Annotated in this window: 50 protein-coding genes and 1 pseudogene; 19 read left to right on the plus strand and 32 right to left on the minus strand. The window is 61.3% G+C overall.

Annotated elements, in window-relative coordinates; translation table 11 throughout:
- Positions 1–384: 384 nt before the first annotated feature.
- The 5 genes from FJ979_RS30185 (at position 385) to FJ979_RS30205 (ending at position 9364) form a co-directional block, all read left to right on the plus strand.
- The gene (locus FJ979_RS30185; protein WP_246678467.1) at positions 385–1269 is read left to right on the plus strand and encodes a universal stress protein; all 885 of its coding nucleotides are present in this window, start codon (positions 385–387) and stop codon (positions 1267–1269) included.
- An 11-nt stretch (positions 1270–1280) separates the two neighbouring features.
- Positions 1281–2888: an MBL fold metallo-hydrolase gene (locus tag FJ979_RS30190; RefSeq protein WP_140584512.1), complete on the plus strand. Its 1608-nt coding sequence runs from the start codon at positions 1281–1283 to the stop codon at positions 2886–2888.
- Positions 2889–2948: 60 nt separating this feature from the next.
- Positions 2949–5507, plus strand: coding sequence for a cation-translocating P-type ATPase (locus FJ979_RS30195; protein WP_140560961.1), 2559 nt, complete (start codon positions 2949–2951; stop codon positions 5505–5507).
- A 173-nt stretch (positions 5508–5680) separates the two neighbouring features.
- Complete coding sequence (locus FJ979_RS30200) at positions 5681–8104, plus strand: phosphoketolase family protein (protein ID WP_140584513.1); 2424 nt, start codon at positions 5681–5683, stop codon at positions 8102–8104.
- A gap of 51 nt (positions 8105–8155) precedes the next feature.
- Entirely contained in the window at positions 8156–9364 is a 1209-nt protein-coding gene (locus FJ979_RS30205) for an acetate/propionate family kinase (RefSeq protein WP_140561886.1), read from the plus strand.
- Here the strand turns inward: FJ979_RS30205 and FJ979_RS30210 are convergent.
- The 9 genes from FJ979_RS30210 to FJ979_RS30255 all read right to left on the minus strand — a co-directional run bounded on the left by FJ979_RS30210 (position 9361) and on the right by FJ979_RS30255 (position 17910).
- Positions 9361–9876, minus strand: a complete 516-nt coding sequence (locus FJ979_RS30210; protein WP_140561995.1) for a GNAT family N-acetyltransferase — start codon at positions 9874–9876, stop codon at positions 9361–9363. The genes FJ979_RS30205 and FJ979_RS30210 overlap by 4 nt on opposite strands.
- A gap of 69 nt (positions 9877–9945) precedes the next feature.
- Entirely contained in the window at positions 9946–10593 is a 648-nt protein-coding gene (locus tag FJ979_RS30215) for a helix-turn-helix domain-containing protein (protein WP_140561888.1), read from the minus strand.
- Positions 10594–11181: 588 nt separating this feature from the next.
- Positions 11182–12099, minus strand: coding sequence for a universal stress protein (locus FJ979_RS30225; protein WP_246678477.1), 918 nt, complete (start codon positions 12097–12099; stop codon positions 11182–11184).
- A 104-nt stretch (positions 12100–12203) separates the two neighbouring features.
- A complete protein-coding gene (gene arcC / locus FJ979_RS30230) occupies positions 12204–13124 on the minus strand; it encodes a carbamate kinase (protein ID WP_140561892.1) in 921 nt (306 codons plus the stop codon).
- 1 nt (position 13125) lies between these two features.
- Positions 13126–14127, minus strand: coding sequence for an ornithine carbamoyltransferase (argF, locus tag FJ979_RS30235; RefSeq protein ID WP_128369236.1), 1002 nt, complete (start codon positions 14125–14127; stop codon positions 13126–13128).
- A 17-nt stretch (positions 14128–14144) separates the two neighbouring features.
- Positions 14145–15359 (minus strand): arginine deiminase, encoded by a 1215-nt coding sequence (locus tag FJ979_RS30240; RefSeq protein WP_140561894.1) that lies wholly within the window; start codon positions 15357–15359, stop codon positions 14145–14147.
- 13 nt (positions 15360–15372) lie between these two features.
- A complete protein-coding gene (arcD, locus tag FJ979_RS30245) occupies positions 15373–16839 on the minus strand; it encodes an arginine-ornithine antiporter (RefSeq protein WP_140561896.1) in 1467 nt (488 codons plus the stop codon).
- A 218-nt stretch (positions 16840–17057) separates the two neighbouring features.
- Complete coding sequence (locus FJ979_RS30250) at positions 17058–17588, minus strand: cytochrome b/b6 domain-containing protein (protein ID WP_140561999.1); 531 nt, start codon at positions 17586–17588, stop codon at positions 17058–17060.
- Between the two features lie 43 nt (positions 17589–17631).
- Positions 17632–17910 carry a PepSY domain-containing protein gene (locus FJ979_RS30255; RefSeq protein ID WP_140561897.1) on the minus strand — a complete coding sequence of 93 codons (279 nt, stop codon included), beginning with the start codon at positions 17908–17910 and terminating at the stop codon, positions 17632–17634.
- 248 nt (positions 17911–18158) lie between these two features.
- Between FJ979_RS30255 and FJ979_RS30260 the strand changes: the two genes are divergently transcribed.
- On the plus strand, positions 18159–18656 hold the full coding sequence (locus FJ979_RS30260) for a sulfocyanin-like copper-binding protein (protein ID WP_246678478.1): 498 nt from the start codon (positions 18159–18161) through the stop codon (positions 18654–18656).
- A gap of 543 nt (positions 18657–19199) precedes the next feature.
- Positions 19200–19634 (plus strand): plastocyanin/azurin family copper-binding protein, encoded by a 435-nt coding sequence (locus FJ979_RS30265; RefSeq protein WP_246675775.1) that lies wholly within the window; start codon positions 19200–19202, stop codon positions 19632–19634.
- 133 nt (positions 19635–19767) lie between these two features.
- On the opposite strand, the gene FJ979_RS30270 is transcribed toward FJ979_RS30265, so the two are convergent.
- The 5 genes from FJ979_RS30270 to FJ979_RS30290 all read right to left on the minus strand — a co-directional run bounded on the left by FJ979_RS30270 (position 19768) and on the right by FJ979_RS30290 (position 24260).
- Positions 19768–20154, minus strand: coding sequence for a hypothetical protein (locus FJ979_RS30270; protein ID WP_140561901.1), 387 nt, complete (start codon positions 20152–20154; stop codon positions 19768–19770).
- An 85-nt stretch (positions 20155–20239) separates the two neighbouring features.
- Positions 20240–21493, minus strand: coding sequence for an MgtC/SapB family protein (locus tag FJ979_RS30275; protein WP_140561902.1), 1254 nt, complete (start codon positions 21491–21493; stop codon positions 20240–20242).
- A gap of 13 nt (positions 21494–21506) precedes the next feature.
- Complete coding sequence (trxC, locus tag FJ979_RS30280; RefSeq protein ID WP_140561904.1) at positions 21507–21956, minus strand: thioredoxin TrxC; 450 nt, start codon at positions 21954–21956, stop codon at positions 21507–21509.
- A 28-nt stretch (positions 21957–21984) separates the two neighbouring features.
- Positions 21985–23838 (minus strand): heavy metal translocating P-type ATPase, encoded by a 1854-nt coding sequence (locus tag FJ979_RS30285; RefSeq protein ID WP_140561905.1) that lies wholly within the window; start codon positions 23836–23838, stop codon positions 21985–21987.
- A gap of 35 nt (positions 23839–23873) precedes the next feature.
- Complete coding sequence (locus FJ979_RS30290; RefSeq protein ID WP_128369055.1) at positions 23874–24260, minus strand: DUF302 domain-containing protein; 387 nt, start codon at positions 24258–24260, stop codon at positions 23874–23876.
- Between the two features lie 154 nt (positions 24261–24414).
- Here FJ979_RS30290 and FJ979_RS30295 point away from each other — a divergent pair, with 154 nt between their 5' ends.
- On the plus strand, positions 24415–27096 hold the full coding sequence (locus FJ979_RS30295) for a bifunctional acetate--CoA ligase family protein/GNAT family N-acetyltransferase (protein WP_140561907.1): 2682 nt from the start codon (positions 24415–24417) through the stop codon (positions 27094–27096).
- A 22-nt stretch (positions 27097–27118) separates the two neighbouring features.
- Here FJ979_RS30295 and FJ979_RS30300 read toward each other — a convergent pair.
- From FJ979_RS30300 to FJ979_RS32750, 3 genes and pseudogenes are all read right to left on the minus strand, one after another.
- Positions 27119–28635: pseudogene (locus FJ979_RS30300) on the minus strand (AAA family ATPase).
- A gap of 85 nt (positions 28636–28720) precedes the next feature.
- Positions 28721–29119 (minus strand): c-type cytochrome, encoded by a 399-nt coding sequence (locus tag FJ979_RS30305; RefSeq protein WP_140561909.1) that lies wholly within the window; start codon positions 29117–29119, stop codon positions 28721–28723.
- Complete coding sequence (locus FJ979_RS32750; RefSeq protein ID WP_181181823.1) at positions 29116–29391, minus strand: hypothetical protein; 276 nt, start codon at positions 29389–29391, stop codon at positions 29116–29118. The genes FJ979_RS30305 and FJ979_RS32750 overlap by 4 nt, the downstream gene beginning before the upstream one ends.
- On the opposite strand from FJ979_RS32750, the gene FJ979_RS30310 reads away from it, so the two are divergent.
- On the plus strand, positions 29296–30132 hold the full coding sequence (locus tag FJ979_RS30310; RefSeq protein ID WP_140561910.1) for a universal stress protein: 837 nt from the start codon (positions 29296–29298) through the stop codon (positions 30130–30132). The two genes, FJ979_RS32750 and FJ979_RS30310, sit on opposite strands and share 96 nt — an antisense overlap.
- A 73-nt stretch (positions 30133–30205) precedes the next feature.
- Here the strand turns inward: FJ979_RS30310 and FJ979_RS30315 are convergent, their stop codons facing one another.
- The 5 genes from FJ979_RS30315 to FJ979_RS30335 form a co-directional block, all read right to left on the minus strand.
- Positions 30206–30652, minus strand: coding sequence for a pyridoxamine 5'-phosphate oxidase family protein (locus tag FJ979_RS30315; RefSeq protein WP_128369187.1), 447 nt, complete (start codon positions 30650–30652; stop codon positions 30206–30208).
- Between the two features lie 11 nt (positions 30653–30663).
- Positions 30664–31392, minus strand: coding sequence for a phosphoribosyltransferase (locus tag FJ979_RS30320; protein WP_140561912.1), 729 nt, complete (start codon positions 31390–31392; stop codon positions 30664–30666).
- A gap of 3 nt (positions 31393–31395) precedes the next feature.
- Positions 31396–31830 (minus strand): DUF2267 domain-containing protein, encoded by a 435-nt coding sequence (locus tag FJ979_RS30325; RefSeq protein ID WP_140561914.1) that lies wholly within the window; start codon positions 31828–31830, stop codon positions 31396–31398.
- 118 nt (positions 31831–31948) lie between these two features.
- Positions 31949–33226, minus strand: coding sequence for a 5-aminolevulinate synthase (hemA, locus tag FJ979_RS30330; RefSeq protein ID WP_140561916.1), 1278 nt, complete (start codon positions 33224–33226; stop codon positions 31949–31951).
- A 270-nt stretch (positions 33227–33496) separates the two neighbouring features.
- A complete protein-coding gene (locus FJ979_RS30335) occupies positions 33497–34321 on the minus strand; it encodes a universal stress protein (RefSeq protein ID WP_140561918.1) in 825 nt (274 codons plus the stop codon).
- Positions 34322–34515: 194 nt separating this feature from the next.
- Here FJ979_RS30335 and FJ979_RS30340 point away from each other — a divergent pair, with 194 nt between their 5' ends.
- On the plus strand, positions 34516–34899 hold the full coding sequence (locus FJ979_RS30340) for a phasin family protein (protein ID WP_140561920.1): 384 nt from the start codon (positions 34516–34518) through the stop codon (positions 34897–34899).
- 24 nt (positions 34900–34923) lie between these two features.
- Complete coding sequence (locus FJ979_RS30345) at positions 34924–35277, plus strand: cytochrome c (RefSeq protein ID WP_140561921.1); 354 nt, start codon at positions 34924–34926, stop codon at positions 35275–35277.
- A 131-nt stretch (positions 35278–35408) separates the two neighbouring features.
- On the opposite strand, the gene FJ979_RS30350 is transcribed toward FJ979_RS30345, so the two are convergent.
- The 4 genes from FJ979_RS30350 to FJ979_RS30370 all read right to left on the minus strand — a co-directional run bounded on the left by FJ979_RS30350 (position 35409) and on the right by FJ979_RS30370 (position 38782).
- Complete coding sequence (locus FJ979_RS30350; protein ID WP_140561923.1) at positions 35409–35795, minus strand: translational machinery protein; 387 nt, start codon at positions 35793–35795, stop codon at positions 35409–35411.
- A gap of 61 nt (positions 35796–35856) precedes the next feature.
- Entirely contained in the window at positions 35857–36105 is a 249-nt protein-coding gene (locus FJ979_RS30355; protein WP_128369195.1) for a lipoyl domain-containing protein, read from the minus strand.
- Between the two features lie 519 nt (positions 36106–36624).
- A complete protein-coding gene (gene fixJ, locus FJ979_RS30365; RefSeq protein WP_140561924.1) occupies positions 36625–37239 on the minus strand; it encodes a response regulator FixJ in 615 nt (204 codons plus the stop codon).
- Entirely contained in the window at positions 37226–38782 is a 1557-nt protein-coding gene (locus FJ979_RS30370; RefSeq protein ID WP_140584514.1) for a PAS domain-containing sensor histidine kinase, read from the minus strand. Before FJ979_RS30370 ends, fixJ begins: the two co-directional genes overlap by 14 nt.
- A gap of 203 nt (positions 38783–38985) precedes the next feature.
- On the opposite strand from FJ979_RS30370, the gene FJ979_RS30375 reads away from it, so the two are divergent.
- From FJ979_RS30375 to FJ979_RS30395, 5 genes are all read left to right on the plus strand, one after another.
- Complete coding sequence (locus FJ979_RS30375) at positions 38986–39798, plus strand: universal stress protein (RefSeq protein ID WP_140561927.1); 813 nt, start codon at positions 38986–38988, stop codon at positions 39796–39798.
- Complete coding sequence (gene mgtA, locus FJ979_RS30380) at positions 39798–42407, plus strand: magnesium-translocating P-type ATPase (RefSeq protein WP_246679387.1); 2610 nt, start codon at positions 39798–39800, stop codon at positions 42405–42407. The genes FJ979_RS30375 and mgtA overlap by 1 nt, the downstream gene beginning before the upstream one ends.
- A 23-nt stretch (positions 42408–42430) precedes the next feature.
- Positions 42431–42904, plus strand: a complete 474-nt coding sequence (locus tag FJ979_RS30385) for an NUDIX domain-containing protein (protein WP_140561930.1) — start codon at positions 42431–42433, stop codon at positions 42902–42904.
- 62 nt (positions 42905–42966) lie between these two features.
- Positions 42967–43236, plus strand: coding sequence for a DUF6455 family protein (locus FJ979_RS30390; RefSeq protein ID WP_140561932.1), 270 nt, complete (start codon positions 42967–42969; stop codon positions 43234–43236).
- A 39-nt stretch (positions 43237–43275) separates the two neighbouring features.
- Positions 43276–43587, plus strand: a complete 312-nt coding sequence (locus tag FJ979_RS30395) for a hypothetical protein (RefSeq protein WP_140561933.1) — start codon at positions 43276–43278, stop codon at positions 43585–43587.
- Positions 43588–43936: 349 nt separating this feature from the next.
- On the opposite strand, the gene FJ979_RS30400 is transcribed toward FJ979_RS30395, so the two are convergent.
- The 3 genes from FJ979_RS30400 to FJ979_RS30410 all read right to left on the minus strand — a co-directional run bounded on the left by FJ979_RS30400 (position 43937) and on the right by FJ979_RS30410 (position 45589).
- Positions 43937–44635, minus strand: coding sequence for a CBS domain-containing protein (locus tag FJ979_RS30400; protein ID WP_140561935.1), 699 nt, complete (start codon positions 44633–44635; stop codon positions 43937–43939).
- 132 nt (positions 44636–44767) lie between these two features.
- Positions 44768–45235: a DUF2231 domain-containing protein gene (locus FJ979_RS30405; RefSeq protein WP_246678479.1), complete on the minus strand. Its 468-nt coding sequence runs from the start codon at positions 45233–45235 to the stop codon at positions 44768–44770.
- A gap of 120 nt (positions 45236–45355) precedes the next feature.
- A complete protein-coding gene (locus tag FJ979_RS30410) occupies positions 45356–45589 on the minus strand; it encodes a hypothetical protein (RefSeq protein WP_140561938.1) in 234 nt (77 codons plus the stop codon).
- Positions 45590–45699: 110 nt separating this feature from the next.
- Here FJ979_RS30410 and FJ979_RS30415 point away from each other — a divergent pair, with 110 nt between their 5' ends.
- Genes FJ979_RS30415 through FJ979_RS30425 form a run of 3 tightly spaced genes read left to right on the plus strand, consistent with a single transcriptional unit; the run spans position 45700 to position 48052 of the window.
- Positions 45700–46044: a PepSY domain-containing protein gene (locus FJ979_RS30415; protein ID WP_224518978.1), complete on the plus strand. Its 345-nt coding sequence runs from the start codon at positions 45700–45702 to the stop codon at positions 46042–46044.
- The gene (locus FJ979_RS30420) at positions 46044–46709 is read left to right on the plus strand and encodes a response regulator transcription factor (RefSeq protein WP_140561940.1); all 666 of its coding nucleotides are present in this window, start codon (positions 46044–46046) and stop codon (positions 46707–46709) included. The genes FJ979_RS30415 and FJ979_RS30420 overlap by 1 nt, the downstream gene beginning before the upstream one ends.
- Positions 46709–48052, plus strand: a complete 1344-nt coding sequence (locus FJ979_RS30425) for a HAMP domain-containing sensor histidine kinase (RefSeq protein WP_140561942.1) — start codon at positions 46709–46711, stop codon at positions 48050–48052. Before FJ979_RS30420 ends, FJ979_RS30425 begins: the two co-directional genes overlap by 1 nt.
- A 7-nt stretch (positions 48053–48059) precedes the next feature.
- Here the strand turns inward: FJ979_RS30425 and FJ979_RS30430 are convergent, their stop codons facing one another.
- From FJ979_RS30430 to FJ979_RS33225, 3 genes are read right to left on the minus strand one after another with little or no spacing between them, the layout of a single operon-like run.
- Entirely contained in the window at positions 48060–49571 is a 1512-nt protein-coding gene (locus FJ979_RS30430; RefSeq protein WP_140584515.1) for an RnfABCDGE type electron transport complex subunit D, read from the minus strand.
- Positions 49568–50290 (minus strand): FAD:protein FMN transferase, encoded by a 723-nt coding sequence (locus FJ979_RS30435; protein ID WP_246678480.1) that lies wholly within the window; start codon positions 50288–50290, stop codon positions 49568–49570. Before FJ979_RS30435 ends, FJ979_RS30430 begins: the two co-directional genes overlap by 4 nt.
- A 25-nt stretch (positions 50291–50315) precedes the next feature.
- The gene (locus FJ979_RS33225; protein ID WP_246679389.1) at positions 50316–50618 is read right to left on the minus strand and encodes an FMN-binding protein; all 303 of its coding nucleotides are present in this window, start codon (positions 50616–50618) and stop codon (positions 50316–50318) included.
- Positions 50619–51007 lie beyond the last annotated feature (389 nt).

Genomic DNA, 51007 nt, shown 5'->3' on the forward strand with positions numbered 1-51007 from the left:
TCGCTACGGCGCGACTAACGGCGCGCTCGCGAGCGGCTTCGTAACCGCCGAGCTACACCACCTGTGGGGACACGACCTCGATCGATCGTGCCAAAGACTGTATTGCCGGCTCGTGGTGCGGCCACAAGGCGACTCGAGTGCGCCAACAACTCGCAAAATGTTCGGGGTTCGAGTCGATGGAGCGCTATCGCTTTCCCCGCTCGTCGGGCTGCCAGTTCCGGCTTCGCTGCTACGCTTGAGCGATTTGGGCCGCCCAACTACGGGGTCAGAAACTCGAATCCCTTTGAACTCCCCGAGATCGATGAAGCTGCGAATTACGAACTCGCAATGGCTGGGTCGCATTTGCGCTGGGTCAAAGCTCGTCGCGTCCATTGAATACAAGATGTGGCGAACGACGGCCTTTCGGCCTTTGCAGCAATGGAGGCGATTCTGATGAAACTGATGGCATCTCTGTCCCTGGCGACCTACCCAGACGCGAACTCCACGAAAATCGCGGCGAACGCGGTCGCTGTCGTCAAGAAAATCGACGCGGCGCTGTACGCCGTAGCCATCGACGTCGACATTCCCGACGTTTCGAACGCGCTTTCAAATTATTTGCTGGACCTTCCCTACAAGATACAAGAGGCCGAGGCGACCAGTCGCAAAAGTGGCAAAGATCTGCTCGAGGCAGTCACCCAAGAGGCCGCGCGCGCCGGTGTGACCCTCACCACGCAGGAATTGACAGCATCACCGGCCTTGATGGGAGATGTTGCCGCGAAGCATTCCCGCTATTTCGATGTCTGCCTGGTCGGCTGGGCGCCGGGCAACCAGGCGACGCGAATGTTAGCCGAGGCGATACTGTTCGACTCGGGTCGACCGACCCTGCTTCTTCCAGACTCCACAGACGTTGGGGCCTTTGGACGCGTCGTTATCGCGTGGGACGGCAGCCGGGTAGCCGCACGGGCTGTTGCCGACGCGCGGGCGTTTCTTGAACGTGCCTCGACGATCACCGTTTTGACCGTGACCGATGAAAAGCCGCTTCCGGGGCAGGGGATCGGCGAACGCCTTGCGCTGGGCTTGAGAACGCGCGGTCTTGCGGCCGAGGCTGTCTCCATCCAGGCAGGGGACAGTTCAATCGGAACAGCCCTTCAGGAGCATGCGCTGAAGATCGGCGGCAATCTGCTTGTCATGGGCGGATACGGCCACTCCCGCGTCAGGGACTTCGTGCTTGGCGGCGCCACCGAAGGCATTCTCGCGGATCTGCGCCTGCCTGTCCTGCTGTCGCATTAGGTCGTGGCGAGATGAGAGGCGACAAGGATCCTATCCTGCGTTTCCACGGCGCAGCCCATGGCGTCACCGGCTCATGCTATGAGATCGAGACGCTGCATTCGCGCATCCTCATCGACTGTGGCTTGTTCCAGGGGTCGAAGTCCGAGCGGGAATTGAACTACGGTGCGTTCCCGTTTCCACCGGATGCGATTGACGCTGTCATCCTGACGCACGCGCATATCGATCACAGCGGCCTTTTGCCGAAACTGGTCAGGCAGGGCTTTTCTGGCCCCATCCATACGACGCGCGCTACCATCGATGTTTGCTCGGTCATGCTGCCGGATTCGGCGCATATCCAGGAAATGGAGGTCGAGCACCTGAACCGCCGCAACGCGCGGCGCGGTCGCCCGCTCGTCGAGCCGATCTACAGTCAGCTGGATGCCGCCGCGTGCATGACCTTGTTCCGAGCTTTGGAATATGGCGAATGGACCACGGTCGCCGAAGGCCTTCGCGCCCGCTTCTGGAACGCTGGCCACCTGCTAGGTTCGGCATCGGTGTTGCTCGAGATCGACCGACACGATGCGCCCTCGCGGATCATATTTTCGGGCGACATCGGCCCAGGCCACAAGCTGCTTCAAACCGACCCCGAGGGGCCGGCAGGCGTCGACTATCTGATCTGCGAATCGACCTATGGCGACCGCGACCGGCCGGACGTTTCGCCCGAACAGCGGCGATCCCAGCTTGGCGACATCGTGCGTGGAGCCGCCGAGGCCGGCGGCCCGCTCATCATTCCGTCCTTCGCTGTCGAAAGGACGCAAGAACTGCTGGTCGACCTGTATTTGCTCATGCAAGCGGGGGAAGTGCCGACAGCTCCGGTCTTCGTTGACTCGCCGCTGGCGACACGCGCCAGTGCGATTTTTGAGCGCCATGCCAATGAGATCGAACAGGGTGACGTGTTGCGCCAGGCCCTGAACTCGAAGGAGCTGCGCTTCACCGAGACGGTGGAACAGAGCAAGGCGATCAACCGCCTGAGCGGCTTCTTCGTGGTGATCGCCGCCAGCGGCATGTGCGACGCGGGGCGTATCCGCCATCATCTCAAAGCCAATCTCTGGCGCAGGAATGCCACGGTGATGATGGCCGGATACCAGGCCCAAGGGTCGCTTGGCAGGATCCTCCTCGACGGCGCGCAGCGCGTGCGCATCCAGGGTGAGGAAGTCGAGGTCAAGGCGCGTATCAGCCTGTTCGACCTCTATTCCGGCCATGCCGACGCCAGCGAGCTGGTCGCCTGGCTCAAGGCCCGAACCCCGGTGAGGCAGCAGGTGTTCCTGACGCATGGAGAGGAGGCTGGACTCGGCGGTCTGCGTGGAAGGCTTGCAGGACTGATACCCGACGACAAGATCATCATTCCTAGGCTGGACGATGCTTTCCAGTTGACCCCCGGTCGCAGTTTGCCGGTCGAGGTCAACGAGCCCCGCCGTCTGAGGTCGGAAAAGATTGCCCGCCTCGACTGGCACAATGACCTTTCAAAACTTCTCCTGGACGTAAACGAGGCGGTCAGCGCCGCAGCCGACGAGCGGAGTCGAGCAGCGGTGATCAGGCGCATGCGCAGGGCGCTCGACACCGGCGACAGTAGCATCTGAGCACGTGACGGAGCCTGAAGGAGCACCCAAACAGTGCGCTGGTGATGGAAGAAAGCCAAAATGTCTCGAGCCACCTCATCGATCATTGCCTTGACCGGCCTCAGCGAAGCTGAGGCACAGGCTAGGCTTGTCACCGACGGGTTCAACGAGTTGCCCAGATCCAGCCGTCGGACGCCCTTGCGAATCTCTATCGAGGTCGTGCGAGAGCCGATGCTTGCCCTGCTGTTGGGTGGAGGCTGCGTCTATCTGCTTCTTGGCGATCTTCAGGAGGCGTTGATCCTGATTGCATTTGCCACCTTGTCGGTGGGGATTACCATCGTTCAGGAGGCGCGGACCGAGCGTGTTCTGGAGGCGTTGCGCGACCTGACAAGTCCGCGCGCCCTGGTAATACGCGATGGCGAACGCAGGCGGATTGCGGGTCGCGAGGTGGTGCGCGGCGATACGGTCGTGCTGGGCGAGGGGGATCGGATTCCGGCCGATATCTTGCTCATCCAGAGTCGAGATATCCAGACCGACGAGTCCTTGCTGACAGGAGAGTCCGTGCCGGTGCGAAAGATTGCTGCCGGGCAAGGCGATCTGCCAGCTGAATGCAGGCCCGGGGGTGATGACCTGCCTTTCGCATTTTATGGATCACTCGTCGTTCGCGGTTCAGGCATCGGCGAAGTTCTGGCAACCGGGCCGCTCAGCCAAATCGGTGCGATCGGGCAATCGCTTAGCACCATGGAGACCGAAGCACCCCGCCTGCAGCGACAGACAAAACGCCTTGTCGCCATCTTCGCACTGGTCGGCGGCGCGGTCAGTGTTCTCGCGGTCGTGCTTTATGGCCTGCTGCGTGGCGGATGGCTCGATGCGGCGTTGGCCGGTATTGCGCTCGGCATGTCGATGCTGCCCGAGGAATTTCCCATGGTGCTGACAATCTTCATGGCCATGGGCGCATGGCGCATCTCGCAGGCGCGCGTGCTCACGCGTCGTGCAGCAGCGATCGAGACGCTTGGCTCGGCAACGGTCCTTTGCACCGACAAGACCGGAACGCTGACCGAGAACCGCATGACAATTGCAGAACTGAGAACGCCCGATGGCAAACTGTTTCGCCTGAACAACTCAAACACAGAGATGCCTGCGGCATTTGGGGAGTTGGTCGAGATCGGCGTGCTTGCCAGTGCCGAGATTCCCTTTGATCCGATGGAAAGGGCATTTCACAAACTCGCACAGGAGCGATTGCCCAAGCGCGCAGCCAGCACTGATCGCAAGCTGGCCCGCGCCTATGGGTTGCGCCCTGAACTGTTGGCAATGTCGAATGCCTGGCAATCGTCAGATGGAGGCGCCGACTGCCTGATCGCCGCCAAGGGTTCGCCGGAGGCCATCGCGGCACTCTGCCATCTCCCTGCGGATCGTGTCGATTCGGTCAAGGATGTTGTGGACGCCATGGCGATGGAAGGACTGCGCGTCCTGGGCGTTGCGGTTTCCAGCCATGCTGGCGATCAACTGCCGGACAAACAGACTGGTTTCGATTTCGAATTCATCGGCCTCGTCGGACTTGCCGATCCCCTGCGTTCAGGGGTTCCGGACGCGGTGAGCAATTGCCGCTCCGCCGGAATTAGAGTGATCATGATTACCGGGGACTATCCCGCGACCGCGAAAGCAATCGCCAGCCAGGCCGGGCTCGATTTCAACGATGTCGTCACCGGCGAAGAGCTCAAGACACTGGATGACGCTGCCCTGTCGGCACGGGTGAAGACCGCAGCGGTGTTCGCGCGGATCATGCCCGAGCAGAAATTGGCAATCGTCAGAGCCTTGAAGGCCAATGGTGAGATTGTCGCCATGACTGGAGACGGCGTCAACGATGCTCCGTCGCTGAAAGCCGCAAACATTGGCATTGCCATGGGCGGTCGCGGCACGGATGTCGCGCGGGAGGCGTCGTCCATCGTCCTCCTCGACGACGACTTCGGGTCGATAGTCAAAGCCATCCGGCTGGGTCGCCGCATCTACGACAACTTGCGCAAGGCAATGGGCTTCATTCTTGCCGTGCACGTGCCGATCGCTGGGCTGGCCCTGCTTCCATTGCTGTTTGGGCTTCCTATCCTGTTCGGGCCAATCCACATTGCCTTTCTGGAGATGGTGATCGATCCGGTCTGCTCATTGGTCTTTGAAGCAGAAACAGAGGAAGACGACACGATGAGGCGTCCGCCGCGGAATCCGGAAGCTGCGCTCTTTTCGCGCTGGCTGATCGCGTGGAGCGTTGTGCAGGGCCTGCTGGCATTCGCGCTTGTCGCTGGCATCTTCCTCTTCGCCTTGCACTGGGGAATGCCGGAAAACGAGATTCGAGCCCTGACGTTCTTCTCGCTGGTGCTGACGATCGTTGGGCTGATTTTCGTCAACCGTACGTTCAGCGAGTTGCTGCTGATTGCGTTGTTCCGGCCAAATCGATCGCTTGCTTTTGTCGTCGTAGTGGTTGCGGCAGCGCTGGGCGGGACGCTTCTGTGGCCGCTCGCGAGTGATCTCTTCCAGTTCGGACCGCTGCATCTGGACGACCTCGCCGTGACGCTTGCGGCCGGATTGGCAGTGCTGGTCTGCCTTGAGTTCCTGAAACATTTCTGGCGGGAGCGGCTGAAAACCTGATCATTGATGCAAGCCTGACCGTGGTTCCGACCAGCGCGAACGCCCAGCTTGCGGAGCGCGCGCAGCGACGGTCGGGCCGAGCAGTGATGAACCGAAAGGCGAACGATGCGTTGGTGCCATGTCTGAGGCGCAATCCGCAGGCTTTCGCAAAATGAGCAACGGAGCCAAATCAGATGACCGAACATTCGGCAACATCAGTCAACACCAAACGGTTGTCCGAACAGGAGTTGCACGACATTGACGCCTATTGGCGAGCTGCGAACTATCTCACGATCGGCCAGATCTACCTGCTCGACAATCCGCTGCTGCGTGAACCGTTGCGGTTGGAGCACGTCAAGCCGCGTCTCCTCGGCCACTGGGGAACGTCGCCCGGCCTGAGCTTCATCTATGCGCACCTCAATCGCGCGATCCGGCTCAGGGACGCAGATGTGATCTATGTCTGCGGCCCCGGCCATGGCGGCCCGGCAATGGTGGCGAATACCTATCTGGAAGGCACCTACAGCGAGCTCAATCCCGACATTGCGATGGACGAGCAGGGGATGCGCAAGATGTTCCGGCAGTTTTCGTTTCCCGGCGGTATCCCGAGCCATGCAGCACCAGATGTGCCCGGCTCGATCCATGAGGGTGGCGAGTTAGGCTATTCGCTGTCGCACGCATATGGCGCAGCCTTTGACAATCCGGATCTTGTGGTTGCCTGCGTCGTCGGCGACGGCGAGGCTGAAACGGGGCCGCTGGCAGCCGCGTGGCATTCCAACAAATTCCTCAACCCCGCGCGCGGCGGGGCGGTGCTGCCGATCCTGCATCTGAACGGCTACAAGATCGCCAATCCAACTATTCTGGGCCGCATTCCCGAAGACGAATTGCGCGCGCTGTTTGCCGGCTACGGCTATGAGCCGCTGTTCGTGGAAGGCCACGAACCTGCCCTGATGCATGAGCGCATGGCGAGCGTGCTCGACGATGCGCTAGACCGCATCCGCGCGATCCAGCAAGCCTCGCGCGCTGGCTCGGCGTCGCCGACGCCGCGACCAATATGGCCGATGATCGTGCTGCGCAGCCCCAAGGGCTGGACGGGACCGAAAGAGGTCGACGGTCTGAAGACAGAGGGCTTCTGGCGCTCGCACCAAGTTCCCTTGTCAGGCCTTGCGGAAAACCCCGCCCATCTCAAGCTGCTCGAGGAGTGGCTGAAAAGCTACCGGCCCGAGGAACTGTTCGACGCCGCCGGCGCTCCTGTCGCCGCGATCCGTGCCACGGCACCCCAGGCGACACGGCGCATGAGCGCCAACCCTCATGCCAATGGCGGCCTGCTGCGCAGGTCTCTCGAACTGCCCGGGTTGCATGACCACGCCATTGCGGTAGAGCGCCCCGGCGGCGTCAAAGCCGAGTCGACGCGGGTCATGGGCAGTTTCCTGCGTGATGTCATGCAGTTAAACGAGGCCTCGAAAAACTTCCGGATCGTCGGCCCGGACGAGACTGCTTCGAACCGCCTTCAGGACGTGTTTGAAGTGACCGAGCGTGGCTGGATGGAGAAGATGCTGCCCGAAGACGTTCATCTGGGGCGCGATGGCCGGGTTCTCGAAATCCTCTCCGAGCACACCTGCCAGGGCTGGCTGGAAGGCTACCTGCTAACCGGGCGCCATGGTCTGTTTTCCTGCTACGAGGCGTTCATCCACATCGTCGATTCCATGTTCAATCAGCACGCGAAATGGCTCGATGCCTGCCGCGACATCCCCTGGCGGCGGCCGATCGCATCGCTGAATTATCTGTTGTCTAGCCATGTCTGGCATCAGGAACACAACGGCTTCAGCCATCAGGACCCTGGCTTCATCGACGTCGCCCTCAACAAGAAGGCCGACATCGTGCGGGTCTACCTGCCACCGGACGCCAACACCTTGCTGTGCGTGACCGACCATGTGCTGCAGACATGGAACCGCATCAACGTCATCGTCGCCGGCAAACCGCCGTCATGGCAGTGGCTGTCGATGGACAGGGCAATTGTTCACTGCCGGGCAGGGATCGGCATCTGGGACTGGGCGTCAACCGACGATGGGGCTGAGCCCGACGTCGTGATGGCTTGCGCTGGCGACGTCCCGACCCTCGAAACGCTGGCCGCAGTGCAGATCCTCAGGCAACAGGTTGCCGATCTCAGGATCAGGGTGGTCAATATCGTCGACCTGATGACTCTCCAGCCAAAGGAATATCATCCGCACGGTCTTTCGGATCGTGAGTTCGATGCGCTGTTCACCACCGACAAGCCGGTCATCTTCGCCTATCACGGCTATCCCTGGACAATCCATCGCCTGACCTATCGTCGCACCAACCATGACAACATCCATGTGCGCGGCTACAACGAGGAGGGCACGACCACGACACCTTTCGATATGACGGTGCTGAACGGTCTCGACCGGTTTCATATCGTCCAAAGCGTCGTAGATTGGGTTCCGCGACTGAAGAGCATGCAGGTCGGCATCAAGCAGGCGATGGACAGCAAGCTGCTTGAACATCGAGCCTATATTCGCGCCCATGGGCAGGATATGCCGGAGATCCTTGAGTGGAAGTGGGAGCAGGATGCCGATGAGGGGCCGAAGCGTCCGGATTGAACGGATGCCCGTTCGCAGGCGCATAGCTGCGGCAACATATCGGACGGCTTCATGACCGATGCGATCCTTGTCCTGAACGGTGGTTCTTCGAGCTTGAAGTTCGCCGTCTTCGAGCGACGAGGCGAGCTCCCGGTGCTGCTGCGCGGCAATGTCTCCTCTCTCGGTCAACAACCGCGGCTGCGGGTCGAGGCCGCGGCCGGCAGGTCCAAGATCGACAAGAGCCTGGGCGAAGCACCGATCGCTATGGGCAAGGCGTTCGCGGCGGTTGCATCCGTGCTCGCCGAAAACGATCTCCTGCGCCGCATCGACAGGGTAGGGCACAGGATCGTTCACGGTGGGCGTGACTTCACCGAAGCGACGCTGCTCGACGAACGCACGCTCAAAGCGCTGCGCCTGCTAGAGTCGCTGGCGCCCATCCATCAGCGGATCAATCTCGAGATTGTCGCACTGGCTGCTGAACTCTTGCCGCAGGCCCTCCAGATCGGGTGCTTTGACACAGCGTTTCATTCGACCAGGCCGGAGCTCGCCAAAATCTACGGGCTGCCGCGCGCGATGACTGACGCGGGCATCGTTTCCTACGGCTTTCATGGGTTGTCCTACAGTTATGTTGCTTCGAAACTGCGTGACCGATACGGCGCGCGCGCCGGCGGTCGGGCGATCGTCGCCCATCTCGGCAGCGGCGCCAGCCTGTGCGCCATGGATGCCGGACGAAGCATCGCCACGACGATGGGGTTTTCGACCCTGGACGGTCTGGTGATGAGCACGCGTTGCGGCGCACTTGACCCGGGGGTCATCCTTCACTTGCTGCAGGAACGGCGACTATCCGGGGACGAACTGGTCACGCTTCTTTACGAGCAATCCGGCCTGCTCGGTGTGTCTGGAATATCTGGGGATATGCGGACCCTGATCGGCTCAGACGACCCTGCCGCCGCCGAGGCTGTCGATCTCTTCGTTTATCGGATCGGACGCGAGATAGGATCGCTGGCCGCTGCCATGGGGGGACTGGACACGCTTGTGTTCACTGCCGGCATTGGCGAAAACGCGGCGTTGATCCGGGAAAGGATCAGCGCCGCCGCGGCCTGGCTCGGAGTCGGTCTCGACGAAGAGCGAAACCGGGAAGGCGACGAGGTGGTCAGCGCCACGAATTCCCGCGTCGATGTCCTTGTCATTCCAGCGGATGAAGAAAGAGCTGTGGCCAGCGAGATACTCGACTTTCGACCTGCGCGCGCGAAACGGCCCGGGAGGGAGCGCGGTAGCTAAGCGGCTGATCGCGCCCCCAGCTCTCGCCGAACCAGGACCAGCGTCGCATCGTCGGGATCGGTCGTGACGCTGAAACCCATGTCGCGCTCGACCTCGATCGCAGCACGGTTTTCACGGCTCTCGATCGACTCGATGGCCTTGAGGCCGAGGCCCTCGGCGTATTTCGCAATATAGGCGAGCAGCTCCCAGCCAACGCCCAGATGCTTGCGATCCTGGCGAATGCAGATCGCGACCTCGCCGTTTCGATCGGCTCGATCGCTTGCCAGTGTCGCAACCGCGATCAGCATACCGTCGATTGAGAATGCTAGAAAATTATGGATATGGGCGTCGTCTGAGCGTGTCATCGCGACCAGCCGTTCATGCGAGACTTCCTTCACAGCGCCGAGAAAGCGGAAGCGCAGGTCGTCCGCGGTCACATGAGTGAAGAACTCGGCCAGCGTTGGCTCATCCTCAGGGCGCGCGCGGCGCACTTCGAAGCGAAAGCCGGTATGGGTTGTAAGTGTGTTGTCCATCGTCATCTGGTCCTTGAACTGGGGCCGATTCTTCGGCGTCATTGTCGTCTCTTGCGCAGGCAGGCGCCTCTATTCGCTCATGCAGTGGAGCGCGTCGTGCTTAACGATTTCGATGCTGCGCAGGTTGAGGAGGCGAATGACGCCCTTGTCCTTCAGCCGGGTGAAGACCCGCGAGACGGTCTCGATGGTCAGGCCGAGATAGTCGCCGATGTCCATGCGCGACATTGGCAGCTCGACCTGCCGCAAGCCGCCCTGCCGCTCGGCCATATCCACCAGGAAAGCGGCGACGCGTTCGATGGCGTTCTGGCGGCCGAGGACCAGGAGGTGCTCCTGCGCCCTCGTCAGACCCTTGAGCGCCAAGGGCAGTAGCTGATGGGACATGTCCGCTCCAGCGCTAAAGCGGAACGAGCGTACCCCGGTGGCATTGATCGCCTCGGCGAAGAAATGATGCTTCGTGTCGGCTTCGAAGCCGAAAGTCTCTCCGGCGAGGTGGAAGGCGCTGATCTGTCGGCGGCCGTCCGCGAGCAGGCGGTAGATGCGCACGGCGCCGAATTCGACCTGGTAGAAAGCGCCGGCTTTCTCGCCTTGAGCATAAATCTCCGAACCGGCGGGAAAGAAGCTGACCGGCTGTTGCGTTTCCGAGCCGAAGGCCGCTGGCAGGCTTGACTGAGCAGGTTGCGACGGCAATGAAATTCTGGAAGCGGTGTAGGCGTGCATGGCTGTTTTCCCGGTTGTTCCGTGACACAGCAATCGCGCGAATCCGCAGGTCGCGAAATTCGGTTTTATCCCTACGGGAAACTACCTAGTCGCGAGGATTGTTGATCCACATCAAGTGGTCACACGGTCCGGCGTGGCCCTAGGAGAGCGTGCCATCGCGGTGGAATGGCTGAACATGACTGGTGGGCGCCGAATTTGCCAGGCGTCTGCCGTCGTGCGTTTGTACACACGGCGTATGACAAAGGCGAAGTATCCGATCTGCAGAATGAGCAGGTTGACAATCGTCCAGCCTGCCGCGCTCCAGACTGAACCTGTTGCCACGTAGGCCCACAGACCCACGATACCCGACGTCAAAAACATTCCGACCAGGAATTGCGGAAGATACATCGCTGCCCACCCAGCCATTTCGATGCAAGATTTCGAAACGACTCCCTATTGCTATCGCCCAAAGCGTAAGCGACCGGCGCGCCTGGCCACCGTTGCGGCCAGATCGATGCCAACGTCGATCTTGTCCGTTCGCTTTGCCATCCCTGGACTTCCGACCGCTTTCGCCTCGACTCTGCGTCGTATCGCTTCCTGCCCAGTGGCTCAGTTCGAGAGCAGCCGGTTAATCGCCCCTTGCTTCAGCAAGGAGCGGGTCATACCGCCAAACGCCCATTCGCGGATACGGCTGTGGCCGTAGCTGCCCGCGACCACAAGGTCGGCACCCATCGCCCGGGCGACTTCGGACACGGCTTCGCAAGCGTCCGCTTGGCCGACGTCCAGAACCTCCGATCTTGCCTTGACGCCATGTATCATCAGGAAGCGGAGCACATCCCCGACACTTTCGCGTGCGCTTCTCTGGTTTTGCTCCTCGATCGTCGCCACAAGGACATGTTGTGCACCGGTCAAAAAGGGCATTGCATCGGTGACCGCGCGCCGCGCCTCGCGGGTATCCTTCCAAGCCACCAGAACATTTTCGGACTTAAGCGGTGCAGCCTTGTCAGCCGCGAGCAACACGGGCCGTCCGGCCGACAGCACCAACGTTCCGACATCGACCATCCGGTGGCGGTCGCTGGGAACGCCCCGTTCGGGAGCCCCGGTCACGATGAGGTCGGCGGCGCGCGCATGCATTGCGAGCAGACGTGTTGGATCACCGATCTCCTCGCGCCAGAAGGCATCGTGTCCGACGACGACACTTAGGAATTCTTCCTTCAGAATCTTCAGGCGATCCTCGATATCCGTGCGGCGTTGCCGCATGATTTCGGCTGCCGCCGCGCCGCCATCGTCGCCTGGAACAAACACGTATGAATCGGCCGCCGCAAAACCGATCAGGGTAGCTTCGAAGCGTCGCGCCAACTCAAGCGCATAGGTCGTTCGCGGAGCTGCCGGGGAATCGACGTCGAGTTGAACCATGATGGTGTTAAAGGTCATTGCCGTGCCTCCGATGAGATTTATCGCAGGATCGCCGGAGCTGCGACCTTGCGCCTTGATACGCATCAAAGCCTGCATATCTTGCCAATCCATCAGGCCACATCGTCATGGACCGCGGCACCGCCGGGATGGTCCGAAGCGAAGCCTGATACCGACACCACCCACGGCACTATGCGGCCACACGGCTTTGAAACGCATCAATCCACGCTCCAGCTGGCTTCGAACCAGGTGCCGCGCTCGCCCGTCACAATCTCGACGGCGTCATCGAGCTTGCCGATTGCAGCGGGCTTGCCTGTCGCTTCAATGAATTCGATTGCAGCGCTGACCTTCGGTCCCATGGAGCCGGCCGGAAAATTCTTCCCGGATAACTCCTTGGGGGTCACGCGCCGAAGCGCCCGAGCGGCTGCTGTTCCGTAGTCGACATAGACGGCGTCGACATCGGTCAACAGGAGCAGTATGTCAGCCTTCAACTGGCGGGCAAGAAGCGAGCTTGCCAGGTCCTTGTCGATGACTGCTTCGACGCCGCAAAGCGTGCCGTCGTCCTGGGCAATCACCGGAATACCGCCGCCGCCGGTGCAGATGACGATCACGCCGCGCTCGACCAGGAACGAGATTACAGACGCTTCCAGGATTTCCAGCGGCATGGGTGAGGGCACGACACGGCGCCATTTGTCGCCATCGGGCGCTATCTGCCAGCCGCGCTCGCTGGCAAGCCTATGTGCGGTTGCCTCGTCGTAGACCGGGCCGATAGGCTTCGTCGGGTGAGCGAAAGCCGGATCGTGCGGGTCGACCTTCACCTGTGTCAGCAGGGTAGCAAAAAGCTTCTTTTTGAGGAGGTTGCCGAGTTCCTGTTCAATGACGTAGCCGATCATCCCTGCGCTTTCGGCGCCAAGCACGTCGAGTGGAAATGTGCGGCCATCCGAAGTCGCCGCTGCCTGCAGGGCCAGAAGTCCTACCTGCGGACCGTTGCCGTGAGTGACTACAATCGAGTGCCCTGCGTCGACCAGATTCGCCAATACAGCCGCGGCGCGCACGATGTTGGCGCGCTGGTTACCGGCTGTCATCGGTTCTCCACGGCGCAGCAATGCGTTTCCGCCGAGCGCAACAACGATGAGCATCTCAGTTGCCGATTGTTGCCACAAGCAGGGCCTTGATCGTGTGCATCCGATTTTCGGCCTGGTCGAAGACGATGGACGCAGCCGACTCGAAAACCTCGTCAGTGACCTCCATGCAGTCGATACCGTATTCCTTCGCAACGAAGGCGCCGATCTCGGTCTCTGTGTCGTGGAACGCCGGCAGGCAATGCATGAATTTGACGTGAGGGTTGCCGGCGGCAGCCATCACTTCGCTGGTCACGCGGTAGCGCGTCAAAAGACGAATACGCTCGGCCCAGCCCGATTTGTCTTCGCCCATCGACATCCACACATCGGTGTAGACAAAGTCGGCGTCCTGGACGCAGCTCGTGACGTCCTCGTCGAGCCGGAAGCGGCCGCCGCTGCGTTCCGCCAGGTCCCTGACATGAGCGCAGAACTCCTCGTCCGGCCAGAGTTCCTTTGGCGAGGCGATGCGCATGTCGATGCCGACCTTGGCTGCTCCCAGGGCGAGGGACAGCGCGACATTGTCCCGGCCCTCACCGACGAAGGTGACGGTCATGTCCGAAAGATGCTTGTGGGTGAATTCCCGCATGGTCATGAAATCGGCGAGGATCTGCGTCGGATGCGCCTCGTCGGTAAGGCCGTTGTAGACCGGCACGCCGGCATATGTGGCCAGCAATTCAGCCTGGTGCTGGCCAAAGCCGCGATACTCGATCGCGTCATACATGCGGCCGAGCACGCGAGCGGTGTCCTTCATGGATTCCTTGTGGCCGATATGGCTGCCGGTAGGGCCGAAATAAGTGACGTGAGCGCCCTGATCATAGGCAGCTACCTCGAACCCGGTCCGTGTGCGCGTCGAATCCTTTTCGAAGATCAGGGCGATGTTCTTTCTGACAAGACGCGGGATCTCGTGACCGGCGAGCTTGGCCGCCTTGAGGTCGGCGGCCAGCTTGAGAAGAAAGCGGATCTCGTCGGCGGTAAGATCGTCCAGGGTCAGGACGGAGCGGCCATGAAGGTTGATCGACATCGGGATTTCCTTTCGGGTCAAATCGGGTCGCGGACAATCGGGCAGGTCATGCAATGCCCGCCGCCGCGGCCGCGGCTGAGTTCGGCGCCTTCGACCGTGATCACTTCAATCCCGGCGCGGCGCAGCAGCGTGTTGGTATAGACATTACGGTCGTAGCCGATGACCACGCCGGGCTCGACCGCAACGACATTGTTGCCGTCATCCCATTGCTCGCGCTCGGCCTCGTAGCGGTCGCCGCCAGTGGCGATGATCCGCAGTGATTTCAGTCCAAGGCCTTCGGCAACCACAGCCGTGAACGGCTTTGTCTCATCGGTGACCTCGACCGACGCCTCGCCATCGCCCGGACGCAGCGAGAAGGTGCGTAGCCGGTCGACCACCGGCGGATACAAGGTCACAAGATCGCGATCACAGAAGGTGAAGACGGTGTCGAGATGCATGAAACTGCGGTCGCGCGGCATCAGTGCGGCAATCACGCGCGTGGCTTCACCAGCCGCGAACAGGTTGCGGGCGAGGTCGCCCACGGCCTGCGGCGTGGTGCGCTCTCCCATGCCGACGAGAACTGTTCCACCACCGATCGGCATCACATCGCCGCCCTCCAGGCTCGTGCCCGTTCCTGCATCCGGCGAAACAAAGGGAATGCCGCTGTCGCGAAAGTGGGGATGGAAACGGTAGACGGCTTCGACATTGGCTGCTTCCGGGCGTCTGGCGGGCCAGTACATGGAATTGACGGACACCGAGCCGTAGATCCAGCAGGAACTGTCACGGGTGAACAGCTGGTTCGGCAGCGGCGGCAACACGAAATCCTGGGGGGCAAGCGTCCTTCCCGTCAGGCCTTTGGGTTCGAAAGGAAGCTCGGCGCGGGCAATGCCCCCGACAAGGTAAGACGACAATTGCTCTGACGGCATCTCGTTGAGCCATCCGCGCAGCTCGTCGACCATGTCGAGCCCCACGACGCCGGGATGAACCCGGCGGTCGAGAAGCCAGTCGCGAGCCTTGGCCAGGCTCATTGTCTCAGCCAGGAGCTCCCCGAAGGAATGGACCAGGACACCGCGTTCACGCAATGCATCGACAAAGACATCGTGTTCCTGGCGAGCCCGCTTGACCCACAGCACGTCGTCGAAAAGCAGCGCCTTGCAGTTTTCCGGTGTCAGCCTGCGCAGGCTGAGATCCGGACGATGGACCATGACCTCGCGCAGACGGCCGACTTCGGAGTGGACACCCAGCTTCGTCATCGTGCCAATCCCTTCACAGCGGGCTGACGGCGCCGGTCCACATCTCGTAAACGGCGAGGATGGCGACGGCGACAAGGGCTGCGGCGAGCACTGCTTCGACAGGATGGAACACGCGCTGGTTAGTTTCGCGGCGAGCCCAGACGTAGAAGATGATGCCGGGCGCATAGAGGATAGCGCACATGAACAGGTAGGCAGGTCCGGCCGCATAGACGAGCCACAGCCCGTAGACCGTTGCCAGCAACCCCGCAAAAAGCGGTCCGGCGCGCTGCTCGCCACTCGCGTAGCTCTCGCCGGTCAGCGCGAGCTTGGCCGCGTAAGCTCCAGAAAAGATGTAAGGAACCAGAATCGCGGCCGACGCGATGTAGAACAGCGCCTGGTAGGTGCTCTGTGCGAAAAGCGTGATCACCAGGAAGGCCTGGACGAGCAGGTTGGTGATCAGAAGTGAGATCGACGGTACACCGCGCTCGCTTTCGAGGCCGAAGAATTTCGGCATCGTCCCGTCCTTGGCGGCGACATGCGGAATTTCGGCGGCGAGCAGCGTCCAGCTCAGGAAGGCGCCGATCACGGACACGACCAGCGCGATGTTGATCAGGATGGCACCCCAGGGACCCACCACCGCCTCAAGCACACCAGCCATGGACGGGTTCTTCAGCGCGGCAAGCTCAGGCTGGCTAAGAATGCCGAGCGACAGCAGCGACACCAGGGCGTAGAGCGCGAGGCAGGTGAAGAAGCCAAGAACTGTCGCCGTGGCGATGTCCTTGCGGCGCTCGGCACGGCCGGAAAAGACGCTGGCGCCTTCGATGCCGATGAACACCCACAGGGTCACCAGCATGGTGCTTTTCACCTGCGCGGTGATAGAGCCGAGACTGGCGTTGCCCAAACCGTTGAAGTCAAGCGACCAGACCTGCAATTTGAAGGCGACGGCAACAACCCCGACGAACAGGACGATCGGAGCAATCTTTGCAACCGTGACGATGAGGTTCACAACGGCGGCCTGCCGGATGCCGGCAAGAACCAGGATGTGGATCAGCCACAGCAGGACTGATGCGCCGAGCACCGCCTGCCAGGTGTTTCCATCGCCAAAAGCCGGAAAGAAATAAGACAGGGCGCTGAACACGATCACCGCGTAGGAAACGTTGCCGACCCAGGCGCTGATCCAGTAGCCCCAGGCGCTGTTGAAGCCGATGAAGGGGCCGAAGCCGGCCTTGGCGTAGGCATAGGGCCCGGCGTCGAGCTCGGGCTTGCGGGTCGCAAGCGATTGGTAGACGAAAACCAGCGCCAGCATGCCGACCGCGGTGATGGCCCAGCCAATCAGGATTGCGAGGGGACCGGCACCTGCCGCCATGTTCTGCGGCAGGCTGAACACGCCGGAGCCGACCATGGAACCGATCACCAATGCGGTCAGGGAACCCAGTCGAAGTTTCGTTGGCGCCGCTGTCGCGACTTTCGGGACAGGGATGTTGAAATCAGCCGTAGTCATGATGCTCTCCCCAATTTGAAGGCTCTGATGGGAGGCAGTGAACAGGAAGAAAGGGCCGGCAGCTTTGATGCGGGTCAATAACCGTTTTCTGTACGGGGGCACTCGGGCGCTGTTTCTGGCTTTGGATTGCTGGACCAAAGTCGCTCGGACCTGCGCTCCACTTGCACCTCTCGAGATCCGTCGAGGGCGCGAATCGGATTTGGTGCATTGACAGGTCGTCAGGCGATGTCCGCCGGCTTGGCTTTGCGTTTTCGCCCCGTGATCATGGCCCGTACCAGGTTTTCGCGATGGCGAAAGCTTGCCAGCGCAACGCCGCCTATATGGAAAAGGACCAGCACAAGTAAGCCGTGCGCGCTTAGGCTGTGTGCCGTTTCGACCCACGACACGCCGAAATAGGCGTCCGTCGTCATCAGCCAGCCCGTCAACGCAGTTGAAGCCATCGCGGCGATCAACACGACCACCATCGCGCCGCCAGCCGGATTGTGGCCGATATAGCGGGCTTCGCGACCGCTCAGTATTGCCCAGAGATAGCGCAGCACCGTCGCCGGATCGCGCACGAATTGAGAGAACCGGGCATAGGGCGTACCTAGGACGCCCCACAAGAGCCGCATAGCGACCAGTGCTGCGGCGACGTAGCCGGCCCAATGGTGAATGTCCTCTGAGGAATGGGAGGTGAGCCAGGCTGTGACGAAGCTGAGCACCAGCGCCCAGTGGAAACTCCTTACGACCAGGTCCCAGACGCGCACCATCTCTTGAGATGGTTGCGCGTCCGTGGCAATCGAAACGTTCGGATCAATTTTCGCCGGCTTCGGCATTGTCGAGCTTTTCAAGGGTCTCGGCATTGTAAGCCAGGTTCACCTTCTTGCCGGCCTTGTCGACCGCATAGACTTCATAGCAGCCCTTCTCGACCTTGATCTGGCGGACGGTGAGGCCTTCGCCGGTCAACTGCGCCTCCAGCGTTGCCTTGGGCTTGAACTGCGATTTCGGGGCGGTGCTGCAGCTGCCGCCGGCGGCGAGGGCCGGTCCTGCAACCATGCCGGCGAGAGCGGCGAGAACGAGTGTGCGATACATGATGGCTCCATTCGGGAGGTTGGGCGCGAATGTTGCGCCTGCGGTTGAGACGTCGATCGTTCGTGTCAGACGGCGATTCCACCGTCATTGGTGCGACATAGCCAATTCAACCTGACAACTGGCTGACAGCTGCATGGTGGGGTTCGCGCCGGACAGTTTGATTTGGCGCAAGGACGGCGGGTGACCCCGCGAGCAGGATGACGGTCGGGACGTAGAGCGCTTCTGCTGCCGTCCTGAAGGAGATCGCCATGAAAACCATATCGAGGAGAGCAGCGCTCGGGCTTGCCGCCGCGATGCTTATGGCCGGCGGAGCCGGCGCCGTCCAGGCTGCTTCGCCTGTCCAGATCTCGCTGTGGGACAAGGGCGCGAGTATGGAGATGCCGATGGGGCTCGCCTATGCGGCGCCCGGACTCGATCTCGCTAAGGCGACCATGGGCATCAAGGCTTTGCCCGGTGCTGTGAAGGCCGGGGAGGTCACATTCAATGTGAAAAATGACTCCAAGGACACCGTCCACGAAATGATCGTGATGTACCTTGCCGAACCCGGCAAGCCGCTTCCTTACCTTGAGGCCGAGAACCGGGTCGACGAAGACAAGGCCGGCGACAAGGGCGAGGTGTCGGAGCTCGATCCCGGCAAATCAGGCACCCTGACCGTCGAGCTAAGGGCTGGAAAATATCTGCTTATCTGCAACGTGCCAGGTCACTATGAGGCGGGCATGTGGGCTGAATTCACCGTCGATCCATAGGCCCTGAACCAGGCTGCCCTACCTAAGACTGTCGCAGTCTCACAAGGTTGCCGGAATCGCCAGTCTTGTCGCTTTGGCCGCCGCACAACAGCAAGGTTACCCCCTGGAGGCAAGGTCAACACAAGATACGTGACCGTCTTAAGCCTCGCGATCATCGAGGATGCGAACCGGGCTTGGTGCGCTGGCAGATCGTCAGGCGATGTCCATCGGCTCGGCTTTGCGTTTTCGCCCCCATGATCATGACTCGGACCAGGCCTTCGCGATGGCGAGGGCTTGCCAGCGCGAGGCCACCCGGCAAACAGCGCAAGGTAACGACGATGCAACGGAGCGACCGGTGAGGCCGCTTTGGCTATGTTTGGTGAAGGTGATGCCTCATCCTTGGTCCCTGCCTCCGCTGTCAGCGCGTTGTCAGCTTGGCTGTTTTAGCCGGGTGCCGCGACCATGAATGATTCCCCAAACGCGCTTGTGGGGTCGCCGCAAGCGATCAGGAGCCTTTCGAACATGCAGCCTTTCAAGACCGGACTGGTCCTCGTTCTCCTAGCCGTGTCGGCACCCGCCTTTGCCAACGCGATCGTAAACGTCAAGCTATGGGACAAGGACGGCGTCGCGAACCCCGACGCAAAGATGGGAATGGGCATGCCGGCAAACATGAGCATGGCAACGATGAGGATCAAGCTGGATCAAACCGTCGTGCCCGCGGGCAAGGTGACCTTCGAGGTTCAAAACAGCTCCAAGGACGCGGTCCACGAAATGATTGTGGTGCCGGTGACCGATGTCAAAAAGACCACGCTGCCCTATGTAGCAAATGAAAATCGCGTCAACGAGGATGCGGCAGGCCATCTCGGCGAGGTCTCTGAACTCGATCCAGGCAAAACCGGATCGCTGACGCTCGACCTCAAGCCCGGAAACTATGCCGTCTTTTGCAACATTCCCGGCCATTTCATGAACGGAATGTGGGCAACAATCCTGGTCAAATAGGCCGTGGTTTGATGAGGCACCCGCCGCGCCAAAGGGGCGGCGGGTTTTTTTGGTTTCGTATACGTCGTTGTCCCGATCAGCGTTTCCTGCATGGATCCAAAACCAACTCGCGCGATCCGCCAGGAGCTAGCCATCAAGGCCGCTCGACCCTTGCCACTTCGTAGGTGTGCATGGCGCCGTTGCGCTCGATCGACACGTACTCACCGGTCACGAACCGTTCGTCGCCGAGATGGAAGCCGATTTCGTCGTCGCGATCGCCTTCGGCGTAGTCGAAATACCACTGTCCGCCGGGCTTGCGCTTCAGCCGGCCGATCAGATCCTCCTCGCCTGTGCGAAACCGGCGAACACGGCAAGAGGCCCTGTGCGACTTCCATTCGTCGGCATCGATCCGGCCTTCGCCGGTCAATGGAGCGAGCACGTCATAACCTTCTTCGCGGTCGCCTTCCGGGTGGCCCTTTTCACGCGCGAGCAGCAGCCGGACATTGCGGAATTTCGGGGTGAGGTCCTTCAAACTGGTCATGGCGAACTCCTTTCACGGAGTTTCATAGAGCAGTGGCGGGACCTAGCCCTTGATCCGCATCAAAGAAGGCTCGAGAACAACACTTCTATCCAGGACCGAGCAACAGCAGGGCGCTGATACCCATGGTTGCGGCGATCAGGGTTATGACGGCCAGTGGCAACCAGAACCTGACCGGACCGGCAAATACTGCGAGCGACAGGCGGCCGATCGCGTTTGCTGCCAGCGCCGCGAGCACGGCCTGGCCCACGGTCTCGACGGACACGGAATGCTTGACCAGGCGCAGCGCGCCAAGCACCGAGACATCGACATCGAATGCGCCGGCTAGCGCCGAACTCGCCTGCAGACCGCGCCCACCGAATTGAGTAGCCAGACCGGCACTTGCGGTCGCAACGATGGCAAAGAACAGGGCGAAGAGCAGCAACGGACCCAGTTCGAATGGATTGCGCGCGCTAGCGCTGCCTTCGCCGTTCCCGCTGTCGCGAGTCATCAGCAATGTTCCGCAGACGGCGAAGGCGAGCGCCGCGGCAATCGCCGGAATGGCGACCGACGCGAGCACGCTTGGCTCGACGATCAGAACCACGGTGCAGACGCGGAGCACCGAAACCATTGCAGCCAGCGATGCCGCCCCGGCGAGCGGCAGCGGATTGCTTGCCGAGGTGGCATTGCGGGCAAGCGCCAAGGTCACGGCGGTGGAAGAGACGATCGCACCGGTGAGCGAACTCACCAGCAGACCACGCGTATTGCCCAGAATGCGAACAGCGACATAGCCGGCGAACGAAATCGAGGCCATCAGCACCGTCAGGAACCAGACCTCCCAGGGATTGAAACCGCCCCACGGGTCCATTGTCCGGTTTGGCAGCAGGGGCAAGACGATCGCCGTCATCATCGCCAGGATCAGCGCCGACCGGAGTTCAACCCAGGTCAGTCGCTTCAAAAGACCGTGCAGGACCTCGCGGCTGGCCAGGATTGCCGCCAGTGCCGCCCCACCGGCCGCAGCAGCCCGATAATCGCCGGCGACGGAAAGCGCGCCAAGGGCAAAAACGCCCAGCCCCGCGATCACGCCCGTGACACTGAAATCCTCGTCATGGACTGCCTCGCGCGCCTTGTACCAGGCGAAGATTGCCGCAAAGGCGACGAAACCGCCGACCAGCACGGATACCGCGCCGAGTGCGTTGGCCAGGGCGGCGAGCACGCCGCCGAGCAGGCCGGATATGCCGAATGTCCGGATGCCGGCCGTGCGACTGCGTTCGGGCGCATCCCGCTCCTGCCAGCCACGCTCCAAGCCGACGAGAAGACCTATCGCAAGTGCCAGTCCAAGCCGGGCGATGAGGGGATCCATTGGCGCGGCGATTTCAGGTGGCGACCGTCGGCAGGCGGTCGCGAACCCACCTGACGATCTGGCCTGCCGTCATTGCGCCGGATGTGCGCGCGACTTCGTGCCGGCCATGGAACAGGATCATGGTCGGGATGCTGCGAATGCCGAGCCTGGCCGCAACAGCCTGCTCCTTGTCGGAGTTGAGTTTGATCAGGCGAACATGCGGCTCAAGTTCATTTGCTGCGGCTTCGTAAGCCGGCGCCATCATCTTGCAGGGGCCGCACCAAGGTGCCCAGATGTCGACAACAACGGGCAGGCTGCTGCGCGCGATCTGATTGTCGAAGATCGCGGCATCGACATCTTCGGGATGCCCCGAAAACAGCCGGTTCCCGCACTTTCCGCATTTCGCTTCCATGGCATTGCGGCCCGGTGGCAGGCGGTTGACCCCACCACATTTGCTGCAAACCACCAGATTCTGCTGTGCCATGGTCATCTACCGATTTTGCTCTCAACCACTATGCGCGCCACAGATGGCCATCGCCAAGGGTGCGCAGCGCGTTCAGGATGACCGCTACGTCAATCCCTTCCTGGAGCAGCGCTCCGGCAACCGGGGTGATCTGCCCCATGGCCGCCGCGATCATTGCCAGCCCCGACAGCGCCAGCCCGGCGATGATGCTTTGCAAGGCGATCGATCGCGTTCGCCGTGCAATCCGAACGGCATCGGCGACCGGCTGCAGCCTGTCGGTCAGCACGATGACATCAGCTGCCTCGGAGGAGGCGGTGGCACCACGTGCGCCCATGGCGATACCCACGGTGGCGGCCGCCAGGGCAGGGGCATCGTTGATGCCGTCGCCAACCATCATCGTCGGCGCCGAAGCTTTCTCGGCTTCGACCATCGCGACCTTTTCGGTAGGGGTCGCATCGGCGACAATGGCGTCGAGGTCGAGCCGGGCGGAGATGCGCTTGGCTGCCACGCCGTCGTCGCCTGTAAGCATAATCATGCGCGCAATGCCGGCGGAGCGCAGCTTGCCGAGTGCATCATGCGCATCGACACGCAGCGCGTCGCCGAACGTGAAGACCCCGGCAAGCCGGCCGCCGAATGCCACAAAGACCCTGAGCACCGGCTCGTCCCGATATCTTTCCTCGCCGCTTTTCGCCCAGCCGGGCAGCGGCTTGTTGGCGAGCACGAGAGCCCGCGATCCCGCGGCGATCGACATTTTGCCGACCCGGCCCTTCAGGCCCGCACCGCGATGCTCGCGGACATCACGCGCATGCGAAAGCGTCAACTGCTTGCTACGCGCCGCCCGGATAATTGAGTCGGCGAGCACATGGTGCGAGGCCTGTTCCAAAGACGCGAGTAGCCGCAACAGATTGTCGGGGTCGCGACCGGTCGCCACTTCGATTTCGATGAGCTCAGCTCCGCCGATGGTCAAGGTTCCCGTTTTGTCGAAGATTGCGGTCCGGACCTGCGCAAGCGCCTCCAGAGCCGCGCTGCCTTTCATCAGGATGCCGGCACGGGCCGCGCGCGACACGCCGCCGATAAAGGCAACGGGTGCCGCGAGGATGAGCGGGCAAGGTGTCGCGACAACCAGCACGGCGAGCGCCCGGATCGGATCGCCGGAGATGTACCAGGCGGCACCGGAAACCAGCAAAGTGGCTGGCAGCAGGAACAGGGCGAAGCGGTCGGCCATGCGGATGAACGGGGATTTCGCCGTCTGCGCTGCAGCAACCATGCGAACGATCGCGGCATAGGTGCTCTGCTCTGCCAGGGCAGAAGCCTGCATGCTGAAGGTCTCCCCCGCATTGATGGTGCCGCTGCGCAGCATATCGCCGGCTGTCCGCCGTTCCGGCAGCGGTTCTCCGCTCACTGCGGACTCGTCGAGCGAGGCCGAAGCATCGAGCAGGATGCCGTCGACGGGAAGCAGTTCGCCGGCCCGGACCAAAAGCTCGTCGCCCACGGCAACGTCTTCGACGGAGATGGTCTCTGTCCCCAGCTTTGACGTTCGATGGGCGACACGCGGTGACCGGTCGGTCAATGCCTTGAGGTTGCGTTCCGCGCGGCCGCGGGCGAAATCCTCAAGCACCGTGCCGCCGGCATACATGATCGCCACCACTATTGCGGCCAGGGGTTGACCGAGCAGCAGAGCGGCGGACATCGACACCAAGGCAATCGCGTCGACACCGAAGCGGCCTATCCAGAAATCACGCAGAATGGAGATGGCGAGAGCCGCCACCACGGGCAAGGTCGCCACCGTCCAGATCATGTCGGCTTCAAAGGGGCCAAGCCCGGTTCGCCAGGCTCCTAAACCATAGGCGAGGCCCAGGATGGCGATGACCAGCAATGCGCGTCGTAGAGCAGACTCGTTCATCCGATGTCCCTCAACCCCTGATGGCCCCCTTGGCGCTAGAGTTCGCGGACCGTCTCCTCGAGCAGGCACCGCACATCGTTCGCGACCTGCGCAAGCTCTCGATTGCCGATAGCGCCCATCGAAGCGACCGGATCCACCGCTGCGACCTCCACCTTTCCCGGTCCGACCTCGGTGACGATGACATTGCAGGGCAGCATGGTTCCGATCTTGTCTTCGGACTGAAGCGCCCGCCATGCGAAATGCGGGTTGCACGCGCCCAGGATCACATAGGGCCTGAAATCGGCGCCAAGCTTGGCCTTCATGGTCTGCTGGACATCAATCGAGGTCAGAACGCCAAAGCCCTTGCTTGCGAGCTTGGCGGTCACGTGGTCGATTGCCGCTGTGAACGGCATGGCGACGATCTTGCTGAAATAGTAACTCATCCAACTCTCCAATCGTTGATCGCTACAGCTCGTCGCCACTTTGCGGGCGACCCCGCGCAAGAGCTAATCGCGATAACCGGAGAACGCTTTGATCCAACGCAACGAACGGGCAAGATCGACTGGCGATGATCGCCATGAACAGGAGACATTAGGGGTGACGATCCGAAATCTCGATCATGCGTTCGCTCCGAAGTCGGTTGCCGTGTTCGGGGCATCGGTGCGCGACGGGTCGGTCGGCCGTGTCGTCTTCGACAACATCGTCAATGGCGGCTTCGAAGGCGAGATCTGGCCGGTCAACCCGAAACATTCGCAGGTGGCTGGTCGACGCTGCTACGCGAAGGCGGCCGACCTGCCAGGCATTCCCGACCTCGGTGTCATCGTGCCGCCGCCGGAGACGGTTCCCGGCATCGTGCGCGAGCTCGGCGACAAGGGCACGCGAGCGGCAGTCGTGATCACCGCCGGACTTACGCGCGAGAACGGCCTGCGTCAGGCCATGCTCGACGCCGCCAAGCCCAATCTTTTCCGCATCATCGGGCCGAACACGGTCGGGCTGATGATCCCGCCACTGAAGCTCAATGCCGGATTTGCACATATGGCCGCCGAGCCTGGCAACATCGCGCTGCTGTCGCAATCCGGCGCCATTGCCACGTCGCTGATCGACTGGGCGGCCGACAACAATGTCGGCTTCTCGCAAATCGTCTCCCTGGGTGACATGGCGGATGTCGACGTGGGAGATTGCATCGATATGCTGGCGGGCGACATGCACACGCGCGCCATCGTGATGTATCTCGAAACTATTCCCAATCCCCGCAAGTTCATCTCGGCCGCCCGTGCGGCGGCACGGGTCAAACCGGTGATCGCGATAAAATCCGGTCGGCACGAGCAATCGGCCAAGGCGGCAGCGACCCACACCGGCGCGCTGTCGGGGGCGGACCGTGTCGTCGATGCGGCATTGCTGCGCGCAGGCATCCTGCGCGTCAAAGGCCTGACCGAGCTGTTTGATGCCGCAGAGACGATCGCCCGCTTCACTCCGCTCAAACGGGCCCGTGTCGGCATCGTCACCAATGGCGGCGGGGCAGGGGTATTGGCCATTGATCAGCTAATCGATGGGCAAGGGGAACTGGCCGCGCTGTCGCCCGCCACCATCGAACGCCTGAACGCCGTATTGCCGCCGACATGGTCGCACGCCAATCCGGTCGACATCATCGGTGACGCCCCGCCTGAGCGCTACAAGGTGGCCGTCGAAGCCGTGGCGGCAGACCCCGGAACGGACGTCGTCCTGGTGATGAATTGTCCAACGGGGCTGGGTTCGCCGCTTGCCGCGGCAAGCGCGGTTACGGAACTCGCAAGGGAAGGGATGATCGCCGGCAAACCGGTCCTGACCTGCTGGCTCGGGGAGCATACGGCGCGCCCCGGGCGGCAAATCCTTCAGGATGCCGGCATTGCCAGTTTCGAAACGCCGGCTGACGCGGCAATGGCCGTCGCCTACCTCAGCGATTGGTCGCGTGCCCAGCGGGCATTGATGCGCACACCGTCGAGCCGCAGCGAGGACGTCACGAGCGATCGGGAAGCCGTGCTCGCCATTTTCAGGGAGGTCGCGAGGGAGGGGCGGCGAATGCTGACCGAGCCCGAAGCCAAGGCAGCAATTTCCGCCTACGGCATCCCGGTGCCCGAGACGGTCGTCGCCAAAACTCCTGCCGAAGCGGAAGTGGCAGCCTCGCGGCTCCTCAAAACGTCCGAACGGATCGTCGTCAAGCTGCTGTCCAAGGCGATCTCGCACAAATCGGACATTGGCGGGGTGGTGCTAAACATCGCCGATGCCGCTGCTGCTGGCGCTGCAGCACGCGCAATCGAGGCGCGCGTGCGCAGCCACGCACCGCAAGCCGATGTTGAAGGCTATGCCGTTCAGCCGATGGTGGTGCGAAAACAGGCACAGGAACTCATCCTCGGCATGAGCCAGGATCCGATCTTCGGGCCGGCCATCCTGTTTGGAGCCGGTGGCGTCGCGGTCGAAGTTATGGACGATACAGCGATCGCATTGCCGCCGCTCGACGACGTCCTTGCCGGCGACCTGATCGGGCAAACGCGGATCGGCCGCCTGCTTGCCGGGTTCCGCGATCGCAAGCCGGCCGATCGGCAGTCGATCGTTGCTGCACTCAACGGCCTGTCGCAGATGATCGTCGACTTTTCCTGCCTCGTTGCGGTGGACATCAATCCGCTGCTGGCCGACGCCGAGGGCGTGATTGCGCTCGACGCTCGCATCGAAATCGAGCCGGGACGCGTGGAAGAGGCCGGGCCGAACCCCGCACTTGCCATCAGGCCTTATCCGTCGGGTTGGGACAAGGCGTTTGCGGGAGGCGGCACGCATTATCACATCCGGCCGATCAAGCCGGCCGACATCGCGCTCTATCCCGAATTCCTTGCCAGGATTTCACCGGACGATCTGCGCTTGCGATTCCTGTCGCCGCGAAAGAGTTTCTCCGACCAGATGCTGAAGCGGTTCACCCAGCTCGACTATGACCGCAACATGGCCTTCGTCGCTCTGGAGACAAGCACCGGCGCCTTGGCGGGCATCAGCCGGCTTTCCTGTGATCCGGACCGCTCCGTTGCCGAATACGCCTTGCTGGTTCGCACGGACTTGCAGGGTCACGGTCTGGGCTGGGAATTGCTAAGGCAGATCGTCGCCTATGCAAAGGCCGACGGGATCGGATGGATAGAAGGCATCGTGCTCAGCGAGAACAAAACGATGCTGACCATGTGCCGCGAATTCGGCTTCTCGATCGCCCATCTTCCGGACGAGCCCGGCCTTGTCGAGGCTAGGCTCCAACTGCACTAAGGGCGATCATCTGCCGTACCTTTCAGGAGGCCGTGCGCAGGGTGTCGGACGCATCGCTGTCGGAAAACCTTCTCAGCTCTGTGACTAAGTCGGCAAGCTTCCGATCGGCATTGATCCTGCGCCAGCTCGTTTGGGCGGCGTTTCGCTGCAATTGCCGTGAAAGGATATCTATGGTGGCGTCGGAAGGGCCGCCCTTGCGATCACTGACCCGTTGCCACAGAACAAGCGGGTCCGCTTCCAACCAGAACCCGGCGAAAGCCACACCCCTGACGCTTGCCGCCTTCTCGATACGGTCGCGATCGGTAGGCCTGTCAAACACAGCGTCAGCGACAACCGAACCGCCCTCCGCAAGGATCAGGCCGGCCCGCCATGCCATGTCGCGATAGACACGGTCCGATACCTCCGGCCGATAAGCTTTGTCCGGCAGCCGCGTTTCGGCCGGCACACCGTGCATGGCCTTGCGGATACGGTCGCTTTCGACAACGCGGGCCCCGGGCGGCGCACCGACATGGGCGGCCAGCGCCTCCGCAGCGGTCGTCTTGCCCGAGCCGCTCAGGCCGCCGATGGCAACGAGCTGCGGCGATGTTTCCTGGAGAAGTGTATGGGCAAGGTCGAAATAGGATCTGGCCTCGGCAGCCAGTCGATCGGAATCGGCGCTGCCTTCCTCGACCTGTGTTGCGGTGACATGGGCGCGCACTGCGGCCCGCACCGCCATGAAGAAGGGCAGCAGGACGAACCCATCCTCATCGTCGGCTTCGTCGAGATAGCGGTTCATCACAAGATTGGCGAGCTTCGGAAAACCGCAATGCCAAAGGTCCATCAGCAGGAAGGCAAGGTCGTACAGAATGTCGATGCTGGCGATCTGGTCGTTGAATTCGATGCAATCGAAGAGGCGGGGCTCGCCATCGAAAAGGCAGATGTTGCGCAGATGCAGATCGCCATGGCATCGGCGGACCTTGCCCGCGGCTTCCCGGCGGTCGAGCAATTCCGAATACCGGTGGAGGGTCGTGCGGAAGGCCTTGGCAAAGCTCGTGACCTCTGCTTTGCGAAAACATGGCTGGTGGCAAAGCCGGCTTCATTGATGTCGAGCACACCGGCCAGATTGGATGAGCCGCTGCCATTGTGGATTGTCGGCGCGGAACGGTGGTAGCCCGCGATCATGCGTGCGACCCTGGTCATCAACTCCGGCGTCAATTCTCCCGCGGTTGCCATGCGATCGAGCAGCTTCGACTCGTCGAAGCGGACCATCTCGATCGCGGCGTCGACCATTTGCCCCGTGCCGTCAAAAACCAACTTGCCGTCGGCTTGCCGCGAGATGCGCCGCACCCCCAGATAAAGGCCGGGCGCGGTCTTCGAGTTGAGTTCCACCTCTTTCTCGCAGGCGGCCAGCCTGAGGGCCGGCGTCGAGAAATCGACATAGGGAAGCTTGACCGCCCGCTTCATCTTGTAGGCGCGTTGGCCAACCAGAAAGAGACGCGATATGTGGGTCTCAATATCCTCAACAGGCCCGGTCGCGCCATAGGAGGAAGGATCAAGCAGGAAAGCGGCTGTGGCTTGCTGGTCTTCAACGAATATGGCCGGCCTCCCTAATTTGTCCTGTGAAATGCGTTTCCGCGATCTGCGCTCATTGCTGCAATGTCTGGACATAACCTGCCAATTCATGGATGCGTTCCCTGGTGACGATTTCGCCGGCGTTCGGGCCGTATCTTTTCACGTCGGCAGGCAGGAACTGGCTGCCCCATACTGGCATGTCGCGCTCGCCATGCGCCGGCACCATGGCTCGGCCGTCGATCACGGCATAGACGCGCCAGTAAGGGAATTCGCCGCCATTGCGACTGGAGATGCGCGTCAGGTCGCTCGGACGCTTCAACAGTTCGTCGCCCAACGGTCCATCGCCCTTGCCGTCCGGGCCATGGCAGACGGCGCACGAGTTCATGTATTCGGACTTGCCGTCGCCGAGGTCCTGCGCACTGGCCGTATGGAAGGTCATGCCAGCGAGAGCCGCCGCGACCAGGAATCTCATCTGCGTTTTCCCTGATTATTTGGCTGAAGCCTACAGCCTTGGCAGGCCAGCACGTTGATGCGGATCAAATAGCCGCCACAGCCAAGACGTTTGATCCAGCGCAATGAACGCACCGGCTCCTGTCGGCTATGCCTCAGCAACGATTGAACCTTCACGCGAAATGAGGAGTTGCCGCCGTGTCCTTCAAGACATTGCTTACGGTTACCGGACCGAACCAGGGGGATGGCGATCTCAAGCTCGCCGCCTCTCTGTGCGAACAGATCGATGCCCACCTTTCGGTGCTCGTCCTTGAGCTTGCCGCACCGCCGTCGGGTGGTGAGTATGCTGCTATCGTCTCACCAGCCTGGCTCGAGGAGCGTCAGGCCGAGCTGAAAAGGCTCGAGAAACGAATATCGGCAGTCGGCGCCTTTCTTTCACAGACCCCAGTATCGGCTGATCTGAGCGACGACTATCCCGACACGGGATGGGCTGACGATGTCATCGGCAGGCGTGCCCGCTACGCCGATCTGACCATTCTGGGACCGGATCTGCTGGCAAGCCATGCGCTGAAGGATAAAGTGATCGAGGGCACGCTGTTCTCATCGGGAAAGCCCATTCTGCTTGTTCCCGAAGGCTCGCGCCCGACGCTGAAGCCGAAACGCATCCTGGTCGCGTGGGACGCGCGCCTTGAGTCCTCGCGCGCCGTCCGCGAGTCGCTCGATATGCTGAAGGGCGCGGCAGAGGTGCACCTCGTTATGGTCGACCCGATCGAGGACGAGTTCCATCACGGCGCGGAACCCGGAGCCGATGCCGCCGCCTATCTTGCCCGGCACGGCGTGAAAGTTACGGTCGAGCGCCTGCCGAGCGCGAACCATTCGGTCGCCGACGTACTGCGCCAACATGCCGGCGATGTTGCGGCCGAATTGATGGTCATGGGCGCCTATGGTCACTCCCGGCTGCGCGAGCGGATTTTTGGTGGGGTCACCAAGTCAATGCTTGAGGGTCAATCGCTGCCGGTCTTGATGGCGCGATAGCAATTCAACAGAAAATGGGGCCGGTGCAGATTGCGCCGGCCCTCTTCAATTCTCGCAAGACCTAACGGGGCGACTACTCGCTCGCTTCTCGTCCGGACACCTGTTCGACGAGAATCCGGAAGAAAACGTGCGGAGCACTGTCGGTTGTGGGAGGCATGACGGGCTTGAGCGCGCCAGGTTCCCACCAGTCGGTATGTTTGCTCAACACCGACCATGCATGATCGCGTTCGAGCTTGTGGCCAATTCGATCCGGTAACTCCTCGTACCGGCCGTCGGCAACGACGCTTCTCCATCCTCGCCCCTGGCCATGCTCGTCAACCTGGACGGACACCAGCGGATTGGCCCGCATCCATTCGATCTTCTTTCCCGGCATGGAAAACGCGTAAAGATGAGCATCCGAATGGGCGTAGTAGAAGGGCACGACGTAGGGCTGCCCGTCCTTTGCGCATGCCAGGCGGCCAACCCGATTGGCAGTCAGTATTTTCGTGCATTCCAAAGCAGAAAGGGTTCGGACCAGCATGGCGTGATCTCCTATTTCTCTCGGTTGTTCCGTGGCATTGTTTTCGTGGCGACTTTCGAACCGGCTGCGTGTTGCCCACTTAGGTGTTGCCTGTCCGTTTGCGACCGGCCAGCCTCGCCCATGGCAGCGACGACATCACTGTCCGAGAGCTGAGGAAACCGCATGTAATGGTAGCTCAGGGCACGGAACTGTCCTGGTTGACTTAGGCAAACCACACGATCTGCTTCGCATGCCAGTTCAGCGACCGTCTCTTGCGGCGAAACAGGAACTGCCACGATGATTTCCCTTGGCGAACGGCGCTTTATGGCGCGGATCGCGATTTTCATGGTCGTACCGGTCGCGGCCCCGTCATCCACGATGATCGCGGTCTTTCCCGCGATCGAGATCGGTTTGGTCTTCCCTCGATAGGCAGCACGCCGGCGTTCGAGTTCTGGACGCTCATTTGCAATCAAGACGCGTAGCTCGCCTTCATCGAGCGCATAGGCCTCGACGATCTCCCGGTTCAACACGACCTCCCCGGGGTCGCCGTCGACGATTGCTGCAACAGCCAGCTCAGGATTGCCTGGGGCGCCGACCTTGCGGACGATCAGCAGGTCAAGAGGAGCGTTGAGAGCTCTGGCCACCTCCACTGCGACAGGCACGCCGCCACGCGGCAATGCCAGTACGATTGGCTGCTGCAGTTGAAGCCTGTTCAGTTCCAGGCCAAGCTTCACCCCAGCGTCTTCCCGGTCGCGGAACATCGGTCAATCCACCGGCCACAGTTTTCGCAGCGACTTCTTCATCGAGTTTCTGATCTGTACGATCTCACCATGCGAAATGTGACGGTCGAGAAGCTTGAACACGGCACCGATCGCGACATCGAAATCGATCTCCTCATCGTAGCCGAAACTGTTTCTGACGCTGATAATGAAGTCGCGCTTCGTGCGCTCATGCGCAGGCACCGATGGATTCCAGCCTTCGAAATAGATGCCGCGGACCAAAACAGGCAGTTGCGCCGAGAGATCGGCCATTTCCGCTGGCGACAGCCAATCCCGCACCGTGTGCAGAACGGACCGCAGAAGGCGGCACGCGCTCGGCTCGCTCCAGCAGAGGTCCTTGGCGAGTTCCTTGACCCACTGTTGCGCCTGCTGGCCAGCGTGCGTGAAGTCAGCGAAAGACGTGTGGGAAATATGGCGCATGGCGATGCTCCTGGAAGATTTGAACTTCATTCTCAGGCATCGAAAAGCTTTAAGCATTGAGCAGGATCAAATTGCTCTGGGCAAAGGAGACGAAGACCGTTTGGGCAGACGGCGGGTTTCAGCCGCCGGATTTCTGAACCAGCAGCGGAACGATCCGGTCGCTCTTGGCGACAGAAGGCCGGCCGGTGGAACCATAGGGAATGCCCAGCGCATCCCAGGTCTCGACCAGCGCATCCTGCAGTCCCGCGATCAACTCATCGGAATGGAACGGCGTCGGCGTGATGCGCAGCCGCTCGGTGCCGCGCGGCACGGTCGGGTAGTTGATCGGCTGGATGTAGATGCCGTGCACGCCAAGCAGGCGGTCGCTCGCCATCTTGCACAGTTCGGGGTCACCGACCAGCAGCGGCACGATATGGGTCGGCGATTCCATCACCGGGAGGCCGGCGGCGGAGAGGATCTGCTTGGTCCGCGTCGCCTGCTGCTGCTGGGCGTCACGCTCGGCCTGCGAGCGCTTGAGATGACGGATCGAGGTAGTGGCAGCGGCGGCGATGGCCGGCGGCAGCGCGGTGGTGAAGATGAAGCCCGGCGCATAGGAGCGCACGGCGTCGATGACAGCGCTCGTGCCGGTGATGTAGCCGCCCAGCGTGCCGAAAGCCTTGGCGAGCGTGCCCTCGATGATGTCGATGCGGTCGGCGAGCCCTTCCCGCTCGGTGATGCCGCCGCCGCGCGGACCGTACATGCCGACGGCGTGGACCTCGTCGATATAGGTCATGGCGTTATGGCGCTCGGCCAGTTCGACGATCTCCCTGATCGGCGCGATGTCGCCGTCCATCGAATAGACGCTTTCGAAGACGATCAGCTTGGCGCGTTCGCGGCCCGCCGCCTGCAGCAGGCTTTCCAGATGCGCGACGTCGTTGTGGCGAAAGATCTTCTTTTCGGCGCCGGAACGCCGCACGCCTTCGATCATCGAGGCGTGGTTCAATTCGTCCGAGATGATCAGGCAGTTGGGCAAAAGCTTCGCGATGGTCGAGATCGAGGCTTCGTTGGAGACGAAGCCGGAGGTGAAGACCAGTGCCGCCTCCTTGTCATGCAGGTCGGCAAGCTCCACTTCAAGCTCGACCAGCGGGTTGCTGGTGCCGGAAATGTTGCGGGTGCCGCCGGCGCCCGAACCCATTTTGCCTGCGGTATTCTGAAACGCGGCGATGACGTCGGGATGCTGGCCCATGCCAAGATAGTCGTTGGAGCACCAGACGGTGATTTCCTCGGCACGGCCATTGGAACGCCAGATGGCGCGCGGGAACTTGCCCGCGATGCGCTCCAGGTCGGCGAAGACGCGGTAGCGACGCTCGGCATGGAGCTGGTCGATCGCTTCCTCGAAGAACCGCTGATAGTTCATGTCGACGTTCCTTTGCCTGTTAAGCAATCGCTGGTGCGGCCGCACCCCCGCTGCGTGGAATTGACCAACGGCGCAATTGCGGTTCGGCGGCCCTTACCAAGTCTTGTTGCCAGCATGACATATCGCTCTGCACCCGCCCGCGTTTGCTCGCGGTTTTTTGCCCCGCACGTCATCGGCTACGCTCAACTTGGCAAGGGTGGACGTAGCCCTTTGCGGGAAAGGCCGACCTTGATTCATGTCAATATCGGGGTGCCTGAGATGTCTTTTTGCTCAGTTCGATATGAACCGATGCAACGATCCGCTGCCCAGCACAGAACGCGTTACGCCGCCAAAGGTCATTTCCCTAACGCGGCTGTGCCCATACCCTCCCAGAACAATCAGATCAGCCGCAATTTCGTGCCCAATCCGCAGGAGCAGGTCCGCCGGCTCGGAGCCGCGCGCATCCAAAACTTCCGATCGCGCCTTCACGCCGTGGCGTGCCAGGAAGCTCTCGACGTCCGCAACATCGTCCCGAGGCGCGGTGTTTCCCCGGTCCACGGAGACGACGACAACATTCCTGGCCTCGATCAGAAGGGGCATTGCGTCGACGACAGCGCGGCGCGCTTCCCGCGTGTCGTTCCATGCTATCAGGATGCTTTCAGCCCTGATCGGTGCAATGTTTTCCGAGGCCACGAGTATCGGGCGGCCGGCTGCAAGAATGAGGCTTGCCGGATCCAGCATGCGATGATGGTCGACGATCAGGTCGACCGGTGGCGAGCCAGTTAGGATCAGGTCGGCGGCACGCGCATTGAGTGCGAGCTGGCGAGTGGGATCTCCTATTTCTCCTCGCCACGAGGCACGGTTGCTGCCGTTGACTGTGCTCAGGAATTCCTCTCTCAAGCAGTTGAGGCGGCCCTCAATCTCCTCCACCTGACACCACAACGCCTTGGTCGCCGCCTGGTCATCGGTGCCGGTTGGCAGGACAAAATGCGGCTCGGCCGCACAGAAGCCGATCAGATCGGCATCATGTCGTTGCGCAAGATCCCAGGCCATGGAGATGCGTGGCGCGGCGATGGTGTCCACGTCCAGTTGAACCATGATCGTTTTGAAAGCCATCGCTGCAGCCTCTTTTGCGTTGAAGCGAGCTAGCCACGAAGAGCGGGCAACGACCTTGATGCGTGTCAAACGCGGGAACGATATCGGTGGCGCCCGATAGCACCTGTTGATCCGGATCAACGACCTGGCGACGAATAGCGTTAGCGTCGTATGGCGAACACTTTTGTTTGCACCCTCACAATGGAGTACCGATCATGCAGATTCATCCCCAACCGTCGCAATTCGGCATGCAACTATTGCCGATGGTGGAGAATGGCCAGAAGGTCGTCCTCGCTGCGACGTCTCTTCAGGCGCATGCTTTCAAGGCAATGATGCGCTATCACATCGAAACGCTGGGGTTTCTGAAACATCGCTACGAGCAGGATGTTAAGCTGGCCGGTGACCTGATCGACGGCGCTGAGTTCAACGACGCCTTCGACATCTTCTCCACTTTCCTGCAGAATGCGACATTGGAATACACAACCGAAGCCGGCAAGGTCGCGGGCCTGACCTCCAAGCTCGCGTCGGAAACGGCTAAGCGCGTGCGCAAGGAGGCCAAAACCGCAATCGAGGACGCAGCGGCGAAGACAGTCGCGTAGATCGAAAGGCGGAGGCCTGCAACCATGAGCAGCTATCTGGGCAACGGGCGTCGCCGGCGGCAGTTTCGATGGGTTTGCGCACCTGCGGCGTTGCTGCTTGGATTCGTGCCTGCACAGGCCAACAGCTTGACGGAACGCGGCCAGGCATTGGTTGAGTTCAATTGCGCCCGCTGCCACGCCATTGGAAAAACCGATCAAAGCACCCATCCCGACGCGCCGGCGTTTCGCACCTTATCGAAGCGCTATCCGATCACGGATCTCGAGGAAGCCCTCGCCGAGGGCATTTCGACCGGCCATCCGGACATGCCCGAATGGGTTGCAAGCCCTGACCAAATCGAGGCGATAATCGCCTACATCAGCAGCTTGCAGCAACCGTGATCGAGGTCATGGGCGCAGCAGCCGACCGAACCAGACGGTTCGCTGCGCGATCGAAGTTCATGCAAGCCGCTCTGTAAAATGCAATCGACCTCGCAGCCGATAGCGGGCCATCAGAGCAACTCCAGACTGAGCTAGGGCAACATCCGGTCAGCGGCACGGAAAAACGACCGCGCGTGTGCCACAATCTGGGCCTCCGTAGGATGATCCGCCGTTTCAACACCGACAATTCGATCCTTCAAGTGCGCATGGTGGTCACGGATGTGCTTGGCCAGTTCATCTTTTGCCGATCCTGGTCCCACGATCAGCCATTCCTTGGCTGGCTGCAGTGCGTTGACCACATCGTGATAGAAGGCATCGTTTTCAGGCGCTCGCTTGCCGTCGATGCTGCCTGCCTTGTTGTGGGTCTGATGATGCGCCAGCGTGGTGACAAGCCTCACGCTTTCGGCTGTCTCACGGTTGAAGAAAAACACCTTGGCTTCGCGATGGTCGAGCCAGGCGACGGCATGTTGGGTCTGCATGTCTATACGTCCTTGAGTTATTGTTGATGAGCGCAATCGTCGCGGTGAGGCGTCGAATGCTTCACGCGGATTGGAACTCCAGCGTTGCCAGGATCGAGCCGGGTTCGATGACGGCATTTGCTGTGGCGACAATCGTCGCGCGGCCACTTGCGGGCGCGACAATCTCGTGAAGCGCGTCTTCGACGCGAATTTCGGCTATTCGCTCGCCGGCCTTGATTGTGTCGCCGCTGGCAATGAACCAACGCTCCAGGATGCCCTCGGGCAGCATGCTGGACGCCCATAGCGCTTCGTCGACCTTGATGTACTGCATGGCAATCTCCTTCTGCTTCGAATGATAGGCGCTTCGCCAAACTGGGCCTTGATCACGATCAAACCAGCAGAGAGGATGCCAGGATGCAGACGGGCGGCCGGCCATTTTGCAATTCGCACAATGCCGGGCTGGCATGGCCGGTCGCCAAGCGGCGCCCGCTTAACGCCTACACAACCAAATGATTGGACCTCGTCCGCTCGGAACGACCGACGCGCATACTTGCCCACAATCGCATCGCGCAATTTCAGAAATGATCCAGGTCAAAGCGCGCCGCGCTGTTTCCGTCAAAGCTAAGACAATGTGGAACTCTATCCTAAGCGCACCGTATGGTCGCGACCTCGAACTCGCCGTCGTCGACGAGGAGGGGACGCATGCGCTCGTATTTCCGTGCGTAAGGAGTCGAGAAGGCTGGAAGAACGCCACCACCGGCGCCCGTGTCGATATCCGGCCGACGCACTGGCGCGATTGGAAGCCGGAGCAGGCCCAGGCCAGAACTGGCAACCCTCTCGAAGGGTCTCCCTAGGGTCTCGATTCCACGATCAACGCCATGCGCACAAGATGTGACAGGCTGCCCGCGCCCATTTTGCTCATGACATTGGCCCGGTGGATTTCGACCGTACGCGGGCTGATTCCCAGATCGTAGGCGATGGTCTTGTTCGGCAGACCCGACACAAGCCCGTCCAGCACCTGCCGCTCGCGCTCCGACAAGGTCACCAGACGCGTGCGGATGTCCGAAGACTGGGGATGCGCCGCGTTTGCCTGGTTCCGGTTGGCCAGCGCGGAGCGGATCGCACCAATCAGCATCTCATCGTCGAACGGCTTTTCGATGAAATCGGAAGCGCCTTCCTTCATTGCCTGCACGGCGAGCGCCACGTCGGCATGGCCAGTCATCACGATGACCGGAATTGTATGTCCGCCTGCTCTGAGCTGTCGCAGAAACTCTATGCCATCTATGCCCGGCATGCGGACGTCGGTGACGATGCAGCCGTCGAGACTGCTCGTCGCCGTCGACAGAAATGCTGTGGCCGATTCGTGCAGGCGTACAGCGAAGTCTGCTGTGGCCAGAAGAAAACCGAGCGACTTGCGAACGTCGACGTCGTCGTCGACCACGTGCACCAGATCACTGTCGGCCATTTGTGACCTCTTCTTTCTCTACGATGCGCAAGGTGAACCGGAACGCGGTTCCACCGGCCGGCACCGCCTCGGCCCATATGTGACCGCCATGCGATTCAACGATGGTGCGGCAAATGGAAAGGCCGACACCCATGCCTTGCTTCTTGGTGGTCACAAATGGCTGGAAAAGTTGCGCCGAGACCTCCGGCGCGAGACCTGGGCCTGTATCGATCACGCTTACCTCGGCCATCCCATCATCCCGGGCAATAGTCGTGATTTTCAATTCGCGTCGTGCTGCATCCTGCATGGCCTCAACCGCGTTGCGCATCAGGTTGAGCAGAACCTGCTGAATCTGGATGCGATCGGTCAAGACCAGTTCGGCGGCAGGATCAAGCTTGTAGCTGACGAGAAGATTCATCTCCCGCGCACCGACCAAGGCCAGGGATGCAGCTTCCTCGATCAGCAAGGGCAGTCGTTCGACCTGGCGCTCGCTTTCGCCCCTGGCAACAAAATCCCTCAGATGACGAATGACGTCTCCCGCCCGCAGGGCCTGCTCAGCTGCCTTTTCCACGGCATCCCGCAGCATGGGCGCGTTCTCTTCCGTGCTCTTTTCAAGCAGCCGACGACTGCCCTTGAGGTAATTCGTGATGGCGGTGAGCGGCTGGTTGATCTCGTGGGCAAGTGTCGAGGCCATTTCGCCGAGCGCGGTAAACCGCGCCATGTGGAGGAGCTCCTGCTGCTGCTCCTGGATTCTAGCTTCTGCCCGGTGGCGTTCGGTCAGGTCGCGGCAGAAGCCAGTAAAGAAGCGTCCGGTTCCTGGATGCATCTCGCCGACGGAAAGCTCCATAGGGAAGGTCGTGCCATCCTTGCGTGCCCCGGTAACGGTGCGGCCGAGCCCGATTATCCGGCGCTCGCCCGTCGTCAGGTAACGAAGCAGATAGGCGTCGTGCTCATCGCGGTAGGGCGCGGGCATCAACATTTTCACGTTTTGACCGATGACTTCACCTGACTGGTAGCCGAACAGCGTTTCTGCCGCAGTGCTGAAGGATTGAATCCCGCCCTGTTCGTCGATGACGACCATTGCGTCTGGCACCGTTGCTAGGATCGATCGCAGGTGATCTTCACGCAACAGAAGAGCTGCGTTTGCAAAGGAGAGTTCGCTGACATCCGTGCCTTCAATGAAGATCGCGGTGATACGGCCATCGTCGGCCTTGACCGGCTGATAGACGAAATCAAGGATGCGCTCTTCGACCGGCCCGTCGGCCTTGTTGCGAAGGCCAACCTTCACCCCGTGGCCGATATAGGGCTCGCCCGTCGTGTGAACATGGTCCAGATGTTCGAGAAATTCATGCCCTTCGAGCTCGGGAAAGGCCTCCCGCACTGACTTTCCAATCACTTGCCTGTTGCCGATCAATCGCTGGTAGGCGGCATTGGTCAGCACGAAGACATGGTCTGGCTCGCGTATCAGGGCCATGAATCCCGGAGCCTTATCGAACATTTGCGACAACAGGGATTTCAGCGTCGTCCCGCCGGGCGACAAACTGAGCGCTTCGTCTTTGATCACCTGAAGTTCCTGGGTTCGAGACGGTGCTACAACGGGTACCTATCATTTCTCGCGGCACACGCAAAACGGATCGAGACGACGGTTTCGGACACAGATCCAGTTGGCGGGCGCAATTGGCGGGCCCTTTGACCCGCATCAAGGCACCGGGCGCCGGCGAATGCAATTGATCACGCATTCAATGGTTTCAGCGAAAGGCACCCGCAATGTCCTACAAGTCAATCATCGTGAACCTCGCCATCGATGCGGCTCCTGCACCCATTGTGCAGGTGGGGATCGAACTTGCCGAACGATTTGGAGCCCATCTAGTTGGCCTGGCGGCAGCGGATGTCCCGCCACTGGTCGCGACCGGCGACGGCATGGTCTACGAAGGCGAGATCATGCAGATCCAGCGAACGGAAATCGAAAAGCGGCTTGCGGAATTGCGTGCCGAGTTCGAGAGGCTGGTGCCAACTTCGATTACAAGCGAATGGGGACAAGCGGTCTGCAGTCCGACCCGGTTCCTCAGCGTTTCGGCCAGGGCGGCCGACCTCATCGTCACCGGCGGCGGGGATGGAGACAACGTCTTTCGCGCTGTTGATATTGGCAGCCTTGCACTCGGCACCGGGCGGCCGGTTCTGGTCACCGCAGGCAATATGGAGCATATCCGCGCAAAAACCGTGCTTGTTGCCTGGAAGGACACCAGGGAGGCACGGCGGGCGATAGCCGATGCACTGCCTTTTCTGGCCAAGGCGAACGAGGTCATCGTAGCCACGATTGACACCAACCGTGACGAGAGCATTCGTGACAGCCTCGACGATGTCGCCGTGTTCCTTGGACACCATGGCATCAAGGCGCGAACCGAGCTGATCGCCGGCGAGGCTGATGGCGACCGCCTGCTGACGTTCGCACGCTCGATCCATGCGGACTTGATCGTTTCGGGCGCCTATGGCCATAGCCGCTTGCGGGAATGGGCGTTTGGCGGCGTCACCCGCACGCTCATCGAAGAGAGCGGCATCAACCGCTTCATGTCGTATTGATGACCAGCGAAGCTGACCAGCAATCCGTGGCACCGGACGGCGCCGCTTATTGGTCGATCGAGACCGATGACCTTCTGCGGAGCCTCGAGACGTCGCCATCGGGGCTTGCAGCTTCGGAGGCCGCATTAAGGCTCGCAAAATTCGGTCGAAACACACCGGCGTTGAAGTCAAGCGCATCGGCCCTGATCGTGTTTGCCCGCCAGTTCCGCAGCCCGCTGGTCCTGATCCTCATTTTCGCAGCCAGCGTGTCAGCTTTCGTCGGAGAGGGCCAGGAGGCTGCAATCATCGGCGCGATCGTGCTGGCAAGCTGCGTCCTGAGTTTCACCCAGGAGTATGGCGCGTCGCGGGCGACCGAGGCGCTGAAACAGCGCATTTCGCGCAAGGCGATAGTGTTGCGCGATGGCGTAGAGTGCTCGATTGCTGCCGAAGATATCGTGCCGGGCGACTTGATCCGGCTTTCGGCAGGAAACCTCATTCCTGCGGACGGCATCATTCTGGACGCGCGCGATTTCAATGTCAGTGAGGCTGTGCTGACCGGTGAAACCTTTCCCGTCGTGAAGGCACCGGGGCGGTCGCCGCCAGAGGCTTCGCTTGCGCAGCGCACCAATGCGGTCTTCACGGGCACTTCGGTTCGTAGCGGTACTGCAACCGTGCTTGCCGCGGCGACAGGCGCCCGCACCGAATACGCATCGATCGCCGCAGCCCTCGAGCGGAAAATTCCGGAAACGGGCTTTGCCCGGGGGATAAGACAGTTCGGCTACCTGATGACCGAGATCATGCTGGCGATTGTCATCCTGGTATTCTTTGCCAATTTGATGCTGCACCGACCGCTGATTGAATCGCTGCTGTTTTCGCTGGCACTGGCGGTTGGCCTCACGCCGGAACTGCTTCCGGCGATCATCAGTGTGACGCTGGCGCGAGGGGCTCGCGCCATGGCGGCCAACGGCGTGATCGTGCGCCGTCTCGATGCCATCGAAAACCTGGGCAGCATGGACCTGCTGTGCACCGACAAGACCGGCACGCTGACGGAAGGCGTGATCCACCTCAACGGTTGGCTCGATGTCGATGGCAATGCGTCGGCCGACATACTGCTTTGGGCCCGTCTCAACGCGACCCTTCAGACCGGATTGAAGAACCCGCTGGACGAAGCGATCGCCGCTGCGCCGGGCGAGGGAGGGTCATTGGCTGCCTTCACGAAGGTCGATGAGATCCCCTACGATTTCATCCGCAAGCGTCTATCCGTAATTGTGCGGAGCACCGAAGACCTTCTGACTACCAAAGGCGCGGTTCAAAATGTCCTCGAAATCTGCTCCTTCGTCCACACAGCCAAGGGGTTGGAACCCCTCGATGCAACGCACCGTGCGGCGATCGACGACAAATTCCGGCGCTGGAGCGCGGAAGGCTACCGCGTGCTGGGCGTGGCGATCCGTCGATTTGAGAGCCGGAAAACGTTTAGCAGGACTGATGAAATCGATCTCGCCTTCGCGGGCTTCCTGCTTTTCCTCGACCCGCCCAAGAAAGGCGTCAAGGAGACGCTTGCCGATCTCGCCCACCGCGGCATCGCGGTAAAGGTCATTTCGGGCGACAATCGCTACGTTGCCGCGCACCTTGCCCAGGCGGTCGGCCTACGCGCCGACAGGATCATGACTGGCGAGGCGCTTTCGAAATTGACCAAGAGCGCGCTCTTTGCAGGCGTTCAGCACACTGACCTCTTCGTTGAAATCGATCCCAACCAGAAGGAGCGCATCGTTCAGGCCTTGCGGAGCAGGGGGCATGTGGTTGGTTATCTCGGCGATGGCATCAATGATGCGCCGGCTCTCCATGAGGCAGATATTGGCATCTCGGTCGACACCGCTGTCGATGTCGCGCGCGAGGCCGCCGACATTATCCTTCTCAAGCAGGATCTGGGTGTGCTCGTGCGCGGCGTCGACGACGGCCGCAAGACATTCGCCAACACCATGAAGTATATCTCCATCACCACCAGCGCCAATTTCGGCAACATGATCAGCATGGCTATTGCCTCGCTTTTCCTGCCTTTCCTGCCGCTTCTGGCAGCGCAGATCCTGCTCAACAATTTCCTTTCCGACGTGCCTTCTCTGGCGATCGCGAGCGACAATGTGGATCCAGACCAGCTGCGCCGGCCGCGCCACTGGGACATCCGTTTTGTACGGCGGTTCATGATCAGCTTTGGCCTGGTCAGCTCGCTGTTCGATTTCGCGACGTTCGCGTTCCTGCTGTTCGTCGCTCACGCCACGGCGGCTGCCTTCCAGACCGGCTGGTTTGTCGAATCGTTGCTGACGGAGCTTGCGATCGTTCTCATTGTGCGCACACACAAAGCTTTCTGGGCAAGCCGTCCGAGCCCGTTGCTTGCCTGGCTTACGTTGGCTGTCGGGGTTGTTGCGATCATGATCCCCTATCTGCCGTTTGCTGCCTGGTTCGGCTTCGTGCCCTTGCCACTGCCCGTGCTTGCCGGGCTTGTCGCTATCACCGCGCTTTATCTCCTGGCCTCGGAGGCGACCAAGCGTTGGTTCTTTGGACGGGAGAGCCGCCAGTCGCAGCGGATGATCGATAGAGTCTCCAAACCTCATGCGGCCTACTCGAGGTTATAGACCGGTGCGGGAGGCTTGAGGCGATGATGAAAAGAAGCGCGGGCATTCTGCCCTATCGCAGATCAAGCAATGGGCTGCAGGTGCTGCTCGTCCATCCGGGCGGCCCTTTCTGGCAAAGCCGCGATCTTGGCGCCTGGTCCGTCGCCAAGGGCGAGTATGACAACAGCGAGCTGCCAGAAGCCGCGGCGCGGCGCGAATTCCAGGAAGAGACAGGTTGGGAGCCAAAGGGAGCCCTGCTCAATCTGAGAGAGTTGCGCCAGCGAAAGAGCAAAATCATCACTGCTTTCGCGCTGGAAGGCAATTTCGATACCGCAACGTTGCGCAGCAACATGTTTGAGATGGAATGGCCACGACGCAGCGGCCGCAAGCAGTCATTTCCCGAGGTGGATCGCAGTGCATGGCTGGATCTGGACCCGGCCCGGGCAAAACTGCTTGCCGGTCAACGGCCCTTTCTAGACCGCCTTGCCGCTTCGGTTTTGCGCCACGCAGCCTGTTGATCGAGATCAACGCCACCTGCCGCCAACATGGCAATGATGGCGAGTAGGCAGGAGTGATCAATATGAGCTTTCTCGATTATCTGATTTCGGTCGACGCCAGAACGGCTCTGATGGGTCGCATGATGCGGACGCTCGGCGTCGACAGACATTTGAAGGTCGTGGCAGACCATGCGGCAGTCACCAATCGGGCAGTGAACCGCTGCCGTGCCTGCGGCCATCAGGACGAATGCATGACCTGGCTCGACGAACATCAGCAAGCCGAGAACCCGCCAGACTATTGCCGTAACAGCGACCTGATCGCACGACTGCAGCACGTAGCCGACGAACGGTAGTGCATCGAGCAGATCAGCCTTGAGGACGTTATGACTTCGGTGGACGATCTGTTCTTTCCAGAAGTATTTCTGCTCTTTGTTGCACCAGGGCCCACCAACGCTCTTTTGATGGCGGGGTCGGTCAAACGAGCGAATGCGATCAAACTTTTATCCGCTCAGGCATGCGGATACGGGATCGCATCCGCGTGCTGGTTTTCGCTGCGTCCCGTCGTGTCGCCCGATGCCATTCAGATACTGAGGCTGGCTGCAGCCGGATGGCTGGTCATTCTTGGCCTGCGTCTGATGGCGAGCGCCGGGTCCGACGTTTCTAAAGCGGCGACGCCATTTCTGTTGCGGCGACCAGTGCCCTGAACCCGAAGGCCTTTATTTATTGCCTGGCTATCGTGCCGATGGACATCGAACCGCGCGCCCTGGGATCCTCTGGGTTGCGCTCCTGGTGATGACGGCTGCCACCGGATCGGTTTGGCTTTTGCTAGGTCGGCGCTTCAGTGGAAGCAAAAGAATGGCAGAGAGAGTTACCGGCGCGGCGCTTGTTGCATTCGCCCTGCTGCTCCTTCGGCCACTGATCCTTCTGGTCGCGATATGAACGCGGCGAAGCGCAAGCGCGAACCTGTTTCGCTGCCGAGCTATCCTCCGACGCAAGTTCAAGCTCTCTGGGCACACCGGCTCGCGACACCAACCCGGCGTTGGTCGGCCAGCACTAAGAAACCAGGAGGACGGACACGGGATCCGCGCAGAAGAGACCATCCTCGACCGCTTTGACGCCGGCGACGTTTTCGGCCGCAACAATGGCCGCCTGGCGCTCACGTTCGTCGAAGATGGCACCGCTCAGTTTCACCACGCCATTGTTCACCCTCACGTTGATCAAGTCCTTGCCGGCCCATTTCTGCGTCGCCAGCTCGGTCGTGATGTTCTGCCGAATCTCTTCGTCATCGATGGCTGAAGGCGTTGCATCTGGAAGGACGTTCAGCAATGCCCGCAGAAGATCAGAGCGGGTGATGATGCCGACGACTTTCCCGGCGTCGACAACTGGAACGCGTTTGACATGGTGACGCGTCATGAGCTCGACGACCTCGGCGAGCGATGCGGTAGGCGGTGCCGTGACGACATCTTGCGACATCACCTCCTCGATCCGTCGCCCGTTGGCGTGGACATATTCATCGGCGGTCTTTCCGGGACTGACGAGAAACTCCAGCCAACGCGAGCGCTTGCGCTGCGTGCCCAGTTCCGCGCGACGCAGGAAATCGCCCTCGCTGACGATACCGACCAGGGTGCCGTCGCCGCGAATGACGGGAAAGCCGCTGATCTTGTTGGAGAGCATCAACCCTGCCGCCTCGGCGATCGATGCGGACGGGTCGATGCCGACGACTGGTTTGCTCATTACGGCTGCGGCTTGCATGTTCGCTCTCCGGAGTTTCTCCAAACCTCCGGCTTCTTAGGCTTCACATGCCCGAAGCGCCTTGATCTGAATCATTTTGCCATCGAGGCAAATGGTTCAAAGGTTGGCTCGCAAGTGACGGGCGCGTTTCCGTTAGCCAGCGATCGCGGTCTTGGCGACGTTCACGCCAAGTTCATAGACAAGCAGTCCACCATAATAGGCCGTCGCGGTGACCAGAATTGCTCCGCAAATCTCTATCAAAGGGATGGCGATCGTTACAGCCCGAAACTCGCGATTCCGTATCCAAAGCGCGAGCCGCACCAGTCCCCAGATTAGGAAGGCAAAGGCAGTGATACCCCCCAGGCTCTCGTGGATTTCTGCAATATCGCTGCTGAAGCCGGCCGCTTCGGCGTGATCGAGGGCAAGACCGCCGAAGAACCAGGTCCCGATGGCAAACACTCCGGCAGCCAGGGCCACGAAGGTTGAGATCGTGCCGGCGCCCGATTTCCTGGTGACGGCGCTACCGCCGGCCAGCGCCACAAGGTCGATAGCCGCAAGCGTGTAGATCAGAACGATAGGAAAATGAACGAGAATGGGGTGGATGTGCTGAATGGGAACCACGAAAACTCTCCAGAAATTGGTAGGGGACTTTGGACAGTTGCCAGCCTTGCAGCGAGCCTTGGCCGACGACATTTGCGGGGGTTATCTGCTGTGGCGGGCCACGCACTACGAACGAGAGATCTAGTCGTTTTCGTCGGCCTCATCGCCCCGCCGGTCGTCACACGCATCGTCATCACCCTTGATGGCTTTCGGGGTGGTGGCGTCCTGCATCGGGATGGCCTGCAGGTCGATCGGGCCGGATGGGTCAACGGACGATTGCGCCCCACATGATCCGTCGTCCGATTCGGCGGCCGCCGGCAGGGCAAAGGTTGTCAGGCCTGCAAGTGCTGCAAAGACAAGCATGGAATTGCGCATGGTCTGGTATCCTTCTCGGCGCGGCCATGATTGGACGCGATGATGCCTGGATATGGACCCTTCGCTTGCTGGAGGCTGAGGATGATTGACAGCAAATTGAAAGCTTGAACGTGCCACATGCCTTGCCGATGAAAAGCCTGTTGATGCGTTTGGCGGTGCTGGGTCTCGCTGGACTTGTCCTGGCCATGCCTCTCGCTGCCCGCGCCGATGAGGACGATGACGGCGACCATGACCGGGCACGGGATTTGTACGAGCACGGCGAAATCAAGGGCCTTGCCGATATACTGGACGTTGTCCGCGCCAAAGCTCCCGGCGATGTCGTGGCGGTCGATCTCGTCCGCAAGGCCAACAAATGGGTTTACCGGTTCCAGGTCGTCGGTGCCGATGGCCGGCGAAAGACCATCGACGTCGACGCCGGTGCCGGTGTCATCCTGCGCGATGGGGAGGGCGACTGATGAAGATCCTCCTCGCCGAGGACGAGCCCCGTATCGCTGCCGATATCGCGACTGCCCTCAAGGCATCCGGAATGGCGGTCGATGTCGTAAAGGATGGTGAAGCTGCCTGGTTCGCTGGCGATGTCGAGACTTATGACGCCGCGATTCTGGATCTCGGATTGCCCAAGCTCGATGGCCTCACGATCTTGAAACGTTGGCGGGCCAACGACCGCCGGTTTCCGGTTCTGATCCTGACCGCAAGGGGGATGTGGACGGAACGCGTGGAGGGGATCAACTCCGGGGCTGACGACTATCTTCCCAAGCCTTTTGAAATGGAAGAACTACTCGCCCGGTTGCGCGCCATCCTGCGTCGCTCGGCAGGGCAGGCGGCACCGGTTCTGAGGTCCGGTCCGCTGCTTCTGGACACGCGCCAGATGCGCATTTCGCTGCGCGGCATTCCCGTTTCCCTGTCGCCGCTGGAGTACCGGCTCCTGGCGTTTCTGATGCATCATGCAGGGCGGGTGGTGGCGCCGACCGAACTGGCTGAGCATCTTTACGATTCAGGCAACGACCGCGATCCGAACGCGATCGAGGTCATTGTCGCGCGATTGCGACGCAAGCTCGGCAGCGATGTCATCGAGACGAGACGAGGGTTCGGGTATCTGATGCCCGACGATGCCGCCTGATGGGCAACTCGATCCGCTTCCGGCTGTGGTTGGCGGCGACCATCTCGATTCTTGTCGCGCTCGCCATCGCCGGCGCCGGCTTGCGCTATCTGTTCGAACTGCACGTCGAGCGGCGCGTGGTGGGCGAGCTGACGGTCGACCTCAACGAATTGATCGGCGCGACGACTTTCACAAGCGATGGCCGCCTTGTGGTGACCCCGGTGCTGACCGACCCACGATTTGCCAATCCACTGTCCGGTTACTACTGGCAGGTGGAGGACGTCGCCACAGGCAGCCTTGAGCGTTCGCGATCATTGTGGGACGCCAAGCTGCTCCTGCCCGCCCGGAGCGCAAGTGGTGGGCTGCCAACGGTCGAGGAGTTCACGGGCCCGGGCGGAGAACTCACTATTGCGGTCGAGCGCACAATCATCGATGCCGGAGGCCACTCCTTTCGTGCCATCGTGGCGGAAGATCATCGAACCGTTGAGGTGTCAGTAAGCGAATATGTTCGTGATCTCGCTCCGGCTCTCCTGATGCTAGCTGCAGTTCTCATGGCCGCGTTTTTCGTACAGATCACCATCGGCCTTGCACCGCTCAAGACCTTACGGGTCGCAGTCGGAAGCGTGATTGCGCAGCGAAAGGCGCGGCTCGATGCGATGGCACCAAGCGAGGTGCAGCCGCTCGCTGACGAAATCAATCGCCTTCTCGATGCCCAGGAGAAGGCTCTCGCTCGGGCGCGCTCGCGCGCTACCGATCTGGCGCACGGCCTCAAGACGCCGCTGCAAGTTCTTTCGGCCGACATCCGCGCGTTGAGAAAAAAAGGCGAGACGGAGCTGGCCGACGAGATCGAGAAGAGCACCGGCGCGATCCGCCGCCATGTCGAGCGGGAGCTCGCGCGCGCCCGCCTCGCGCCCGGAGTCTCGGGCAAGGCATCCTGTGAGGTGTCGGACGTCGCGGCTGGGGTCGTTGCCGTCGTAAAACGAACGCCAAGCGGCAAACAGCTTTCTTTCACGATGGGGGTCGCGGAAGATCTGATGGCGCCAATCGACGAAGGCGACCTGTCGGAAATCCTCGGCAATCTGGTCGAGAACGCCGCCCGCTATGCAAAGTCGTCAGTCCGTGTCGATGCGTCCGCGACGGCTGGCGAGGTGACCGTCACGGTCGCCGATGATGGCCCAGGTATACCGGATGCCGATCGCGAATTCGCCTTGTCACGTGGCGTCCAGCTCGACAGCAAGGGCGGCAGCAGCGGCTTAGGCCTGGCCATCGTTTCCGACATCGTCGAAGCCTATGGCGGACGCCTTGCCATGGCCAACGCCGATCCGGGTCTGGTCGTGCGCATTTCCTTGCCGCGACACAGCTGAGCGTGCTTCAGGCAAAACCCGGGAAGTAGTCGACCTTTATCTTCGAACGGCGGACGCCCATGGCCAGCAGTTTCTGACGCAGCGCCTTGACCATCGCTTGCGGGCCGGAAATGTAGAAAGTGCGCTCGAGATAGTCGGTCATAGTCAGACGTATCAGGCGCTCGTCGATGTATCCAGGATATTGCCCGCGCTCGGCACCGTGCGCCACAGCGTGGATCGTCTTGATGCCAAGTTCCTGCCTTGCCGCGCCAAGCACGTCGCGATAAGCGATGTCCTGCTGGCCCTCTGTTCCGTAGAGGATGACGATCGGTCGCCGCTCCTTGCGGTCGATGAGATATTGCAGCATCGAGCGGAACGGCGTGACGCCGATGCCTCCGGCCAGGAACGCGATCTTGGTTTCACGCCGGGTGGGCAGCGTGAAGTTGCCGGCCAGTTGCGCGGCATGGATCGTGCTGCCTGGCTTCATGGCAATCAGTTCCCGCTTGAAGGCACTTGATTGCGGATAGAACTTCACACCGAGACGGACTGTCTCCTCCGTCGGCGCCGAGGCGATTGTGAAATAGCGGCGGTTGCCGCGATTGTCGGCGCGATCGAGGCCAAGCGTCCATTCGAGATACTGGCCGGCTTCAAAGGCGGGCTTGCGCGGCGACCGGAAGACGAAGTCAAAGCTATCGACGGCCGATTGCTCAACGCGTTCAAGAGTCAGCACAAAGCGTCCCTTGGGGCCTGCCGCATAGGCAAACAGGTTGCCGGCAAGCAGCGCCAGTTCCGGGGTGAAATAGAACGAGCCGATATGGATGTTGGGAGCAAACAGAAAGCCGACGATGGCGGCAAAGCCGATGCGCGGCCATTGCATGGTCGGTGCCGTCAGCGGCTCGGTCAGCATCACGAAGGCAAAGAACAGCAGCGGCGACGAACCCAGCGTCTCCGCAAGCGCCGTCCAATACTGCGACGGGTCGGAGGTCGCCATAATGGTCGCCAGCGCCATGGCAATGAAGGTCGAGACAAGGTCAAGCCTGCGTAATTTCCGCACAATTAGCATCCCGCCGATGAGCACAAGCGGGAGCAACGGCAGAGTGCCCCCGACCCACCAGGTGGCCGGTTGGTCGAGCAGCAGCGCGGACAGTGCCACCCCCAACGCCGCCGGATTGAAGAGATGCTTCCTGCCGACCGCGAGAATGAATTTGGATGAAATCGCCCAGACGGACGCGAATGCAACCGCCGCGATTCCCTTGATGTCCGTGGTGGCTACCGGATCGAGAATGAGCGCAAGGATGAGCGCGGTGATGTAGACGGACTCGTTGTTGGCCGGGACAGCGAAGACATGCGCAAAAACCTTGTTGGTGAGCCAGCAGGCGGCCAGCGCCAAACCTGTTGTGAAGGCGAGCGCGATCGGATCATGTGGTACGAGCTTGGCAAAGCCGAGCACGAGCGCTGCGGCGACCAGCGCGAGCAAATAGTAGAGGACCAGCCGGTACATGGTCAGATGGTCGAGAAATCGGTCGATGGTTTTGATCATGGCAGGCAAAGGGCTCCGAACCCGGTTGTCGGCGTGGCGCGGCCATTGGCGTGGACGACATACCCCTCCAGGCCTGGCGTCTGCTCGATGAAATGAATGCCGTCCCGGCCCATGGCGAAGGCTGCGGTGGCGAAACGATCGGCTTCGAGCACATCGGCGCCAATGACGGTCAGGCTGACAATGTCCTGGATCGGACTGTCAATTGCATGCGGGTTGTAGATGTGTTGGCCCCGCACATAGGTTCCGGAGGTCGCCAGCCCGCGACCGCGTGGATAGACGATCTTCACGATTTCGTCCGGGTTGAAGGGATTGCGGATGCCGACGCTCCAGTCATGGCCCGATGCATTCTTGCCGCAGGACTGGATATCGCCGCCAGCCTCGATGAAGAAACCGCTGATGCCGCTTCGCTGAATGATGGCTGCCGCGTTGCGAATGGCCCAGCCCTTCACGATGCCGGAAGGATCGAGCGAACCGTCGGGCTTGCGAATATCGAAGTATCCATCCGTCTCGTCTTTCGTCTGTTTGGCAATGGCCAGCACTTCCATCATCTCGCCACTCCAGTCGACGACCGGAACGTCGCCGCGGTTGATGGCCGCGATCTCGCTGTCGGCCCGGTATGTGCTGAAGCGCCGATCGATATGCTCGAAATAGCCGAAGACCGTGTCGATCAACCCATCGGCCGACGCGCCGCCAATGTCGACCGTGATGGGCATGCCCATCAAAATTCGCGTGTCGCGCATGGACCTACGACGACGCTTTCTTCAGGGCGCCGCGCAGCGACTGGATGAAAGCCCTGCTGGTCAGCGTCGCGCCCGAAATTATATCGACATTGGCGCTTTGGGCGCTGATCGCTTCGTCGCGCAGCATGGGCAGCGCCTGCCTGTTGATGCTGACGGAGGTCCTGCGGTCGGAGGGATATTTCAGCACTTTCAGCGCTGTAAGCTGCCCGCCTTGTACGAGGGCCTGAATCTGGATGATGCCGTAATAGGCGTCGGCCGTGGGGCCGGTGTAGACGCCATCGGCATAACCATGCGCCGCGAGCTTCATGCCCACCCGGACGACACGTGCTGGTGCATCCGGATATGCTGGCCTCGGCTGCGGGACTGGTATGTAAACGGCCGGAGTTACGGCGAATGAGGGTGCTGTTGACGAAGGATCGATGACAGCCTGCGCCACTGGCTGTGCCGGTGGCGTTGGCAACGGTTGCGGTGCCACCGTAACCACTGTCTGCTTGACTGGATCATTTGATCGTTCGGCGTGCGTTGCTATGCCAGCCGTCGTTTCCCGGGCAATCGGGAACCTTGTTCTGAGCCGGGGATCGAGGGGCGGCGGGGAGATTAGGAGCGCCGGCAAAGCCGCAGCGGATGCCGGCGCTTTTGGCTGCACGGAAGGCGCATCTGCCGCGTCGCTCGGCAGCGCTTCGCCGAGTATATCGT

Origin of the sequence: Mesorhizobium sp. B1-1-6, assembly GCF_006443035.1 — a bacterium.
Classification (GTDB): Bacteria; Pseudomonadota; Alphaproteobacteria; order Rhizobiales; family Rhizobiaceae; genus Mesorhizobium.

Excerpts from the sequence above, each read along its gene's own strand:
- FJ979_RS30400 (WP_140561935.1), bottom strand. The coding sequence starts at position 44,635 with ATGCAAGCCGCAGCCGTAATGAGCAAACCAGTCGTCGGCATCGACCCG.
- FJ979_RS30325 (WP_140561914.1), bottom strand. The coding sequence starts at position 31,830 with ATGCGCCATATTTCCCACACGTCTTTCGCTGACTTCACGCACGCTGGC.
- FJ979_RS30205 (WP_140561886.1), top strand. The coding sequence starts at position 8,156 with ATGACCGATGCGATCCTTGTCCTGAACGGTGGTTCTTCGAGCTTGAAG.
- FJ979_RS33225 (WP_246679389.1), bottom strand. The coding sequence starts at position 50,618 with ATGAAGCTCGCGGCGCATGGTTATGCCGATGGCGTCTACACCGGCCCC.
- FJ979_RS30305 (WP_140561909.1), bottom strand. The coding sequence starts at position 29,119 with ATGAGATTCCTGGTCGCGGCGGCTCTCGCTGGCATGACCTTCCATACG.
- FJ979_RS30190 (WP_140584512.1), top strand. The coding sequence starts at position 1,281 with ATGAGAGGCGACAAGGATCCTATCCTGCGTTTCCACGGCGCAGCCCAT.
- FJ979_RS30335 (WP_140561918.1), bottom strand. The coding sequence starts at position 34,321 with ATGGCTTTCAAAACGATCATGGTTCAACTGGACGTGGACACCATCGCC.
- argF (WP_128369236.1), bottom strand. The coding sequence starts at position 14,127 with ATGTCGATCAACCTTCATGGCCGCTCCGTCCTGACCCTGGACGATCTT.
- FJ979_RS30250 (WP_140561999.1), bottom strand. The coding sequence starts at position 17,588 with ATGGTGCGCGTCTGGGACCTGGTCGTAAGGAGTTTCCACTGGGCGCTG.
- fixJ (WP_140561924.1), bottom strand. The coding sequence starts at position 37,239 with ATGGCCGACAGTGATCTGGTGCACGTGGTCGACGACGACGTCGACGTT.
- FJ979_RS30390 (WP_140561932.1), top strand. The coding sequence starts at position 42,967 with ATGAGCTTTCTCGATTATCTGATTTCGGTCGACGCCAGAACGGCTCTG.
- FJ979_RS30260 (WP_246678478.1), top strand. The coding sequence starts at position 18,159 with ATGAAAACCATATCGAGGAGAGCAGCGCTCGGGCTTGCCGCCGCGATG.
- FJ979_RS30435 (WP_246678480.1), bottom strand. The coding sequence starts at position 50,290 with ATGGGCATGCCCATCACGGTCGACATTGGCGGCGCGTCGGCCGATGGG.
- FJ979_RS30290 (WP_128369055.1), bottom strand. The coding sequence starts at position 24,260 with ATGAGTTACTATTTCAGCAAGATCGTCGCCATGCCGTTCACAGCGGCA.
- FJ979_RS30255 (WP_140561897.1), bottom strand. The coding sequence starts at position 17,910 with ATGTATCGCACACTCGTTCTCGCCGCTCTCGCCGGCATGGTTGCAGGA.
- FJ979_RS30210 (WP_140561995.1), bottom strand. The coding sequence starts at position 9,876 with ATGGACAACACACTTACAACCCATACCGGCTTTCGCTTCGAAGTGCGC.
- mgtA (WP_246679387.1), top strand. The coding sequence starts at position 39,798 with ATGACCAGCGAAGCTGACCAGCAATCCGTGGCACCGGACGGCGCCGCT.
- FJ979_RS30285 (WP_140561905.1), bottom strand. The coding sequence starts at position 23,838 with ATGAACGAGTCTGCTCTACGACGCGCATTGCTGGTCATCGCCATCCTG.
- FJ979_RS30350 (WP_140561923.1), bottom strand. The coding sequence starts at position 35,795 with ATGCAGACCCAACATGCCGTCGCCTGGCTCGACCATCGCGAAGCCAAG.
- FJ979_RS30195 (WP_140560961.1), top strand. The coding sequence starts at position 2,949 with ATGTCTCGAGCCACCTCATCGATCATTGCCTTGACCGGCCTCAGCGAA.
- FJ979_RS30200 (WP_140584513.1), top strand. The coding sequence starts at position 5,681 with ATGACCGAACATTCGGCAACATCAGTCAACACCAAACGGTTGTCCGAA.
- FJ979_RS30215 (WP_140561888.1), bottom strand. The coding sequence starts at position 10,593 with ATGCACGCCTACACCGCTTCCAGAATTTCATTGCCGTCGCAACCTGCT.
- trxC (WP_140561904.1), bottom strand. The coding sequence starts at position 21,956 with ATGGCACAGCAGAATCTGGTGGTTTGCAGCAAATGTGGTGGGGTCAAC.
- FJ979_RS30355 (WP_128369195.1), bottom strand. The coding sequence starts at position 36,105 with ATGCAGTACATCAAGGTCGACGAAGCGCTATGGGCGTCCAGCATGCTG.
- hemA (WP_140561916.1), bottom strand. The coding sequence starts at position 33,226 with ATGAACTATCAGCGGTTCTTCGAGGAAGCGATCGACCAGCTCCATGCC.
- FJ979_RS30270 (WP_140561901.1), bottom strand. The coding sequence starts at position 20,154 with ATGACCAGTTTGAAGGACCTCACCCCGAAATTCCGCAATGTCCGGCTG.
- FJ979_RS30275 (WP_140561902.1), bottom strand. The coding sequence starts at position 21,493 with ATGGATCCCCTCATCGCCCGGCTTGGACTGGCACTTGCGATAGGTCTT.
- FJ979_RS30385 (WP_140561930.1), top strand. The coding sequence starts at position 42,431 with ATGATGAAAAGAAGCGCGGGCATTCTGCCCTATCGCAGATCAAGCAAT.
- FJ979_RS30430 (WP_140584515.1), bottom strand. The coding sequence starts at position 49,571 with ATGATCAAAACCATCGACCGATTTCTCGACCATCTGACCATGTACCGG.
- FJ979_RS30420 (WP_140561940.1), top strand. The coding sequence starts at position 46,044 with ATGAAGATCCTCCTCGCCGAGGACGAGCCCCGTATCGCTGCCGATATC.
- FJ979_RS30315 (WP_128369187.1), bottom strand. The coding sequence starts at position 30,652 with ATGCTGGTCCGAACCCTTTCTGCTTTGGAATGCACGAAAATACTGACT.
- FJ979_RS30345 (WP_140561921.1), top strand. The coding sequence starts at position 34,924 with ATGAGCAGCTATCTGGGCAACGGGCGTCGCCGGCGGCAGTTTCGATGG.
- FJ979_RS30340 (WP_140561920.1), top strand. The coding sequence starts at position 34,516 with ATGCAGATTCATCCCCAACCGTCGCAATTCGGCATGCAACTATTGCCG.
- FJ979_RS30375 (WP_140561927.1), top strand. The coding sequence starts at position 38,986 with ATGTCCTACAAGTCAATCATCGTGAACCTCGCCATCGATGCGGCTCCT.
- FJ979_RS30425 (WP_140561942.1), top strand. The coding sequence starts at position 46,709 with ATGGGCAACTCGATCCGCTTCCGGCTGTGGTTGGCGGCGACCATCTCG.
- FJ979_RS30410 (WP_140561938.1), bottom strand. The coding sequence starts at position 45,589 with ATGCGCAATTCCATGCTTGTCTTTGCAGCACTTGCAGGCCTGACAACC.
- arcC (WP_140561892.1), bottom strand. The coding sequence starts at position 13,124 with ATGCTCATCGTTGTTGCGCTCGGCGGAAACGCATTGCTGCGCCGTGGA.
- FJ979_RS30225 (WP_246678477.1), bottom strand. The coding sequence starts at position 12,099 with ATGGATTGGCAAGATATGCAGGCTTTGATGCGTATCAAGGCGCAAGGT.
- arcD (WP_140561896.1), bottom strand. The coding sequence starts at position 16,839 with ATGACTACGGCTGATTTCAACATCCCTGTCCCGAAAGTCGCGACAGCG.
- FJ979_RS30240 (WP_140561894.1), bottom strand. The coding sequence starts at position 15,359 with ATGACGAAGCTGGGTGTCCACTCCGAAGTCGGCCGTCTGCGCGAGGTC.
- FJ979_RS30320 (WP_140561912.1), bottom strand. The coding sequence starts at position 31,392 with ATGTTCCGCGACCGGGAAGACGCTGGGGTGAAGCTTGGCCTGGAACTG.